Source organism: Paenibacillus sp. J22R160, from assembly GCF_059692135.1.
In genome coordinates this window covers 1-57,671 of record NZ_JCAUAU010000001.1, presented here as the reverse complement: position 1 = coordinate 57,671, position 57,671 = coordinate 1, and the positions used below count along the sequence as shown (strand labels likewise).

Sequence of the window (57,671 nt, the reverse complement as noted above, 5' to 3'; positions counted from 1 at the left end):
GGGCAAACCTGGGTCGATTATGGCGGGATTTTACGTGATGTCGGCGAGCATGGAGGTACCTCCTACGGTGTTTCTCTCATTAATGACGCCAAATACAGCTATAGTATCATGAATAAAGAGCTGGCGATGACAGTGCTTCGCAGTCCCATTTACGCGCATCATGATCCGCTAGTTCCAGATCCTCACGGTCATTATTCGTTCATTGACCAAGGAATTCAGACATTCCACTACAGGCTTCTGCCGCATCAAGGCAGTTGGGAGCAAGCTGGCACGGTGAAGCGTGCTTTGGAGCTGAATCAGCGTCCAACAACGATCATCGAGTCTTATCATGAGGGGAAGCTTCCGCAGAAAGATTCCTATCTGTCGGTGGATCAGGATAACATCATCGTCAGCGTTGTGAAGAAAGCGGAGGAAGGGGGCGACCTCATCATCCGAGCCTATGAGACAACACGTGAAACGACGCAGGCCGTCATTCGTTTACCTCGAATGAGTCGCGAGATTGCTGCGCATTTCGGCCCTTGTGAAATCAAAACGTTCCGTGTTCCTGCCGATCCAACACAGCCAGTAACGGAGACGGATCTTATCGAGTGGTAAAGTGGGCTGGCGATATCCGCTAGGAACAGCCAGATTCAGCACACATAGGGGGCTCTATTGACAACTTTTCCAAGAAAAGAGATAGTAGAGACTGAAGTAATCCCCAGTCAGAAAACCCTTTCTGATACGGAAACTAGCAGGTGAATAGGTATTCGAGGATTTGAGGGGGACCCAGCATGATTGCCGTACATCGCAGAACGAAGATCAAAGAACTGCTCTTTCAGGAGCGCAGCGTTAAAGTTGCGGATTTGGTTAAGGAGTTTAACGTTTCCGAAGAAACGATCCGTCGGGATTTGAATCAATTGGAGCAGGAAGGCATCATCCAAAAAAATTATGGCGGCGCCATTTTACTTGAGGAACTGCACAACAATGCGCAAGTCATTCCTCCAGTTGAACAGCGGAGATTTCAATATTATGAAGAGAAGGATGCCATCGGAAAATTGGCTGCCTCACTCGTGGAAGGCGATCAAATTGTCATCCTGGACTCCGGTTCGACCACTTGGTGCGTTGCCCGGCACCTCCGTCATCTACCGAAACTGATGGTGGTAACGAACGGCATGAATGTAGCGGAGGAAAGCAGTCAAAATGAAGAGGCTTCGGTCTTTGTTATCGGCGGAAAGCTCATTAAGAAATCAATGAGTTTAGTCGGTCCACAGGCTGAACTGGAGCTCCAAAAGTACAATGCAGATTTCTCTTTTCTAGGTGCAACAGGAATTTCCATTCGTAAAGGATTTACGAGTTCGGATCTCTACGAAGCTGAAGTGAAGCGGGCTATGATTTCCGCAGGTCAGAAGATCGTTATGGTTGCAGACCACAGTAAATTTGAGCGGCAGGGACTGATCTCTTTTTCGAGCTTTCAGGATGTAGATATCCTGGTTACGAGCGATTTGGTTGATCCGAGCATGCTGGATGAAATTCGAAACAGCGGCGTAGAGGTTTTGGTTTGTGATGTGAAGCAAATGCTGCAAGCGCAAGATGAGTGAGTGGTTGTAAAAAGAGCAGGAGTTTCGGATGCGGCAGTGCTTCCGGAGCTCCTGCTTTTTGTTGCTGTCTATGTGCAGACAGTCCTGTGCGCTGCTGAGGAAGTCTGGATAGACTTCTCTAGCTTTTTCAGCTGCAGCGCTCCTAATGCATCGTCCCGCGGAGGTGGGGGAATGAGTGAAGTCGGTCGACCACGGCGGAGGAGGGCGAATAGGTGATGGCGGACTACTTGTAAGTAGCGCCGATTTCTCCCGCTAATTTCTGCGATTGCTCAACTTTTGCTCAACTAGCTGGAATTTCTACCGCTAATTTCTCCGAATCCGGGAGATTTCGTGCAGCTACCGACGACTTAGATGGAGATTCTACCGCTATTCCATTTCTTTCCACTGAGCTGTGCAGATTAACGGTAGATTTTCCATCTATTTCAGCTGTGGCACCATAATGGATGGTCCCGCGGAAGTGGGCAAATGGGTGAAGGGTGGATTACTTATAAGTAACGCCGAATAATCGCTGCTGTGGCGAATAGGGTGCTACATTTACGAAGAACGGGTGACTAACCGCGGTGTACAATGTCTTTAAAGCATAGCAGTTGTAAGCTAAAAAGAACGTTGACATTCTTCTCTGTAAGCGGTAACATAGAGAAATAAGAAACAGTAGTTTTTAATTTTGGGAACGATCCCAAACGTTATTCAGTCATACTTACCATCCGTTTGAAGGGCTTTCATGTGAAAGACCTAGTGGCAATGTCTCGCGCACAGCGAAGGGAGAACAGGTCGCTGTTTCAGCGACAAGTTAGTCCGATCAGTTGAAACCGGGACGGGGCTAGTCTAAAGAATCACAAAAGGGTCCATGCAAGGAATGCGGCTAATTCAAATTGGGAACGATCCCAATGTTGAACTTAACCAAGCCGAACGATTCGAACTTTCCTTTTCAAAACAAATTGGGAACGTTCCCGAAAGTGTGAGAAATCGAAAGCTATAAATATAGTGGGGGAAGATACATGGGGCCAACCATACACGATGTGGCTAGGGTAGCGAATACATCGAAAAGTACCGTTTCGCGATACTTAAATGGGCAAAAAGTGAAGAAAGAAACGCAAGACGCGTTAGAAAAGGCAATCGCGGAGCTAAATTATCACCGCAATGAAAATGCGAGAAGATTAGTAATGAGCCGTACGAATACGATTGGTATCGTCGTCGATAATATCTCGAATATATTCTACTCGGGCATCATTAGAGGAATTGAAGAGGTAGCGAATAGGAAGGGTTACAACTGTATCTTCTATAGTGGAACATCGAATTCAAAAGATGAGGCTTCTTTCCTCCATCTGCTTTTCGAAGGCCATGTGGACGGCATTATTCTTCTGAGCTTCCAGAAGCGAGACCCCAAACACCTAGAGAATATGTTGGATATTCCGTATCCGCTTGCTCTGATCGGTGATCATGGGGAGTTGGACGGATTATTCTCGGTGGACATTGACAACGCAGCGGGGTTATCGGATATCGTTACCTATTTGCACGGATTGGGGCATCGCAAAGTTGCTTATATTTCGGGCCCGACGCATATGGCACCTGTCAAATATCGTCTCAAAGGCTTGCAGCAAACGATGAGCAAACTGCAAATGGAGTGCCGGCCGGAGTGGATCGTGAGCTCAGATTGGACCAATCAAGGCGGCTATGAGGCGATGCAAGAGCTTTTAAAAGAAGAAGGATATACAGCCGTCATTGCTTCAAGCGATGAAACAGCCATCGGCGCCCTTCGTGCAATCCAAGAGGCAGGCATCCAAGTTCCTAATCAAATGTCAATCGTCGGATTTGACGATATCACACTGTCGAGCTGGGTGTTACCACCTTTGACAACGGTTCGTCAACCGCTCAAACAGGTCGGTATGACGGCGGCTGAAGGTCTTTTTGCCCAGATCGAAGGTTCAGAAGAAGTTGAACTTACCTCTCATTTATTTAAACCTTCCCTCATCATTCGTCAATCCTGTGCCGAACTGTAGAAAGGAGTTGTGCCCGTTGAATTCCAAAATCAATAAATCTAATTACGGTTATCTGTTCATAGCACCATTTTTCATAGGTTTCGGTATTTTCGGATTAATTCCAATTCTATATACGTTCTATTTAAGTTTTACCAAATGGGACGGATTTACGGATCCGATTTATATCGGTGCAGCCAATTACTCTCGGCTCCTACATGATACTTATTTTTACCAGACGATTGGAAATACCTTGATTATCTGGCTCATGTCGATTATACCGCAGCTGACGGTTGCTCTCGTTCTGGCTATTGTGTTGAATGAAAAGTTTATCCGAGGGAAGCATTTCTTCCGGGCTGTGTACTACTTTCCACATATCATTACTCCAATTACGCTTGGCGTCATGTTCAGCCTCATGTTCGATTGGCAAACCGGTTCGGTCAACAAGGTGCTGATGAATCTAGGTATTGTAGATGATCCTGTGAACTGGTTTAGCAGTCCTTGGTGGTCGCGGGCCATCGTATCTGGCGTCATTTGCTGGCAATATTTTGGATTCAACCTGATTGTATTTATCGCAGGCTTGCAATCGATTTCAGATGAGGTTTATGAAGCAGCGAAGATGGACGGGGCTAGCAAATGGAAAAGCACGCTGTACATCACGCTCCCGATGCTGCGCCCAGTCTTCTTGTTTACGTTTATCACGTCGGTTATCGGCGGCCTTCAGCTCTTTGATGCACCGCTAATGCTAGGTGACGGACCGAATAATACGACAAGAACGATGGTGATGTACTTGTATCAAACCGCGTTCAAAAATTTCGATTACAGTTACGGAGCTACTGTCGCGTATGGCATTTTCATAGTTGTAATGATCTTGACCGCAATTACGGCTAAAGCTTCAAAGTTCAATGAATAGGAGGTGACGATTCTATGGTTGAAACAGAAAAGAAAGCGCTTGAATTTAATCTGCTTGTTTTGAAATTGATCATTTATGTGGTGCTGATCGCGATTGCATTGACTTGTTTGCTTCCTTTTTACAGCATGCTCATCACGTCTACTCATACCAATTCCGACATTGCGCGTAAGCTGCTCCTTGTGCCCGGCAACCAGTTCATGGTGAACTACCAGCGGTTAATGGATACGGTGAACATATGGAGAGGGCTTGGAAACACGGTATTTATCACCGTTACGGCCACGATCATTAATGTCTATTTCGCTTCGCTGGCGGGATACGGTTTCTCCAAATACAACTTTAAGTACAAAGGCGTTCTATTCATGATAACGCTGGGTACGATGATGATTCCCGGGCAATTGGGCATTATTGGTTTCTATAAATTAATGGATGTTTTCCATATGCTCAACACGTATTACCCGCTTTTGCTCACCTCTTTGTATAATGCGTTCGGCATTTTCCTGGTCAAGCAATTCGCTGACACCTCCGTTCCTTCGGAGATCATTGAGTCCGGCCGAATTGACGGATATGGGGAGATGCAGATTTTCCATCGCATCATTTTGCCTTTAATGAGTCCGGCGCTGGCCACTTTAGCGATTTTTGCTTTCATTGGAAAATGGAATGATTTCCTCGTGCCGATGATTATTTTGTTCGATGGCGATTTGCAGACCCTGCCGGTTATGATTGCGAGCGTGAAATCGCAATTCTCCTCTGATTTTGGCGCGCAGTATGTAGGGATCGTAATCTCCGTTGTTCCGATTCTAGTGTTCTTCTCCTTCATGTCGAAGCGAATTATTAGCGGCGTTGCAGCCGGTGCTGTAAAAGGCTAATCAGGCGAGGCTTGAGAGGAGTGATGCGCGTAAGATCACCTGTTGTCATTAAGTCACCTATTCGAATTCATATCTATAGGATTACTGCTGTTTTTCAGAATTACTCTACTTTAGAAGGGGCGATAGATCTTGAAAGCACAAAAATGGACTTCACTTTTAATGACCATGGTACTTACTACAGGCGTTTTAACGGCTTGCGGCGCGAAATCAGATACGAAAAGCACGCAGGCATCCTCCCCGGCTGCTCCGGCTGCTTCGGTGGACCCGGCCAAACTTTCCGGTACGCTTTCCCTTTGGACATTCTTCGATGGAACGAAAGGCATTGCGACCGCTTTTGAGAAGAAATATCCGAATGTCAAAGTGGATGTGAAAGTTTTCCCTGGCGATCAGTACCAAATTAAATTGCTGTCAGCCTTGCAATCCGGCAAAGATGTGCCTGACGTGATTGACCTTGAAAGAAGCTATGTGGGGAAATTTATTGAATCTCCTTTCTTAATGGATCTTGGGTCAATGGGTGCAAATGACTTAGTGAAAGGCTATATTCCCTACGTTTCTGAGCTTGGTAAATCATCTGACGGCAAGATGAAAGCGATCTCAGATCAATCTTCACCAGGCGGTTTCTGGTATTTAAAAGATAATGCCAAAAAGGTTCTTGGCACAGATGACTCCGCCAAAATCAGTGAAATGGTGAACAGTTACGATAAGATCATCGAGCTTGGTAAAAAAGTGGCCAAGGATAGCGATGGCAAAGTTCATCTCATTGCAAACGCTGGGGACTTGTTTGATATCGCCAGCTACAATACGCAGCCTTTCTATGTGAACGGCAAATTAAATGTGGATCCGAAATGGGAAAAAGTATATAACAGCCAAAAAGATATCCGGGCCAACAACGTGGACGGCAAATTGCCTTTCATGTCGGCAGGTTGGGGCAATGCTTTGAATGACGGCAGTGTCGTCTTGGTGGCGATGCCAGCGTGGGCAACGTTCATGATCGGCAACAAAGATAATAAAGCTGCCGGCAAGTTCGGCGTTGCCAAAACACCGGAGGGCTTCTACAACGGCGGAACTTTCCGTGGGATCTATAACAAAACGGCGAACAAAGATATCGCAGCAGAGTTCATCAAATTCTCCGCTAGTGCAGAATGGCAGTCTTCAGATTTGGCAGCGAGAGGGAACATGCCAGCACTGCAAAGCGTATATGAATCCAATTTGGATAAGTATACTTCGCCTCTGACTGGTGATCAGAAAGTGCTTCAGCCTTACTTTGAAATGATGAAAACAATGCCGGTTATTAAATCCGACAAATATAGTGATTCCATTCTTAGCCTTTGGAGAAAAACGGCAGGTCAAGGAATTACAGACAACAAAAGCTATGCGGATGTTGTAGCAGCCTTTCAAAAAGAAGTGAAAGCGGCGTTCCCAGAGCTTCAGTAAACTCAGTAGACTTACACAAAAATGGCGGCTGCTTCAGAGAGAAGCAGTCGCGTATTTAGAAGGGGAGAGACCTCCAAATGAGCATTCTTCATGATTATATTAACGCAATCCGCATCATTGACGGTCATGAGCATCTGGCAACACCGCAGATTAGGAAAAGAGAAAATCATGATTTATTTTCGCTGCTGCATTACTTGGACTCTGATTTTTATAGCGCAGGCATGAAAGCTGGAGCTTTAGGGAGACAAAGTCATCTCGACGTGGAGCAGAAGTCCGCTTTGTTTATGGCCTATTGGGGAAAAACGAAAAATACGACCTATGCCCGGATGTTTCGGACAGCGATGGAGGATTTGTACGGACTCAGCGATTGGAATGTTAAAGGCCTGCTAGAGGCTAATGAAAAAGTCGTACAAGCCACGCATAACCCGAACTGGTACGACCATGTGATGGTGGAGAAATCAGGAATTGATCTTGCTTTTACGCTTATTCAAACAACGAACCTGGCATACGAACGCTTTCGGCCCATTATGTTTATGGATTTTACCTTCAAATTACGAACATTAAAGGATATCGCAACTGTCCAAAAGATGTCTGGCGTTACGGTTCACAGCCTGCGCCATTATTTAGATGCTGTGGATACCTTATTGCATAAATATGTCCAGGAGGGCATGGTTGCAACCAAGTTCGGGCATGCGTACTGGCGTTCACTACGTACTGAAAAACCGACATTTTATGAGGCGGAACTGGTTTTCAATCGGCTGCTCGGATGCACGCTGGAAGAGTCGCTGTCCCATAATGAGCTGCTTGCCTTGCAGGACTATTTGATTCATTTTATTATTCAGCGCTCAACGGCTTATGGACTTCCGATTCAGATTCATACCGGTCATCATGAGGTCAGTGTTTCGTCTAACGGCAATACGATTTCGAACTCGAATGTGGAATTGCTCATCCCTCTGCTGCTTGAGTATTCTGATGCCAAATTCGTGCTGCTTCACAGCGGCTATCCGTACTACTTACCGTACTTAAGCATCGTGAAAAATTTTCCTAATGTGTATGCTGACATGACTTGGGTCTATATTATCTCTCCGACTGCGGCGAAGCAAATTATGCATCAGTTCATTGAAATGGTGCCGATGACGAAAATTCAAGGCTTTGGCGGCGATTATAACTACATTGAAGGGACTTATGCCCATCAGAAGTTGGCGCGAAAGGTGGTTGCGGATGTTTTGGTGGAAAAAGTAGCTGACGGTGCGCTGGATGAGTCAGAAGCGATGGTATATGCCGATCATATTTTCCGCAAAAATTTAATTGACATCTATCAGCTAAAAGACTTGGAGGAATAACGATGCGGGAGATGATGGTCAAAAGCGGCGAAGTTGATGGGAGCAAAGTGTTTCAGATATTTCAGTCTGAAGCTAATCATCAAGGGAGCCTGGTTTTTTCACATTTGCTATTGGCAAGCGATCGTAACGGAAACAAGGAACTAATCCCTATAAGTCAGCTCGTGGAGACTTCCGAAGGGTTTCAGCTATCTGGGAGCTCAGACAACTTTCAAGTGCGTTCAACATGGAAGATGAGGCATGAGGTTTGCAGCTATTATGAGGTTTTTGTTGATATCCACTTCACAGGGGAAGCTGATGCAGCCTACAACTTGCAGTTCGGTTGTGTACTGGAGGGAACAGGTAAGCCGGATTGGATGATTCCGGGTGCCTTTTACAAAGAGAATCGTTTTGAGAAAAACTTACGGCCTTATCCGCGTTATGACTTTAAAGGCGGCGACCCGCAGCAAATGGTGTCCGATTACTGGTCCTTTCGGGCCGATCGTGCAGCCCTTCCCGCTGTATTCGCTTGGAATGACGCCCTATGCGGCGCATTATGTACGGACGAGACATCGCCGCTCGGGCTTAGCGGTTTAGGCTTTCGGGGTAACGCCGCAGGCACAGAAATATGGTTGAACTTTCCATATAAAGAGGAGCCGGTTACGTTCATCGGGAATGCTGTGCCGGCTCCAGCTGATCTCCATATGCATGTCTTCAAACCAGGCGAGAAGGTACAGCTTCATTTGTATGTGTATGCTGGTACTCCTGATGCACACAGCTACAATCCGTTCGTTCGACAAATGTATGCCACTCATCGCGAGGAGCATGGTCTTAATCCGTGGATGGGTTTGGAACAAGCAAGTGAATTAACGGCATATGGTCTGTACCAATGGCATTATGATAAAGAGAACGATATTTTGCGGGAGACGGCCGCTTTCGATCGCGAGTTTAATCAAAATGTCAAAGGAATGGGCGACCGCCCGCACATGCATGTGAGTTGGGTAAGCGGTGTTCCTTATGCCTACGCACTGCTCACGTATGGCAGGAAGCAAGGAATAGCCGCTTACTCGGATGCCGGCATTTCGGTCTTGAACAAGATAGCGACAGGGCTTGCTCCATGCGGAACCTTCTGGGCTTCGTGGGAGTTGGGACGTGGCTGGACGGCAGGATGGAATCCAAAGAAGACTTGGCTGCAGGCTAGAACGGTATCCGAAGCGACGTTATTCCTTATCCGAGCTCTCGCTTTTGAAAAAGAAGCGGGGAATCCGCATCCGGAGTGGGAACATGTTGTGCAATCCAATCTTCGGTTTGCTGCTGAACATCAGCGCGATGATGGCAACTTTGGCTCCTACTACGATTGTGAAACGGGAGATGTGCAGGAATGGGATGGCGCTGGCGGCATGCTGTGGATTGCAGCGCTGCTGGAGGGAGCTGCCTACTTTGGCGAAGATAAATTCTCCGCGGCAGCGGTTCGTGGCGGCAGTTATTATGAACGTTTCATTCGCAATGAGTATATATATGGCGCTCCAGAAGACGTTCATTTAACGCCGACTTCCGAGGATGCTTACAATGCTGTCGTCTCCTATGTGCTGCTTTATGAGTATGACCGTAATCCGCTGTGGCTTGAGCTTGCGTCGAGCTCCGCAGATTGGATGATGACGTTCCGGTGGACATATAACTTGCAATTCCCCAAACATTCACTTCTGGCACAGTATGGATATTGCTCACGCGGAGCCGATCAGGCCTCAACTTCCAACCAGCACTTGCACAACTATGGATTGTTTGCCGTACCGGAAATGCTGCGCTTATGGACGTACACGGGTGATGATTATTATCTGGATCGAACGCGCGATCATATAGCCTGCTTTCTGCAGTTTATTGCCAGGGAAGATGGGGATTTCAATGCCTATAAAGGCATGGTGACAGAAAGATTTTATAATACCAACTGTTTCCAGCCAAAGGGAATGATGCTGACGTTGTCACACTCGTGGTGCATCGGCTTAATTTTATATGCGTCGCAAGCTTCTCTTTCTTATGCAAAAGAATTAGGTTTGTAAATCGTTTGAGAGGAGCAGACTCATGTACTTAGCGGGAATTGATATAGGCACGACATCCATTTGTCTCATCGTGACGAACGCAGAGGATGGGCGGGTCGTACGAATTGTTTCCAGTAACAATGATGCATCGCTGCCTTCGAAGGTTTTTTGGGAACATGCCCAGAATTCGGACAGAATCGTTCAGTTGGTCCAGTCATTAATCGAAGAATGTCAGGATGTCTGGCATGATGTGGGGGCAATCGGGATCTCCTGTCAGATGCATGGCGTGCTCTATGTAAACAAAGAAGGGCAGGCAGTCAGCCCGCTTGTGACTTGGCAGGATGGCCGAGGTGAATTGCTGCTGGAATCAGGTTCAGGCCGATCTTACGCCTCTGAGTTAAGTGAACTTACAGGCTATGACTTGCATACCGGATATGGTTTAGTTACCCATTTCTATTTGACGAATCAGGGAAGCCTTCCGAGCGATGCGGTGAAGCTGTGCACGATAGGCGATTATATGGCCATGCAGCTTTGCATGGAAAAGACACCTCGCATCGACAGTTCGAATGCGGCAAGCATAGGTCTTTTCGCATTACGGGAAAGACAGTTTAACAAAGATAAGGTCATTGCGGCTGGGATGGATGCCGAATTCCTTCCTGAAGTGGTCCGCCATAACCCTTTAGCGGGAATTACGGCAGATGGGAAAAAGGTGCTGTGGGCAATCGGCGATAACCAAGCCAGTTTCTTGGGGGCGGTTCCGTCATTCGCAGGAACGCTGCTCGTTAATATTGGAACAGGCTCGCAAGTATCTGTCTATTCGCCTAATTATATCGAATGCCCGCATTTAGAAACGCGTCCTTTCATGGATGATGGGTACTTGCTTGTGGGGGCTTCACTTAGCGGAGGGAAGTCGTATGAACTGCTTGAGCAATTTTTCCGTGAGGTTTGCAGCACATTCGGTTTGCTAGATGATAGAAGCCTCTATGAAACTATGAATCGGCTGGCGGAAGAAGCTCTCATAGATTCAGCGCCTCCGCTCAAGGTAGGGACCCAGTTCTACGGAACAAGAGAGCACCCGCATAGGACCGGAAGCATTGAAGGGATTAGCCCGAATAATTTGAATCCTCGGCAGCTGATTGTTGGGTTTCTTCATGGCATCTTGGATGAATTGGATGGGTTCACGAAGTGCCTCCCAGATGAGCTCATTGGGCAGTTAACAAGGCTGGCGGTATCCGGTAACGGGATCCGAAAGAACAGGGCTATGCAGCAGTTGGCCAGCATCAAATGGCAGCTGCCGCTTAGGTTCGCAAGCGTGAAAGAGGAAGCCGCGTTTGGCGCTGCTGTTCATGCCGCAGTTGGCAGCGAAATATATAGCGATTATGCAGAAGCACTGCAAAGGATGCAAAGGAGCGATTAGGATGACAACTAAGCTGGCCATTATTCATACGACGTCAGTCACTGTAGACAGTTTAAAAGCTTTAGCGGTCGAACTGCTTCCGGGAGTCACGGTGATGAACTGGGTAGATGACTCCATTTTGCCGCAGCTGATGGAGAATGGTGCGCAGATCGACGAGATTGAGGAGCGTTTCCGCCACTATGCGTTATTTGCGGAAAAAGCAGGAGCTTCCTGCATTTTGAGCGCATGCTCGTCGATTGGGGAGCTGGTAGCTCGTGTACAGCCTCAGCTCCAGATTCCAATCATCCGCATCGATGATGCGATGGCTGAATATGCGGTTGCCTCCGCACAAACGATCGGCGTGGCGGCAACGCTGGAAACGACGCTTCAACCAACGCAAAGACTCATCATTGGGAAAGCCGAGCAGGCCGGTAAAGCTGTGCAGATCGAATCGGTCGTGGCCAATTCCGCCTACCAAAAGCTGCTTGCCGGAGATAAGGAAGGCCATGATGAAGAACTGGCTGCCATACTGCGCAGCCTTGCAGCCAAGACGGATCTTGTCGTGCTGGCACAGGCTTCTATGGCAAGAGTTATCGATCAATTTGCTCCAGAAGAACAAAAGCAATTCCTCAGCTCACCGCGTCTAGGTATGCTGAGGGTCAAACAAGTTTTAGATAGAAAATAGATAGATAATACAAAGATAGATAAAACAAAGGAGAGCAAAACCATGCTGAAAACAAATAGGAATTCACCTGTAATGACATTAAAACAAGCCCTTGAGGTCGCTGAACCGAACCATTTTGCCATCGGATCCTTCTCACCTCGTTATACGCCAATGATTGCCGCCGTTCTAAAGGCAGGTCAGCAAGCCAATTCTCCGCTGATTGTGCAGATTTCGCATAAAGAACTGATTCGTTATGGGATAACGCCGGCGGAATTCGGTGAAGAGTTCTACCGTCAAGTCGAAGAACAGAACATTTCGGTGCCGGTCGTGCTGCACTTGGATCATACGAAAGAAATAGAAACGATTAAAGAAGCGATTGAAGCTGGATTTACATCGGTAATGATCGATGCTTCGGAGAAGCCTTTTGACGAGAATACCGCCATCAGTAAGGAAGTTGTTGAATATGCCCATCCCAAAGGCGTTTCCGTTGAGGCTGAATTAGGCATGATTGGCACAACCGACTTCGTGGAAACGGATAAAGACGAAGAACTGTACACAAATCCGGAAGAAGCAGAAAATTTTGTTGCGCTTACAGGTGTTGATGCGCTTGCTGTATCCTGCGGCACCGCGCATGGCGTGTATGTCGTGAAACAACCCAAAATCGACTATGACCGACTCATGAAAATTCGGCAATTGACGCCGGTTCATCTTGTTCTGCACGGCGGTTCCGGCGTGCCTTCGGAAATGATGCGTAACGCGTATCAACTCCCGGGCGGAGGCGTTAGCAAAGTAAACATTGCGACAGACCTGGAGCTTTCGCTGCTCAAAGCGCTTGGGCGTGAAGAACGGATGACGAATGAAGAGTGCAAAAATCTGCCGCCGGAAATGCTTCAAGCGGGGCGCGATGCCGTCACACAAACGGTCATGGAAAAAATGAAGGAATTTTTAAGCAGCGCCGGCAAAGCGGATCTTTTTAACCAATAATCGAGGAGGCTTCTCGTAATGAAAGATAACAAGCTATATATGATAGGCAATGCGCATCTAGATCCGGTTTGGCTATGGCAATGGCAGGAAGGCTTCCAGGAAGCGAAAGCGACGTTCCGTTCTGCGCTAGATCGGATGAACGAGTCCGAAGATTTCATTTTCACGTCAAGCTCGGCTGCGATGTATGAATGGATTGAGAACAATGAGCCTGCCATGTTTGCGGAAATTAAGAAGCGTGTGCAGGAAGGACGCTGGAACATTGTTGGCGGTTGGTGGATTCAACCGGATTGCAACATTCCAAACGGCGAATCTTTTGTTCGCCAAGGCTTGTACGGCCAACATTACTTCAAAGAAAAATTTGGGGTAACGGCTAAAGTTGGCTATAACGTAGACAGCTTCGGACACAACGGCATGCTGCCGCAAATTCTGAAGAAAAGCGGTATGGACTATTATGTGATGATGCGTCCAATGCCAAACGAGAAAGGTTTGCCAAGCCGTTTGTTCATGTGGGAATCCGATGACGGCTCTCAAGTGATGACTTTCCGCATCATGTACGAATATTTGTCCTGGGGCAAAGATTTGGAGAATCATGTGCGCCGTTGTCTCGGTGAGTTCAAAGAGCCGCTTAATGAATTGATGCTTTTCTATGGCGTTGGTAATCATGGCGGCGGCCCGACAAAGGAAAATATCGAGAGTATTCGCCGGATGAACGAGGACCCTTCTCTGCCGAAGCTCGAATTTGCTACGCCAGATGCTTATTTCAAGGAAATGGAAAGCAAAAACATAAAGCTGCCAGTCGTTCACGATGATTTGCAGCATCATGCCAGCGGCTGTTACGCAGCCCATTCCGGGATCAAGCATTGGAATCGTAAGGCTGAGAATCGTTTGGTGGCCGCAGAGAAATACTCAGCGCTGGCCTCATGGATTACAGGTCAGCCCTACCCGGCTGAGTTCAAGCAAGCATGGAAAAATGTGCTTTTCAACCAATTCCATGACATTCTAGCAGGCACCAGCCTTGAGCCTGCTTATGAAGATGCCATGTATTTGTATGGGGAAGCGATGGCGATTGCCGACCGATCGCTCAATTATGCCGTGCAATCTCTTTCTTGGAACATCAACATCGAGCAGGATGTAACGATGAAGCCGATCGTTGTGTTTAACCCGCATGCCTGGGCTAGCCGAGTGAACGTGGAGTTAGAAGTTGGCGGCATTAGGCCAACGACCGTTCTGCAAGATGACCAAGGAAATCATGTGCCGTTCCAAACGGTACAATCCCAAGCGTCTGCCAATGGCCGTTTCCGTCTAAGCTTCATGGCTGATCTGCCTTCAATGGGTTATCGTGTGTACAAATTGGTAGCGGAATCCCCTTCGTACAAGCCAGTCGGCGAACCTATTCATGCCAGTGATTTGGTGATGGAAAATAAGCGTTTCCGGTTGGAGTTCGATAAAGAAACCGGTTATATCAAAAGCTTGCACGATAAAGCGGTTGATCATGAAGTGTTTAAAGGAGAAGGCGCGAAGCCGATCGTACTCGATGATAAATCCGACACGTGGAGCCATGATGTGCTGCATTTTAACCAGGCGGCAGGCGCCTTCAAAGCGAAGAGGGTATTCCGCGTCGAGCATGGCCCAGTGAAATCCGTCATCCGCGTAGTGAGCGAATACGGAAACTCCAAGCTCGTTCAGGATTTCGCGATGTATCCGGACCGCGATCAGATCGATGTTAATGTGATGGTGGATTGGCGTGAGTCCTTCAAAATGCTGAAGCTGGTATTCCCGGTGAATGTCATCTTCTCCAAGCAAACGTACGAAATCCCTTACGGTACCATCGAACGGGAGCACAACGGGGAAGAAGAGCCGGGTCTAACATGGATCGACTATTCCGGCGTAACGCGCAAAGGCAATATCATGTACGGCTTGAGCTTAATGAATGATGCCAAATACAGCTACAGCATTCATAACCACGATATGGCCATTACGGTATTACGTAGTCCGATCTACGCGCACCATGTGCCATTTGAGCCGGACCCGAACGGAGAGTACTCGTTTATCGATCAAGGTATTCAGCGCTTCTCCTACTCCCTGTTACCGCACGAAGGCAATTGGGAGCAGGCGGGAACCGTGAACCGCGCAGCAGAACTGAATTGCAAGCCAATTGCCGTTATTGAGTCGTTCCATCAAGGGCCTCTTGCGCAAACGGATTCGTTCGTGAACGTGAACAAAGACAATATCATTGTCAGTGCGATTAAGAAAGCTGAAGATAACGACGATCTCATCATTCGTGTCTACGAAACGAACAAATCAGCGACGACAGCCACCATCGAGCTTCCGAGATGGAAACGTGTAATTAAGGCGGATTTCAAGCCTTGTGAAATCAAAACCTTCCGCGTACCGCAAAATCAGGAATTACCGATCAAGGAAACCAACATGCTGGAATGGGATGTGGAGTAAATGGAAGCGTCGGTTTGGCAGCAGCTGCAAGAAGTCGGAAGATACATGCTGAATAACAGCTTGGCTTGGGGAAACGCCGGCAACATCAGTGCGCGAACCAAAGATGACCATTATTTGATTACCGCGAGCGGGACAGACCTTGGAGAACTAGGGCAAGAAGATTTTGTTGAGTGTTCCATAACCAAGGGGGGAGCAACTGCTGGCGAAGGGAAGAAACCGTCGAAGGAAGTGCCCATGCATCAGGCGATTTATGAGATGCGTCCCGATGTAGGTGCCGTGCTGCATGCTTCGCCTTTTTACAGCACCATGCTGGCTTGCTCGGAAGAGAGTTTACCGTCTGAATGGTTCGTTGAAACGATGTACTACCTTGAACGCATTGAACGTGTTCCGTATTTCCATCCCGGCTCTCGCGAGCTGGGAGAAGCGGTTCGGGAGAAAGCGCTCAAAGCCAATGTACTGTTTCTTGAAAATCATGGTGTGCTCGTTTACGACAGTAATGTGAAGGAAGCACGGATGGCCATGCATACGCTGGAAATGGCTTGCAAGATGTATGTAACTGCAAAAAGCTCAGGTATCTCAATGCGCAAGCTGCCTCAAGACGTCGTTCAAAGCTTCTTGAACGATTCGGGTTACCGGCCAAGAAGGAGGTTATCCGAGTGATCGGTATTATCGCTGACGATATCACGGGGGCTAACGATATCGGCATCATGTACGCCAAAGCAAATATGACGACGCATGTCTATCCGATGGAAGCTTGGGCAGTAGAAAGCCTGAATGGCGTTAACGAGCCTGATGTGCTGATCCTTGATACGCACTCTCGCTTGGATCCCCCAGAAGAAGCTTACCGGAAAGTATTTGAAATGACGAAGAAGCTGCAGGAAGCGGGCTGTTCACGATTTATCAACAAAACGTGCTCCGTTTTCCGTGGCAACATCGGTGCAGAATTTGATGCCATGTTAGATGCCATAGGGGTATCTTTTGGTATTGTGGTGCTTGGGTTCCCAAAAAACGGGCGAACCACCTTGGATGGCATTCATTATGTACATGGAAAGAAACTGGAAGAGTCAGAGTTTCGCAACGATCCTGTACATCCGATGCACCAGTCTAATTTAGTTCATATTTTGCAAGATCAAACCAAACGTCTTGTTGGACTTATAACCATTGATACGGTCGAAATGGGCGCTGAAGCAATAAAGGCGCGATTAGCTGAAATGAAGCAAACCGGCTTCCATTATGTCATCGTAGATGTGCGTAACCAGCAATCATTGAAGATGATTGCGAGGGCCGTGCACGATGAACCTGTTCTTTGCGGCAGCTCGGCTTTAGCGGAAGAATTAGCCTTGCTCGATAAGCCGTCTACGGCTGTGGCAGGGGCAGAATTTCAGCTGCCGGAGCTGGGGAAAACAGCTGTGTTATGCGCAGCAGGAAGCTTAATGCCGCAAAGCGCCGCCCAAGTTGCCTATGCGAATAAGGCGGGCGTAGCGACATTAGAGCTGGAATCCTTGCTTTTATTTGATGCCGCAGACAAGGAGAATCACTGCTCCAGCATCATCGAGGAGGCTTCAAGAATCCTTCATGAGGGGCAAGACGTTCTCATTCACGCCTCGAATAACCCCCTCATCGTCACGGAGACGAAAGTGAAGGGCAAGTCGCTCGGCCTCAGCAATACAGAGGTATCCAAGCTTGTTTCTGACACCTTGTCAGAAGTGGTACGCTCCGTTGTTGCTGCGACAGGTCAGCAGCGTCTGCTAATCGCTGGCGGGGAAACGTCGGCTGCTGTTTGTGACAAGCTGGACATCGGAGGTCTGCGTATTTGGCAAGAAATTGAACCAGGTCTTCCTTCCTGTCTAACCCTCCAAACCCCGCAGCGGTTTTTGGTATTGAAATCAGGCAGCTTCGGCAGTGAGCCGTTTTTCATAGACGCAATTGCGCATTTGAAACAAACCTAGCCAGTAGAGAGGAGATTGGTTATGAGCAACACGTTAGAGCAGCTAATCGTGAAATACCCTGATTTGGAGCCTTGCCATTGCAACATCCAAGAAGCATTTGAGGCAATCAAGTTATCCTTTGAAAAAGGCGGCAAAATGCTGCTTGCCGGCAACGGTGGAAGCGCCGCAGATTGCGAGCATGTGGTCGGCGAATTGATGAAAGGTTTCATGTCCCCTCGCCTGCTTTCGAAGGATCAAAGGGATAAATTGATGATGCACGGAGAAGAGCAGGGTGCTTATCTGGCCGATCATCTGCAGGGAGCGCTTCCAGCGATTTCCCTGGTCAGCCATACCGCTTACGCAACAGCGTTCAATAACGATGTGGCCGCGGATATGGTCTTTGCGCAGCAGGTTTTCGGTTACGGCAGGCCGGAGGATACCCTCGTTGTTTTTAGCACTTCAGGCAATTCAAGCAACATTGTGCATGCCGTACAGGTAGCCAAATCCATAGGGGTTACGACCATTGCGCTTACGGGAGAAGGCGGAGGTCGCTTGAAAGACCTTTGTGATGTTATGATCCGCGTACCCTATCGCTCTACACCGGATATTCAGGAACGCCATCTACCGATCTACCACGTGCTTTGCATGATGCTGGAGGAGGCCTTCTTTGCATGAGTCTCTTATTGGGCGGCATTGATATCGGTGGCACGAAATGTGCGGCTGTACTCGGAACGAGTTCGGATGAAACGGTCACAATTTTGGACAAAATCAGCTTCCCTACACCGGCCACGCCTGAAGATGCACTGGCGATGCTCGGAGGCGCGATGGAGCAATTGCTGCGGCGCAATCAAGCGGGAACTCTGCATGCCATTGGCATATCTTGCGGTGGACCCTTGAGCAGCAAGGATGGCCTTGTGCTGTCCCCGCCGAATCTACCGGGTTGGGACCGCATCGATGTTTGCACGCCTTTTCGCAAACGGTTCGAGGTTCCTGTTGGTTTGCAAAATGACGCTAATGCCTGCGGACTAGCGGAGTGGAAGTGGGGCGCCGGCCGTGGCTCGAGGAACATGGTGTTCTTGACCTTCGGCACAGGAATGGGCGCTGGTCTTATTCTAAACGGCAGGTTATATGCGGGCACGAACGATATGGCCGGTGAAGTCGGACATATTCGTTTAGCGGAGGACGGTCCCTTTGGTTATGGCAAGAACGGCTCCTTCGAAGGTTTTTGCAGCGGAGGCGGAATCGCAAGATTGGCCCGGCAAATGGGAGACGGAGGGGACGCGGCTCCCAAGCTATCGGCCAAGGAAGTTTTTGAAGCCGCTCATGCTGGAGATGAGCTGGCCATGGAAGTTGTCCGCACGGTCAGTAAGCAGCTAGGCAGAGGACTGGCCATCCTTGTCGATATCCTTAACCCGGATACGATCGTGATTGGCAGTATTTATGAGCGGCAGGAGTCGCTGCTGGCCCCGCTTGTGAAAGCGGAGCTTCAGCGTGAGGCATTGCCGATGGCAGTCGATGTTTGCCGAGTTGTTCCATCCGGTTTAAAAGACAATGTCGGAGATGCAGCAAGTCTTTCAGTTGCGCTTCATGAATATGAACAACAGCGGAAATAGGGGAGTGGCGCTAATGTTAAAAGAAAATCAGACTGGTTTGCCGGCAGTATTAGGACGTATCGGCATTTCGGTGACGCCGGATTCCGGTCCGGCTATGCCGCTTCCATGCCAAGCGAGTGAAATCACTTCAGGAACGGATATACACGGTGCTTACCAAGAAACGAGCCACGCATTCGCGAATGACGAGAATTCGGCTGTCGTTAAGCTGCGGCTGCGAGCGTATGACTCGTTCGTACTCGCTTCCGTAGAGGGGCAATTTAACAATGCGAATGATTTCGGCAAGCAGCTTTGCTTCTCCGGGCATAATGGGATTATCCTGCATGCTCAGGAAATGGCGCAGCCCGATGGTTTGATGGCCAACTATCAGCATAAAGACTGGTGGACACGCCCGCATTTTAACCGCGAGTGGGCGACGCTGCCCGAGAGGACGCAATCCTTGCTGTGGAGCCAAGCCGGCAGGTATTATCACTTGCTTCCGGTATGCGGTCCTGTGTTCCAAACCGATATCAGCGGCGGGGATACCGGCCTACAGATCCGTGTGTCTTCCCATCAAGGAGGAAGAACCAAATGTGAAGCTTTGTCGTTTGTCCTAGGTATAGGGGCAGATCCTTATCAACTTGTTGAGCGGCATGTGCATGCCGCGCTGCAGGAGCTTGATTTTCCAACATTGCCTCGAGCACAGAAGCCTTATCCGGAGATTCTTGACTCCCTCGGCTGGTGTTCCTGGGATGCCTTCTATCATCAGGTTAACGAAGAGGGCTTGTTAACAAAAGCAGAAGAGATGAAAGCAGCGGGACTGCCTGTCCAGTGGGTGATGATTGACGATGGCTGGTCGCAAACGGTGGATAAGAAGCTGAGCAGCTTCCAAGCGGATGCCGAGAAATTTCCTCAAGGACTTGCTGAGACGGTTCAGCAGCTTAAAACTCAGCATGGCATCCGTTATGTCGGCGTGTGGCATACGATTGCCGGCTACTGGGGCGGCATTCACCCGGAATCTCCGCTTGCCAAGACGTATAGCGATTACTTATATAGCAATGCCAAAGGAAGCTTAATTCCGTACCCGGATGCAGGCCGTGGCTTTGGTTTCTGGCATGCTTGGCATTCCTTTTTGGAGCGCCAGGGGATCGATTTCGTTAAGGTAGACAGTCAGAGCGCTGTACGGAATTTCACGAAGCATGAGTGGGCTATCGGAGAAGCTGCAGCTGCGGCTCATCAAGCATTGGAGGCTTCTGTATCGTTGCATTTTAACAATACCATCATTAACTGTATGGGAATGGGCGCGGAAAATATATGGCATCGTCCGAAATCCTCCGTTTCTCGCAACAGTGATGATTTCGTCCCTCAGGATCAGTACGGCTTTGCCGAGCACGCCTTGCAAAACGCCTATAATTCGTATTATCACGGTGCTTTTTATTATGGCGACTGGGATATGTACTGGACGAAGAATCATGATGATATTCAAAATGCCGTACTTCGCTCGGTTAGTGGAGGTCCCGTCTATTTCAGTGATGCCCCGGGCAATACTGACGCGGCGAACATATGGCCGCTAATTTACCGTGACGGCCGAATCATTCGCTGTGAGCAGCCGCCAAGTCCAACCGCAGACTGTCTGTTCCTTGATCCTACGCAAGAAGCCGTGCCGCTTAAACTTTGGAACAAGGCGCAGTCCTCGGGCGTTGTTGCCGCACTCCACATCGGAAAACATAGGGATGCTGTTCAAGGAACAGTCGGTCCGTCCGATGTTCCAGGATTGCTCGGCGATCACTTTGTCTTGTACGAGCATTTTTCTGGCGAGATGAAGAGCTTGCGTGCCGATGATAAGATTGCTTTTGAACTTCAACCAGGACAATGCGCGCTGTATTTGATTATTCCGGCTGCGGGTGCTGTGACTCCGATTGGATTAACGGATAAATACATCGCCACTGATGCGGTTCGCGATATGAAGTTGGAAGGAGATTCCGTTTCCTTTCAATTGAAGGAAGGCGGGGTGTTCCGTTTCGTATCAGAAAGCAGTTCTGTTTCTGTAATAGCAAGCGGCAAGAATCTTCCTGTCACATCAATCAGCGAGCAGTTGTATGAAGTGAGCGTTCCGCAAGAGGGCGACCATCTGCCAATTGTCATTTCCGTTATGAAGTGAGGTGGCTTCCTTGTTTTTAGCGCTGGATATCGGAACAACGAATTGTAAAGCCGGAGTTATTGATGAAAAGGGGAAGCTGCTAGCTACCGCGATCAGAACGAATCGGAAGCGGGAACACGAAACGGGCTACGTTTATTATGATCCGCAGGAGATGTGGAATACGATCAGCTCTTTGATCCAGGAAGTCGTTACTACCACGGCAGGTTTGAAACAGATTCAAGCCATTGGCATTACGAGTATGGCGGAGAGCGGCTTGCTTGTGGATCGTCATTCTGGTTCGGCGAGAACGATGATTATTCCTTGGTTTGAGACATGCGCAATCCCTCAGGAAACCCGAATCAAGCAGGAGATTGACTCGTATGAACACTTTTGCCAAAGCGGTCTGCATCCCTCATTCAAACAAGGGCTGTCGAAGCTGCTTTGGATTCAGGAGACACAGCCCGAGTTACTTGAAGGAAGCGTGTGGTTATCCGTTTCCTCGTTTGCAGCTTACCGGCTTACCGGGAAGTTCGCGGAGGAGGAGACGCTTGCGGCACGGACATTCGTTTATCGGATGGATCAACGGGAGTGGAATGTGCCGCTCCTGCGACATTTCGGCTTGGAGGAAAACCACTTTCCGCCAGCTGTTGAAACAGGTTCGGCCGTAGGACGGGTGATTCCTGATGTGGGCAGGGAACTAGGTTTAAGAGCTGGCATATCCGTCTGTCTTGCTGGACATGATCATGTGTGTGCCTCTTTAACCGTCGGTCAATCTGAGCAAGGAAGCGTATACAATTCGATGGGGACTGCTGAAACGCTCGTTGGCAGCTTCGGTGAAAGGGAACTGGGCATGTCCGACTACCAATCGGGACTCGTATTTGGAAGGCATCCGCTGCCTGATCAGCTATTTTGGATGGGCGGTCACTCTGCTTCCGGGGGATCGATCGAGTGGTTGAGGACACTTTTGGATGCCGGGGATATGTCATATGATGACATACTTAGTCTTCTTGAACAGGTTGCTCCAAACCCAACGGGCATACTGTACTTCCCGTATTTATCCGGCTGCGGGGCACCTCTGGCGAATGCGATGGCGAAAGCGGCATGGATTGGGTTAACTGCGCGTCATCAGCGCGCGGACTTGTTCAAGGCGATTCTTGAAGGAAACGCCTATCAGATGGAATGGCTGCGTCAGCAAGCCGAAACGACCGTCGGGGAGCCCATCCGCAAACTGGTCGTTGTTGGGGGAGGCGCCAAAAACAGCCATTGGCTGCAAATCAAAGCTGATGTTTCCGGCATTGCGCTTGAGCATCCCGACCTCCCGGAGGCGACGCTGCTTGGTGCAGCATGGACAGCTGGGGTCGGTTCCGGCGTGTATGCCTCGTATTATGAAGCGATAAGTACGCTTTCTCCAGCTCGATTACAGACGTACACGCCTGATCTGGAGAAACATAAGGCGTATCGCGCCCTGTATGAACATGGTTTCTCTCAGCTGCGTCCGATGCTGCTTGACTATGATCTGTGGCTTCATCGAAGTAGACCGAAGAAGTAAGTTTGATAGGGGAGGAGGGAGCATGAGCATGCTACTGACTCCTCTTTTCTTTTTTAAACCGCGTAATGATAAGCATCACGGGGAGGAACACGACAAGGAAATATATGCCTGACATGCCATAAAGATCATTCACCCAATGCAATCGGTCACGATCCTTGACAATCATCTGACCGACAATGAAAAACAGAAGAATGATGATCAAAGAAATGCGAGGGTTCGCACGGATAGAAAGCTTTAAACTGTGCGTAGCAGACCATAGACTCATTGCAATATTTGCGAGCACCTTAATAAACCAAACGGAGATCACCAGATACTCCACTCTCTGCATTAAAGGAAATTCAATGATGGAAAGCATACTCAGCGTCGGCCAAATGGTCTGAAGAATCTGGCCTTGGCTGAAGTACATGAAAGCAACCAGGCCAATCAGCATGTACATCGTGCATGCGGCGATGATAGCCCCATGTGTCCATTTTTGCGATTTGGACTGCTGCTCGATGAAAGGATACATGATCAACAGCACTTCAAATCCCAGGTAGTGCGGCAGCATGGTAACGGTAGACTTGAGAATTTGTTCAGTCGAATGATTGAGAACTGGCAGTAAATTTTGCAGTCGCAGATAAGGGAAAAGCATGATCGACAGCGGTGCAATAAATAGAAAGATGCTAACAGCACCCCAAAAGCTTAACCCGGTAACCGTTCGAAAACCGCCGGACACGGTATAATAGACGAGTACAAGTACAACGAGTGCAAGAGGTAGCATCTGCATGAAGGGAAATATCCAAATTTGAACGACCTCAATAAAAATTCTATAGGTGCAAAAAGCGCCAAGAATGTAATATAACGATAGGATCAGGTTCAGGCCAGTCCCCATAATCTTACCGAAATAGTTGCGATTTAGAGAGACGATAGTTGTATCTGGCCGTTTATTGCTAGATAGAATCTTGTACATCATCCAAACGATAAGATGCATGGCAGCAGCTGCAAGCAAGATCGAAAGCCAAGCGTCATATCCAGCATCTTTGACCACATCGATCTGAAAATACATCATCCCGACATCGACCACACTGGAATAAATGATGAAGAAAAGCAGATAAGGGGAAACCGTGAATTTCTTATTTACTTCTTGCTGCATACTAGTCGTTTCCCCCCTGTCATCCAAGCCTCGCTTATAACTCCCCAACACCGCTTTGCTCAATAGACAATTTCACTTTTACTTGAGTTCGCAGCTGAGGATAAGCGGCATAGAAATCCTTCTCATTCCAGTTCCGTGTCTGGCTTCTGACAAAGTCGCCAAGTCCGATTGGATCAACCTTCTTGCTCTGGCAAAGTGCAATGAAGTCTTCAATTTCTTTTTCTAAATAATTGCCCAACTGCTGCTCAAATTGGTTCATTGACCCCTTGGTATTGATATGGAGCCAACTCGGGATATCTTTGACCAATACTCTGATCTTCACCCCAATGTCAACCACAGGCTCAGGGGTTGATGTATCGTAATGATAGTGCACCGTTGAGCCGATGCTATTCATCAAAACAAAATCGTGAATCGTCGAATTGCCGCCTTTCATTGGCATGAGTAAGTTTCCGTGTCGAGAAGATTCTGTCAATAATTTAAGCATAAAGGCTTCTCTGATACTCACTTTGGTTTCGAATTTATCCGCTTTAAATAGCGCTAAACCATCAATTTTCACAGAACCGCTTTCGACGATGAAGTAGGGCAGGTAAATATCCCGCCCCTCCCCGTAATAATTAAATAAGATATGTTTAAAATTCATTTTGGGCAGGTTGCCTGATTGGATATTTTGCTCAACCATTCGCATGAGATAAAGTGACTCCTGTGCCTTCAAGGCGACAGCCATCAGTTTGGATGTTTCTATATCCGTTACGCCCATCTGAACTCTGCTTGCGATCTTCGGATCTCGGCAGAAGCCGCCAATGACAGGGCCAATTCCCATGTCCGCATATGTTTTTGAGAAAAGCACCATGCCCATCTGTCCGTATTGAATCGTCTTGCTTGTTTTGGTATTTAACCGGGCTATCATATCAAAACTGGAGTCAGATTCGGTTAGCAGCAGCTGTGACTGGGTTTTTCCTTTTTCTGTATAGCTGGATGCGATGACCGAACAAAGTGAGCGATCACCAACCTTATCGTACCCAGCCGTTTGCACAAGCTGAATTTTATTAATAATCTGCTGGTTGCTGCTGCATCCAACGGCAAGTACGCATGAGATCAGAGCCATAGCAGCTTTATAAACCATTTAGGCTCATTCTCCTTTCCAAGGCATTCATTCTTGTTCCCAATCCCTCTTCTTTTTCCTGGGCTTAGGAACATATCGGAAGATCGACTCCGGTTTTAGATAGGATGGTCTTTTATTCGTATATTGGTACGATGAGCGTATAAAGCTGTCTCTAAGATCTTTAGGCTGAAATGGATACAAAGGCACGGTGTAAGGACTGCCTAACGACGTTAGTCTTGTTATATGAATAAGGATAAAACAGATGCCGAAAATCAATCCGAGACCTCCCCAAAACCCGGCCAAAATAATGACGGGAAATCGAAGAAATCGGATCGTATTTGACATTTTGTAAATTGGTGTTGCGAATGAAGCTAGCGCGGATAAAGACACGATGATGATTAAAATATTACTGGCTAAAGCGGCTTCAACGGCCGCTTGTCCCACAATAATACCGCCGACGATGCCTAGCGTCTGACCGATCTTGGTGGGCAGCCTGGCTCCGGCTTCGCGCAGAAATTCAATCGTGATTTCCAAAAAAAGCACCTCCAGTACCGGGGAAAACGGCACATTCTGCCTGGAGAAGATAAGCGGCTGCAATAAATCCTTTGGAATTACCTCGTAATGGAACGTTGTAATTGCGATATACAAGGCAGAAGCAAAGAGTGAAAAAATAACGCCAAATATGCGGATGATCCTAAAAAACGAGCCTAATATCCAGGGTAAATAATAATCTTCCGGTGAAATGAAGAAATCGTACAGCGTCGAAGGACCTGTAATGAAATAAGGAGATCCGTCGCTGATCACGGCAACCTGGCCGGAAATTAAAGAATAGACGACACGGTCTCTTCGTTCCGTTGATACAAATAACGGGAAAGGGGACAGTGAATTGTCAGAAATGATCTGATCCAACTGTGAAGTATCGAAGACGACTTCAAAATCGATGCTGCTTAGTCGCTGCTCAATGATTGCCACGTTTTCCTTGCTTGTAATGCCGTCAATATAAACAATAGCCACTCTGGAATTGGATAAACTGCCGATCGTCATTGTTTTTACGATCAGGTTAGGAACCGTGAACTGGCTGCGAAGCAGATGCAGGTTGATGTCGAGGTCTTCGACAAAGCCAACTTTCGGTCCCACCACACTGAATTCGTTATCGGTATCATTGTTTTTGCGCAGCCCTGCTTTACTGATTAATGGAATTAGCGCACATAGAGCGTCGTGTTCGTTTTTTTGGATAATGGCATATCCCTGAAAAAGTTTAGTTTGGATTTCCGCTATTTGGTCGGTAATTTGGATACCTTCAATGGTTATTAATTGTTTAATGTCATTCAGATGTTGAATGTCAGTCCCTGCCGCGTTGTTTTCAATCGCACGAAGGAGCTGATCTTGCAACAGCTGTTCATCGATCAAAGTCTTATAATAATGAATGATGAGGGGAGGCTGGGTGAATGCGATCGTGCTGCTGGTAAAGTCGCTGGACCTTTGTGCGAGCAGGAGTAATTGTTCAATGTCTTCGGCCGTCGTATTCAGCATTGCGCATGTCATCCATTCTTCCTTTTTGTTGGTATTTTTTGCTATTTGCCGATTTTTATGCATCTTTCCGGATAAACGTTTTGGCCACGACCTTAACATACGCTAACTTCCAAGTAAGATAAGATGAGTCCTCACCCGGCATCAGAAGTATAGTTAATAGGAAGGCATTATGAGGATTGGGAGGCATGTTGCGATGAGTCAATTAACGAACGAAGAGGTAGCTTTTTATAAAAAGAATGGGTATTTGCTGAACCATAAACAGCTATTCTCAGCGGAGAAACTAGCTGAATTGACGACTATTTTTGAGGATCAACTGGCACAGAAAGGCAGCAAGCTGTCCGATGAGTTAGATACGCCGCATTTTCGCGACGAGAGACTTCTGAAGTTCCTGCTCTCGGACGAAGCGCTAGATTTGGTTGAACCGCTGCTGGGGCCTAATATCGGACTATGGTCCAGTCATTTTATATGCAAAGATCCTTTTGTCGGCAGAGCTACGCCTTGGCATGAAGATTCCGCTTACTGGCGTGGACGTGTAGACCGACTGGACAAAATCGTGACCATTTGGCTAGCCATCGACCCTAGCAGCAAGGAGAACGGGTGTATGCAGGTTATTCCTGGCACCCATCGTAATGGATTTTCCGAGTATGAATCGGTTGATAGCACGAAAAATCTCTTTAGCACGCAAATTAAAAATTTGGACACCTCCAAAGCCGTTCACTTTGAACTCGGCCGAGGCGAGTGCTCGCTGCATGATGCGCGGATCGCACACGGAGCTGACCCGAATAGGAGCGCTGACCGACGCTGCGGATATACGATGCGCTATTTTGCAACGGATACGAAGGTCTTTCAAGAGAAAAACAAAAACTTCAAAGTGTGGTTGGCTAGAGGAAAAGATTTAGCAGGAAATCACTATGCCAATGTGTAATAGAGCTTAATACGAGAGGAGCGGGAGCGGATGCGTAGAAAAGATCAGCCAGAGCGATTGACGAGCGAGAAGTTTATTCATCCGTCCAAGTCTTTTCAAATATATACCCAGCAGGTTGATCGACTCTGCGAGCTGCATTGGCATGAATTTTATGAACTTTGCTTTGTACGTGCGGGGAATGGAAGAAATATCGTCAACGGTGTTTCTTATGAGCTGCGTCCCGGCAGCTTGTTTCTGCTGACCCCAGCTGATTTTCATGAGATCGGTCCTCTTGCCAATGAAACGCTGCATTTGTACAACCTCGTCTTCTCCGATGATTTATGTAGCGGGGAGATGAAATCGTTATTCTTTCAAGAAGCGGGAGACTTTTGGAATGCAGATATGAGGGAGAACTTTGGAACCATTGAAGCTGAGTTTCGCCTGATTTGGGAAGAATCCCAGCAACAAAAAATGGGTTACAACCACATTGTGAAGGGCTCTCTGGAACGTATTCTCCTCTACGTCGCCAGATTAACCTCCGCAGCTAAGCGAGATGAGGAGAAGATCGTTCACCAGAAGCACCCCGATGTGCAAAGAGCGCTGCTCCATATCCATCATCATTTCCGGGAAGGGATCTCCCTGGAGGAAGCTGCCAAGCAAGCAGGTCTTGCGCCGAATTATTTCTCACACGTTTTCCGCAAAACAACAGGTATTCCCTTCCAAACGTATTTACAGGATCTCCGCTTGAAATTTGCCAAATCCCTTATGATGTCTTCCGACTATCCGATTACAGAAATTTGTTATGCCTCAGGTTTTCATACTTTAACGCATTTTGAACGCGTTTTTAAGCAGCGCTTTGGTCAGACGCCGAGAATGGTCCAGAAATTGCGAACAACGAATTTTGACTAGTTTATTTAGTCAGATGTTACAATTGATAGCCCCAATAGCCTGTGCTATACTCTAGGCAACTTTTGGTAATTTCAAAAGGATCAAGGGATAAAGAGGAGGAAACATTCACATGTCAGCATGGATTGGTCAAGGGGATGTCGTTTTATTTCAAGGGGACAGTATTACGGATGCAGGGCGTGTTCGTGACAACGGCAATGATTTGGGAAGAGGCTATGCTTTGATGGCAGCAGCTCAATTTTCGGCGAAATATCCGGAAAAACAGGTGCAATTCCTTAATCGGGGAATATCAGGCAATCGTGTTGTAGATTTGCAGCAACGCTGGAATCAAGACTGCTTGAATTTGAAGCCTAATTTAGTGTCTATTTATATCGGAATTAATGATACGTGGAGACGTTATGACCGTAATGATCCGACTTCGACGGAGAGCTTCGAAGCGGGATACCGTAATTTGCTGACGCAAACCGCAGAAACTGGCGCAAAGCTTGTACTTATTGAACCTTTTGTGCTGCCTGTACCCGAAGATCGCAAACAGTGGAGAGAAGACCTCGATCCCAAAATCACGGTGGTCCGTGAATTAGCCAGAGAGTTCGATGCACGTCTTGTGTGTTTGGATGGTCTATTTGCTCAAGCTTCTACGAGAGCCGAAAGCGCATTCTGGGCGCCGGACGGTGTACACCCATCTCCAGCTGGACATGCTCTTATTGCCAAAGCTTGGCTGCAGGCTGTCGGTGCTACCGAGTAAACGGGAGCTTACTCATTCAGCCATAAGCCGTACTGCTGGCGATATTGCAGCGGAGTGAGACCGGATTTGGCTTTGAACATCCGGGTAAAATAGTTGGCATTGTCCACGCCAAGCTCATAAGAGATTTGAGAGATCGGCTTCACGCTTGTAGCGAGGAGCCTTTTTGCTTGCTCTATTTTTAAACTATGTACAAAATGGAGCGGTGCTTGGCCAGTTTGTTTGATAAACAATTTGCGCAAATGTGAATCGCTAAGCTGTATAAGTTCTGCCAGTTCTCTAATCTCAGGCATGCGACTCGGATGAGAAAGCAGATAATGAATGATTGTATGAATTCGGTTATCCATGTGTGTATAGGGCGAAATCGGCTGATCGGCCATATCACGATTCATTAGCTCATAGAGAATACGCAAGAGAGAAGATTGCATGAGCAGAGAATTCACCGGGGAGGTGTCCCCGATATGGGTTAGCATATCACGGATTGGGGATTGTACATTGTGCAGGGCTTGATCGAATACAACAGGTAAATTAAGCACATGCCCCCAGCTTCGATTGCTTAAAAGAGAGATTTCAGCGTCAAAATTAATGCTCGTTAGCGCAAGCTCACTAGAAATCGCATGGTAGTTAATATCGGTATGGGCGGGCAGGATGCAGATTTGACCTTCCTTACAGGTATACCGGATATGATCGACTTCAAGCAGGAAACTGCCTTGCTGCACAATCCATAGAACGGAATGGTGAAGCGTGCGGTGGCTGGCTTGCCATTTGTAGTCCAGTTCGTACTGTTTTATATGCAAGAAACGAATGTCCAGAGAGTCAATAATTAATTGATAAGAGTTCATTGTACCAGCCACCTCGCTTTGCGTTCCGCTTGTCTTTTTTAGCCCATTGTAGCATGAGGGTTTCCATGAAAAAAGAACTTCTTGTCAGCTATTCCTAACTGCCCCGTTTATTTCTGCGGTATGATGCCTCGAATGGCTTCATTCCGATTAAGTTTGTCTTCCCCATGTACCAGATATGTGCGGATACGCGTTGTATCGCCTCCCCACTCCTCCATCAGGAACTTTACTTCAGGTGTTGTATAGCGCACAGAGAAAGCTACGCGTGGTATGTTTGAATTATTTTTTTCCGAGCCATGGAACGTTGCCTCGTTAAAAAAGGCTATTTGACCGGGGGACATTTCGAGGTCAACAGCTTTCGACTCGTCGATTGCTTCCGGAGGCAAGCCTTCGGAGAAGGCGCTTTGATTCGTCCCTGTGGAGACATGCGCGACATGAGCTTTGTGAGTTCCCGGAATGACCCGCAGACAGCCGTTCTCACGGATGGACCAACCTAGGCTTACCCATGCGGTTGCATTAATCGCAGGCTCCATTGGCCAATAATTGATGTCCTGATGCCAGGGAATAAATTTATCATTATTCGGTTCCTTGTACCAGAAATGCATTGCCCATAGAACCAGGTCTTCACCAAGTATTTGCTTCATTGCTGCAATAATGCTAGGGTGTGTGGCTAATTCATAGGCCCAATGGTGGTTTTGATGCCAGGCGGATAAGTTCATTTTGGTCGGACCGGGTTCATACTTGGACTGAGCTACGACATCAAAAAAACGATTATAGTACATATCGGCTTCCTGCAGCGATAGACCTTGCATAGGACCGCTGTAGCCTTCCTCGCGAAATTGATCGATAGAGAAGGGAGTTCCTTTGGTAATCATTCTCAAAACCTCCAGTAGGATTAGTTTGGAATTACTTATAACCTTATTGTAAGGCGACGACCAAAGAAACATAAGGGATGAAAACGATTATGAATAGCACAAAACGATTATTTGTAATGGTTTTTGAAGTTTGTTATTGTCAGGTGAGGTGAGGTGGCTGTGTGGCCGATAGCTAAATAAAACACAACAGGACCTAGAAATATCCCTGTCCATCTGGAAGAGGTTGGTTATAATGAAGTTGTTCACATTTGTTTTATATTGTTTGAATTGGGTTCGTTTCAATCAAGGCAGGATGGAGGCGTTGAGCGCAGCGTTTGAAAGTAGTTTAGCAGGAAGCAGCTTTATACAACATCTAGAAAGCGCATACATAAAGTGGAGGCTCGTGTAGATATCGTATTATACAAATAACTTATACGTTAGGAGCATTCGATGATGAAAATGTTAAAATCGAAAAAAGTCATCCCATTTGCCTTAAGTGCTATGCTATCTTTCTCTCTGCTCCCCCTGGCTGCACCTGCGTTTGCGGCAACTCTCTTAACCGATAACTTTGAGTCTTACAGCAGCTTTCCCGCTGGAACTTGGACGAACGCCTCTGGAAACGGTTCATGGAGCATCGCAACAGACGGCAGTAAAGTAGCTTCTCAAGCGTCGACTGCATCCAACACGTACATTGTTACCAACGGTACCTCCTCATGGAGCAATTACACATACTCTGCGAAAGTAAAAGTGGGTTCTACTAGCGTACGCAACGGAATTGTTGCTCGTTATACGAACAGTAATAACTACTATTTCTTAATTTTGTATAATGGGAATCTACTCTTAAATAAAAAAGTAAGCGGTTCCACAACGACGATTCAGCAGGTGTCTTTTACCGCAAACACTTCTACCTTTTATAATCTGCAGCTAGTAGTCAATGGAACATCTGTGCAAGGTTACGTGAATGGCACCTTGATGGTTCAAGGCACGGATACCAGCTTGACGAACGGCGTTCCTGGCTTTTATGCCAACGGCGCTGCCGAGTTTGACGATGTTTCCGTAACAGACAGTGCCGTCAGCGACACGCAAGCGCCGACAGTGCCTACGGGCTTGTCTGCATCAGCGGCTTCAAGCTCCCAAATTAATCTGACATGGACGGCCTCAACCGATAATGTAGGTGTAACAGGATACGATGTTTATCGCGGAGGATCGCTAGTCGGCTCTACAGCAACAACGACCTACAGCGATTCAGGCTTAAGTGCTTCAACTACCTACAGCTACACGGTAAAAGCGAAAGATGCTGCAAACAACATATCCGCAGCAAGCTCCCCAGCCTCAGCGACAACGCAAGCGAGTGGTGGAGGCACGGTTGTGAATGTTTCAACGTCTGCTCAGCTGGTTTCCGCGATTAGCAGTGCGACAGCAGGAACGACCATTGTGCTGGCTAACGGCACCTATACGAATGGCGGTAATTTCAGCGTAAGCGGTAAAAATGGAACAGCAGCGAACCCGATTACGATCAAAGCGGCCAACCAAGGACAAGCAGTCATATCCGGAGGCGCTTATTTCATCGTATCGAATTCTTCCTACGTGGTGATCGAAGGGTTGAAATTTACGAACACCGGCAATACCGCGGTAAAGTTGGATCAAAGCAACAATGTGCGAGTAACGCGAAATACATTTGCCTTGACCGAAAACGGAAATTCGCTCAAATGGGTGTACATCGGCGGCGCCAACAGTCATCATAACCGAATAGATCACAACGAATTTGGACCTAAGCATGATTTGGGCAATTTCATCACGGTCGACGGGTCTTCAACGCAAATTTCGCAGTACGACACGATCGAGTACAATTACTTCCATGATATCGGACCTCGTGCAACGAATGAAATGGAATCGATTCGGCTCGGTGTGAGTACGCTGTCGATGTCAGATGCATTTGCGACGATTCAGTACAATCTATTTGAAAATTGTGATGGCGACCCGGAGTTTATTTCGGTAAAAAGCGGTCATAACACGGTTCGCTATAATACATTCCGCAACTCCCAAGGCGTCCTATCCTCCCGCCATGGACACGCGCAAAGCTTTTACGGCAACTTCTTCCTCGGCGACGGGGTGAAATCAGGTATTGGGGGCATTCGCTTGTATGCCAACGATCATAAGGTTTTTAATAATTACTTTGAAAATTTGACAGGCAGCGGCTTTGCGGATGCGATTAACGTGGACGGAGGGGATTTTGACGGCGGTCCGAACGGCGATACGTTCACCAGCTCAGACCTCAGTAAACACTGGAGAGTTTACCGGGCCCAAATTGTAAATAACACGATAGTAAACAGTACAACGGGTATCGTAATCGGCGGTAATTATACGCAAGCTCCGGTGGACAGTACGATTGCCAACAATATTGTGAAAAATGTCTCGGGAACGCTCTACAATGAAGTGAAAACAAGCAATACGGCATTCTCAGGTAACATTGGCTTTGGCTCCACATTGAACAATAAGTCCAGAACAAGCGCTGAAATCAACAATGTGAATCCATTGCTGACCGCATCCGGGGGATTGCAGAAGCTTAGCTCGTCCAGCCCGGCGATTAATGCTTCAACTGGCTCGTACACGTTCGTAACGACCGATATGGACGGTCAATCCCGAATAGGTGTGAACGATGTCGGCGCGGATGAATACGCCACTAGCTCGGTTACGAATGTTCCGCTTACAACTTCGAATGTGGGACCGCTTGCACCATAGTCCCTCCTATTTACGCGAAGTTAACTTAGTTACCTCGAAGTAACTCATTTTCTAACACCTGGCAATCAGTTATACTCATGGAGGTAGGGCATGTACTGATTACAAAGGAGGCTTATCAAGTGGGTACCAATGAGAAAATAGGCGGCGGAGGCTTTCACCACCTCGCGTTAAGAGCGAATGACTTTGAAGCGACGGTCAAATTTTATACCGAAGGCTTAGGTTTTACAGTAAAGACAAGCTGGGGCGAAGGCGATAAAAGAATTATATTGCTGGACTCCGGGGACGGTAATTATATGGAAGTTTTTGCTGGAGGAACAGGTGAAGTGAAACCCGAAGGTTCCTACTTCCACGTTGCTTTCCGCAGCAATGATGTAGACAAAGCTGTTGCAGCGGCGGTTGCCGCTGGCGCGATTGTGACTGTGGAACCGAAGGATGTTGTATTAGGCAGCAATCCGTCGACACCGGTTAGGATCGCCTTTGTTAAAGGCTTGAATGGTGAAATCCTTGAATTTTTCCAAAGCACGGGAGAAAACCCGTTGTAATATAGCGAGCTCTCCTATTCAGATCTACTGAATTGGAGAGCTTTTTTTTGCAATAAAGAGGGGGTATGATACAATTTTGACGAAAGATGAGCCTGTTGGAGGGAAACGATGAAAGCATTAATATTTAAACAATTTGGTGGGCCGGAAGTGCTTCAGTATGAAGAAATCCCTGACCCAAGTTTAACGTTAGGCCATATTTTAGTGAGAACCAAGGCGATAGGACTCAATTTTGCAGATGTTTATCGTAGACGCGGAAACTATCATTTGGCTGGAAAGCCGCCTTTTATACTAGGATATGAGGGAGCTGGGGTCGTTGAACAAGTCTCACCGGATGTGGAGCATATTCAAGTTGGTGACCGTATCGCCTTCTGCGACGTTCCTTTCGCGAACAGTGAACTAGTCTCCGTGCCTGTTGACCGCGCAATACCAGTGCCATCCGATATTACATTCGAACAAGCCGCTGGCATTCTTCTTCAAGGCATGACGGCGCATTACTTACTCAATGACAGCTATCCGGTGAAGGCAGGCGATGATATTGTCGTTCATGCTGCGGCAGGTGGCGTGGGACAAATATTGATTCAACTCGCCAAGAGCAAAGGGGCAAGGGTCATCGGTTTGACCTCCTCGGCAGCCAAACAGGCCGCCGCGCTACAAGCTGGCGCGGATGTCGTATTCGGCTACGACACGGAGTGGGTGCAAGAAGTGATTCAATTCACGGAGGGTAAGCAAGGTGCTGACGCTGTTTACGATTCCGTTGGCTCCACATTAATGGACAGCTTTGCGGCTGTGAGAACGAAGGGGACGGTCGTTTTCTATGGCATGGCCGGAGGAGATCCGCCGCATGTAGATCCAAGAATGCTCATGGATACTTCCAAGACACTAACAGGCGGCGATTTGTGGAACCATGTGACCTCTTTGGCCAATCGAATTGAGCGTGCACAGGCGCTATTTCAAGCGCTGCGTGAGGGAACCGTTCAAATGGGCGGCCTGACGAGCTTTCCTTTGAAGGACGGCGCTGATGCGCATCGATTCATTGAAAGCAGACAGAGCACCGGGAAAATTTTGCTCATCCCATAGATCATAGGGCCATCGCATCGCGAAGTGAACGATCATCTTCGCGATGCGATGGCCCTAATTGATTAGTCTCATTCAGCACCTATACAGCACCTCGAAATAGAGGAACTGTAGGACTCTATATATAATTCCCTCTGCGAACCTCCAGCCCTTGCTCGGAATACCTCGCAACAAGTTCATCGTCGGCTTCAGCATCCGTGATCAATAGATCAATCTCCTTCAGAGAAGCAAATGAAATCAGCGCAGTCTGATCAAATTTCGTATGATCGGTTAGAAGAATCTTTTTCTTCGAAGCTTTGATCATTCTCTTCTTCAGCTCCGCTTCATCCCGGTGAAATACGGAGATACCCCGTTCCAAGTCAATGCCCGTGCATCCAAGGAACGCAATATCCGCATTCAGTTCTTCCACCATCTGAATGGCACTAGGCCCGATGATCGAATAAGTGCCTTTGCGGCGGTATCCGCCTAACAGGCATAGCTCGATATGATGGCTTTCGGCTAAGGTGCCGGCAATCTTGGTATCATTCGTAATCACGGTTAAAACGCGGTGTTGGATGAGCTTCGCAAGCTCCAATGTCGTTGAGCCTCCGTCGAGCAGGATGATTTGGCCGTCCTCAATCCATTGATAAGCTTCTGCGGCGATCTGTTCTTTTTCAGCCTGCTGCCTGACCCTTCGTTTATGAATGGGCAGCATCGAATTCGAGCTTTCTACGAGAACGGCTCCACCGTGCACTCTTTTCAAAATACCGGAAGCCTCTAATTTCTCTAAATCCTCGCGAATCGTCTTTTCAGTTACCTGGTAGGCTTTGCTCAGCTCAGATACCTTTATTGAACCTGCCTGATTCAGCAGTTCGATGATTTTGGAATGTCTAACCTCGGATAACATCATTCTCCCGCCTTCTATCTTTTTTTCAAAAAAGTTGCAACGTGCATTTGTGTTTGTTCTTGTTTGTTTGATTGGTCATTTGAGTATATCAAAATTGGCAGCAATAATATACCCAAGTCGACATAAAGAAAGTCCCTAGGCAATCCGCTCAGAATCAGGTATCGTGTTGAGATTGACACATCGGAGGGCGGAAGCGAGGAATCATGATGATGCATCTTTGGACAAAGCTTACGGACATTAAGCTGCCCTTTTGGGTCATGTTTATGAATACGTTCAGCATGGCGGTTGGCTTTTATATGATGATTCCGCTGCTCGCTTCGTACTTGCTGCACGATTTGCTGCTAAGTGTGACGATCGTTGGCGTGATTTCGGCAATTCGCAGCCTTAGCCAGCAGGGTCTTTCTGCCTTTTGCGGCACATTGGCTGATCGGCTGGGGTATAAGCGGACGATTCTGATCGGGTTGTTTATTCGGACGTTTGGTTTTGGGATGTTCGGCTTCGTTGATCATGTGCCAGGCTTGATTATTGCTTGTTTTTTTTCCGGTTTGGGGGCAGCACTGTTTCAACCCGCTAGCTATGCGTACTATGCAGCACTTTCGACACCACACAATCGGATGACCGTGTATGCCATTCGTGAAATGCTGAGCAACATGGGGTTTGTTGTGGGGCCTGTGCTAGGCGCACTTTTAATGGGATTTCATTTTAAATATGTGAGTTTGACGGCGACGCTGATTTTTGTCTTTTCCTTTTTCTTAAGTCTACTTTTATTGCCGCAAATTACAAATGAACAAAAACCGCAGGACGCACGAATGCTGCCGCAGATGAAGAAAGTGCTTCAAAACCGTGCCTTCCGCCGCTTTATGGTGTTCACCATGATAGCGTGGTCGCTCGTCGCACAACTCTATATCGCTGTCCCGTTCCGCGTGAATCAGATTGCGCCGAGTGCCAATATCGGACTGATTTACTCATGCGGAGCCATCGTAATGGTGCTGTTGCAGGTGCCATTTGCCAAGCTCGGCCAAGCGAAAATGCAGCCTTTCGGCGTGCTGTCACTCGCAACATTGCTTCTTGCTGCAGGGCTATTCACCATCGGGATGACGGGGTCTATGATCGGGATTTATGCAGGGGTTATCGCGTTCATGATCGGACAAGTGTTTCTGCAGCCAATGATGAATACGATGGTATCTGAATTTGCAGGGAGCGGGAGCATAGCCAGCTATTTCGGTTTCAATAGTTTAGCGTTGTCCATTGGCGCTATGCTTGGTAATGTAGGAGGCGGTTATTTGTACGATTTGGGGACGGTGCTTGGCTGGCGCGCTCTTCCTTGGATTTGTTTCTTACTATTTGGCCTGATGAATATATGCTTTATGCTAAAAGAGCAAGGGCGCCGGACGGACTCGAAAACGGTGTCGACGTGAGTTAAGAAATGGACCTGGCGCAGCTTTCATTTGGCGCGGGGTCTTTTTTATTTTGAACAAATAGTCCATGCACTTGCTCATCCTATACATTCAACCTAGGCAAAAACCATGTTATTCTAAGGTTATAAGACAACCAAGGGAGGCAAGAAATTGCTATGAGCATGAACAAGTTGAATATTGGTGTAATTGGAGCAGGTTCGATTTCCGAAATGCATTTCGAGTCCTACGCGAAACAGGCAAATGCTAATTTGTACGCTGTGTGCGATCTTAACCGCCAGAGAGCTGAGGATAAAGCAGCAAAGTATAACGTGGAGCACATCTACACGGAATATCGCGAATTGCTCGCTAACCCAGAGATAGATGCTGTTAGTATTTGTACATGGAATAATACACATGCTGAGATAAGTATTGCGGCCTTGCGCGCAGGCAAACACGTTCTCGTAGAGAAGCCGCTTTGTAAAACCGTGGAGGAAGCGCTGCGTATTCAAGACGCTGTCCGCGAAACAGGGAAAACGCTGCAAGTAGGCTTTGTCCGTAGATATGATGCCAATGCTCAGCTGGTCAAATCATTCATAGACAAAGATAATTTAGGTGAAATTTATTATGCAAAAGCATCCTGTCTTCGCCGTTTAGGCAATCCTGGTGGTTGGTTCGCGGATACGGAACGTTCTGGCGGCGGACCTCTGATCGACATCGGCGTGCATGTCATCGACTTATGCTGGTATATGATGGGCAGACCGAAGCCGGTTTCCGTCAGCGGGAATACGTATAATAAGCTCGGGAACCGCGCGAATGTTCGCAATCTCTCCTTTTATAAAGCGGCTGATTATGATGTTGATCACAATACGGTTGAAGACATGGCAAATGCATTGATTCGTTTTGAAAATGGCGCATCGCTGCTGGTTGATGTCAGCTTCACGCTGCATGCCAAAAAGGATGAGATCGCTGTTAAGCTATATGGGGACAAGGGTGGCGTGGAAATTGAGCCTGAGCTTGTTTTTGTAACGGAAATGAACGATACGATTCTGAATATGTCCCCACAAACAGATGCGAAATCAATTAACGTGCCGCAAGCTTTTCAAAATGAAATTAATCACTTCATCGAGAGCTGCCAAACGGGCAGTACACCGATAAGTCCTGTTGAAGACGGCGTTAACATGATGAAAATGTTGTGCGGCATTTATGAGTCGGCTGCAAAAGGCCAAGAAATCAAATTATAGTCCGGTAGAAACTAGCATGGAGGTACTCACATGAAATTGGGCGTTAGTACGTATAGTTTATTTCAAGCGCTGAAGTCCGGCGAAATGGATATTATGGCGGTCATCGATTGGATTGCAGATCAAGGCGGTGAGCATGTTGAAATCGTGCCGCTGGGCTATGATTTACCCGGTAATTTTGAATTGGCGGATCGCATTCGCGAGAAGGCGGAATCACGCGGCATCGAAATTTCCAATTACGCGATTGGCGCTAATTTCCTAACGGATTCCGAAGAGGCTTACCATAAGGAAATTGAGCGGGTAAAAGGTGAAGTTGATCTTGCGGCGAGACTTGGCGTCAAAAAGATGCGGCACGATGTCGCGCAAAGCGCGGACCGTTCGATTGCAAATTTCAATAAGCAGCTAGATCGTATGGCGGAAGCCTGCCGTCAAATTGCCGACTATGCCCTGACTTACGGTATTACGACAAGTGTTGAAAACCATGGGTATTTTGTTCAGCACAGTGACCGGGTTCAAGCTTTAATCCAAGCCGTAGACCGTCCGAATTTCCGGACGACATTGGATGTGGGTAATTTCATGTGCGCTGACGAGAACTCAGTTGCAGCCGTGAAAAATAACATATCCTATGCATCAATGGTCCATATCAAAGATTTTTACTTGCGTCCGTCTCACCAAAATCCAGGTCAAGGCTGGTTCCAAACCTTGCAAGGTAATTACTTGCGCGGCGCTATTGTGGGACACGGGGATATTGATATGAGAGCAGTGCTCCGCGTTATCAAAGACTCTGGTTATGACGGTTACATTTCCTTGGAGTTTGAAGGCATGGAAGAGTGCAGAACCGGAACGTTAATAGGGTTGCAAAACATTAAAAGATTATGGGAAGATATGGAATAGGTAGAGATTCATAGCTATGTGAAAGGTGTTGACAATTCGAATGAATCCAATTGGTATCATGGTGGACAGTCTCCGACTTGGCGTGCGGGACGGTTTGAAGAAAGCGAAAGAGCTTGGTGCAGATGGCGTGCAGATTTACGCAGTCTCAGGCGAGATGGACCCGGCGAATCTATCACCCGGAGCACGCAAGGAGCTGAAAGACTACATCGCCTCGCTTGGGCTTGAAATCTCAGCATTGTGCGGGGATTTGGGTGGGCATGGTTTCCAGGACGCTTCTGTGAATGCGGAGAAAATCGAGAAGTCGAAGCGTATTCTAGACCTTGCCGTTGAGCTTGGGACCAAAGTTGTCACAACGCATATCGGTGTCGTGCCTGATCAAACGAACGATCCGATCTATGAGACGATGCACCGGGCATGTGAGGAATTAGGGGTATATGCCAAAAGCTTAGACGCTTACTTTGCCATCGAAACGGGTCCAGAACCTGCTGCGCATTTGAAAAGCTTCCTGGATTCCCTGTCTACCAACGGAGTTTCAGTGAACTTCGACCCTGCGAATATGGTCATGGTTACAGGCGATGATCCTGTTCAAGGTATTATCACTCTGAAAGATTATATCGTCCATACGCATGTAAAAGACGGTGTCCGCTTGCGTCAAGCTGATCCGCGCGAAGTATACGGCTCATTAGGCTACAAGCCGATGAGTCATGAGCAAATCGCCGAGGCTGCAACGTCCGGGCCGTATTACCGCGAGCTTGCGCTAGGCGAAGGGAATGTTGATTTTGCGCGTTACTTCCAAACGCTGCGTGACATTGGCTACAAAGGCTACTTGACGATTGAACGCGAAGTTGGGGAGCAGCCGGAGAAGGATATCGCTAGCGCCATTGCATTTATACGCAAATACCAAGCATAAAAGATGGGACCGAGGATGGGACTGAGGATAAGATATTATCTTCGGTCTTTTTTTTGATCTAAGAATGTCTTTTTGGGGTAACCGAAGGTTGCCTTTTTTGTGTTTGGGAGGTTGTGGGGGATGGGATTTTGAGCAAGCACGCTTGAGATTAGTGTGGTTTGATCACCCAGCGAGAGATAAGCGGCGAAAAGCACGCGTTAGCGTTGAAAAACAACGTTACAGCGTTGGAAACAACATTGCAGCATTAGGAGTAGCTTAGCCCCATTGGACAAAATCCAATGAAAACGCCAATCACGCACCTAATTTGCTCATTTCATTGGAAGAAATCCAATGGGACTGCCATATTTGGCGCTACAGCACCACGATTCACTGATCTCATTGGATTTCATCCAATAAGATCGCTAATCGAGCTTTCAAATCACTGTGTTCATTGGATTTCGTCCAACGAACCAATCCGCCAACCGATCCAACCCCAAATAATAGGGGACTTCTGGACTTTTCCCCACTTTTTTAAGACAGAAGCCCAAGCCCTTATGCGTTTATAGATGGTAAAGTGGTTCTATAAACCATATTCTTATGGGCTTGTGTATATAAAAAGGAGCTGAATTTTCTTGACGATCTCAAACACTGCGCAAAAGGTTTGGCAGGAAATGATACAAGATCACAGTGGGAATTGGGGCATGGATATCCAACATTGGGATTGGGTGCCGGGTGTAGGTTTGATCGCGATGCTTGAGTATTATGAAGCCGCGGGTAAACCCGAAGTGCTGTCTTATTTGAAGGATTGGGTCGAGCAGAATAAGGAGAAGGCGAAAGGGACGAAGGTTATTAATTCCATTGCCCCGTTTGCTATTTTCCCTGCACTTAGCCGGCTTCAGGATGACGTATGGTACAGGGATGAAGCGATCCGGATCGCCGAGTGGATGATCAACGAAGCACCTCGTACGCGAGAGATGGCCTTTGAGCACACGGTGACGGAAAATGCGGTATTCTCAGAGCAGGTGTGGGCAGATACGATTTTTATGGCTGTATTGTTCTTGGCCCGGACCGCTTCGCTTGTTGGGAGCACGAAATATGCCGAGGAGGCGCTGCAGCAAGTGCTCATTCATCTCAGCGTGCTGCAAGATGAGAGCAGCGGTGTGCTGTTCCATGGGTGGAACTGCGACTCCGCCGACCATATGTCAGCTGCACGATGGACACGAGCGAATGCGTGGGTTGCGGCAGGTATTCCGCTGATCGTGAAGGAAATCGCCCCCCTCGTTCCTATTCCTGATGAACTCACAATGAGATATGAGCGCTTGATCGCCGGTCTTATTGCTTATCAGCAAAAAGATGGTTTGTGGAGCACAGTTATGGATCATCCGGAATTTTACCGGGAGGTTTCCGGCAGTGCAGGAATCGGCTATGGCATTCGGAAGGCGATGGACCTCGGTCTCATCGAGCGAAATGACCGATATCAGGCAGCAGCTAAGCGGGCGTTGGCTGCAGTACTCTCCTCCGTTTCGGAGGATGGTGTAGTTGCTGGCGTATCTGGTGGCACTCCTGTGATGAAAAGCATTGCAGCTTACCAGGAGATTCCGCAGTACCCGACTTTGTACGGGCAAGGACTTGTGCTCATGCTGCTAGCAGACACATGTCGGAATCAAGGAGATAGAGATCATGAGTAAAGCAACCTTGATAGAAGATTTGCAAGTATGGGAAAACGCATATGTCCCGGCAAAAAAATTGGTACAGATGCCTTTGACGGCGACTTATCATACAGCCTTGAAAAGAGAGTCGCATCCAGAGGTGCTGGCTTTGTATCCATCGATGAGCTATGCGTTTGCTTTGCTGCAGCACGGGGAAAAGGCTGGAATTGAAAGGGCTGCTGATATTTTGCGAGTCCTTCTTCCATTGCAGGACAAAGATGCATCGCGTGGTACGTATGGGATTTGGCCTTATTTTTTTGAGGAAACGCTCGATGAAATGGATCGCCCGGATTGGAACATGGCGGATTTCCACGGGAAAAAGCTTGTTTTAATCTTGAAGTTGTACGCGGATCTGCTGCCGACAGATGTGGTGGAGCAAGTTCGCGAATCCGTTTTTCATGCGTGCCAAGCGATTATTAAACGTAATGTAGGACCGCACTACACGAATATTGCCATTATGGGAGCTTTTGTCACGCTAGGAGGCGGAGAAGCACTTCAGGATGAAGAGATTCGGGACTACGGTTTGCAACGTTTAAAGCGATTTTATGAGTTCACGAATGGTATCGGTGCATTTTCTGAGTATAACAGTCCATGCTACACGCCGATTGCCATTCAGGAACTATACAGTATATATAAAAACACCAGTACTGCTGAAGCCATCACGATGGCAAGCGAGCTGCTAGATCTTGCTTGGCGCATGATTGCTAGACATTACCATGCTAGCACGCAGGAGTGGGGCGGCCCGTACAGCCGTACGTATAATACGATGTTAATGGAACGGGATCGCAAGTTTTTAAACGCAGCACTTAGCGAAGATCAAAGCGGAGACATAGAGGGCATCAGCTGCCCAAATCACTATAAGGCGTATTTCAAAACAGCGGAGGAACGCTACTTCACAGAGCCTACGCTGATGGAGTCTGAGACAGGTTATCAGTGCTATGCGACAACGTATCAAAATGAGAGATTTACCTTGGGCAGCTATACCCATGGGAGTATGTGGAATCAGCGGCGGAACCTGATCGGCTTTATTGATGCCGGCAGCGGAAGGAAGGTTTCCTTATTGCTGCAGTTTTTAAAAGACGGCAAAGATTTCTGTTCGGCGATCTTCACAGGGGTCCAGTCTCGCGACGAGATCCTGTACGGGTTTAATTTAGCCACTGATAATGGCGCTTGGCATCAGGATCTGGACATCATTAACGGAAGATTCCAAGCGAGTGACCTGCGAATCCGAATCGCCTTAGGCGGCGATGTGGAACAATTGGAGCTGCCAACCGTTCAGGAAGGGAAAAGGCTGCAGACCGTTATCGGCACGACTAGGTTGAACTTGGAAGCGATTCTTGAAGAATCGGATTATGGGGCATTAGAAGCGAAGGTGGAGCGAGAGCCAGGCGCTTTGAATTTAGACTATGTGATCTATGCGGGGATAACGCGTGATTTTGATTTCCACGAGCTGCAAAAAGCCGTGTGGATGTTCATGCTCTCCTTAGGCGAGGAACAGCAGCCGCCTAAGGTCGAGCTTACGCCGCAGGAGGGAGCTATTACGGCAGAGACTGGGCATGGCGAGAACCGCATGTCGATTACACTGCCGACCAGACCAGGGAAAACCGGCGAATTGTACCGAGGCACCGTTGCACAGCTTCCTAACTCCTTGCTTCGGACACTCAAATAAAATAAACAAGTCAGAAGGTCTGAGCAGACTTTCTGGCTTGTTTTGTTTGATGTTGTAAAATTACCCTCGAACAGCGCTTACTGTTTCCTTGCGATATTGCTTGGGAGTGCGAGCTGTGCCTTTTTTGAACACGCTAAAAAAATGCGAGATATCGCCAAAACCCGTAGCCGCTGCGATTTCGGTGACAGGGAGGTCCGTTTCTGCCAGCAGCCGTTTCGCCTTATTCAATCGATAATCAGAGAGGAACTGTTTCATCGTGCTGCCTGTGGTTTCCTTGAACAAGTTAAACAACCGGGAGCGCGAAACGGGAAAAAGCTCAAGCAGGTCGTCGACATGCAATTCCTCTTGATAATGCGCAATCAAATAGGAAAGCACATTACCGATCAGCTGTTCATCCTCCGACCTATGGGAGCCAGAATTTGCAGCCTCGTTATGCAGGCCAAGCAGCAGGAGGAAAAATTCTGACAGACATTTCAGCACATTTAATTCGAAATGCGGCTCCTTATCTTTGAGCGTTTGTTCTAGTTCAGCAAGCAGCATTTGAAGCTGATCCAGCTGCTGAACAGTTAAGAAGTGATGGCTCGATTCGGGATGCATCGCTTTTAATAATCTGGAGATCGACAAGTCTGTCGTTCGGCAAAGCGCGTGGAGCCCTTCCACATAAGATTCATCAATGGAAAGGACGTACCTGTGGAAATCCTTGTCTAGCATATGAAATGAACGATGAATAACGCCTGGTTGGATGACTGTCAGTGTGCCGGCATGCAATGGATACAATTGATCGCCGACAATGTAAGAACCCGTCCCTTGGAGCACAAAGTAAAATTCGTATCCATTATGAGCATGCAGCAGGTGTTGATGAAGCGGCGATTTGCGAAGCTCACAATGCACGGGATAATTCGCCAGAAAATGATTCGTAAAGTCGTCAATGGCGTAAGCACGGACTGTCGCAGTAATCGTTTTGCTCACGAATTTCGCCTCCTTGTTGTCACTAACTGCACTTACTATAAGAGATTGGCTTGATAAAAGACAAGCTTTTAATGAAGTGATCAATCCTTCTCCTGCAGGCTAGTTGGGAACTACAGGCCGCTATTCCCCTGAAATAGCCTGTATTCCACTTCCAAAGGGAACTACGGTCTGCTATTTCACCATTTTTCCACGATAAACGTGCCGCGGTGGCCAGATAAGACCCCACAGTTCCGCTCGAAGAAGAAAAGGCTCGTTTTCCTCTGAATAAGGGACCACAGTTCCCTTAAGAAAAGCCTTAGCGGAATTGTCGCTAGGTTATTTGATCGGTCATCGGAAGCTACTAGCTGCGCGGCCGCCAATAGTTCCTGCAGCCACACCCTTCAGCCCGCCAAAAAAATCGCAGCTAGATAAACAAGCTGCAAAACCGTGCGGACCAGCAGAGTAGGCGTAGGCGCGCCGCCAATCGTTAATTTGTTGCGGGCCGCCCGCACATTGGCAGGGAACATCGCGACGAGCAGCGCCATCAAGCAGATGGAGGCAGCCCGGGACGCAGCCGGAAACAGGATGCCGATCGCAGCCGCGATTTCCAACCAACCCGTGACGGTGACAATGAGGTCAGGTCTCGGGAATGCAGGAGGAACCATGCGGATCAGGTCAGGCCTTCTTTTCCCCCAATGAGCGGAGGCAGTTAGAAGCAGCATGACGGCGACAGCTCCTTGCAGAGGCGTATGCCAGCCTTGGAAATGGGATAATCCGAGCAATCCGAGCACCGAAAATATCACATAAGAGACAATCAAAGCATACAAAGGAATCATCTTAAGTCCTCCTTCTATTTCTTCAGTAATTGCGTCATCAACCCGGCGAAATCTTCGATTTGAAACCCAGCCGTGACCATCGGGATTGTAGAACGGACGCGTAATCCAAGGGAAAGAAGAACAAATAAATCGGCTGTTTTATCGGCATCCACCGAATCCGGAATGACGCCGTGCGATTGGCCAGTAACGATCCATGCTTTAGATACCTGCACGGAGCGTTCGTAATATAGCTTGAGTGTCTCGGCAACGGCTGTCTGCTCTTCTTTTCCAAGCAAGTAAATCAAAACTTTGTTGGTCACTTCGTGCGCATCATCCAATGCTCGGAGGTTTTCAAGAATTTTCTGCATAGGCCCTTCGAACGTAGCGCCGCCTTGTTGTACAACATCCTGAAAACGTTCATTGGTCGCATCCAGCCGCTCCTGAAGCACCCAGGCGAAGATTTCATCTTTGCTTTTCACATAATGGAAAATGGCACCTTTGGACAGGCCGGATCGGTCCATGATGTCCTTCATAGTGATAGCTTCACACCCTTTTTCCCGGATGAGCTCTTTGGTTGATGTTAGCAGAACTCCCGTTGTTTGCTGTCTGCGCTCCTCTTGTTTCAACAACTTCACTCCTTTTCCAGCTCAATGTGATATCTTCATTATAAATACCGACCATCGGTTTGTAAATAAATATCTTTTCCACAAATTGGATTGATCTTGCAGCATGTCGGACGGACAGAAATGTTGGACAAACTCCGAAGAGTATACGATGTCAGGTCTAAACAACATACTGCAGCATATAGGGGTCGTACATCTTGCAAAGACGAAAAGCAATTCGTGGTAAATTAGAAAAAATGCTGTGGTTCTGTCCTGTACTTATTATCGCTATTGGGAGTCTTCCAAACGTTGTGGGAAGCATGTGGTGGGATGCGTTCGGGGTGCTTTTATTTGTGACTATCCTCATCATTTGCGGAACAGGTTTGCAACAGGAAGAAGAAAATTAATATGTTTATAATAAAAAATTAATGTTTATGCTCTATCATTGACTTAAGGGAGTGATAGATTATGACATCTTCTTACTTCGATCAATGGTTAGACGAGTATAATGATTATATGAGGCTCTATGAGATTTTTGGTGATAAGGAATATTTGGATGAAGCTGTAGAAATACGCAATAGTTTGCAAGTGATTGTAGCTAGGGCCGAAAAACATAAATTAATCGTTTCGCAAGTGATGAGCAGCCAGATGCATGCATATGGCAAAGCTTAAAAAAACAGACTCTAGCGCTTTCTACTGCGCAGAGTCTGTTTTCATTGACACATTTATTCGGCAGCTGCTTCTGCTTGTGCATCAGCCTCAGAGGCCGTATCCAATTTCTGTATGCCGAGAATTGTGACAAGAACGGTCTCAGGATCGGAGAGAACCTCAACGTTCTTGGGTGTCTTGAGGTCGGCAACGGTGAGATGTTCACCAATGCTCAGTTTGCTTATGTCTAGCGTAAGGGATTCCGGCAGCTTGTTTGGCATGCATCGTATCATAACTTCATGCGATTCCACTTGAAGAATGCCGCCTTCCTTCGTGCCTTTGGCTTCTCCAATAAAATGGACAGCTATCGCTGTATCTAGCTTTTCCTTCATATCAATTTGCAAAAAGTCAACATGCAGCAATTGACCTGTCAGAGTATCCTTTTGGACGTGATGGATGATAACCGATTCCTTGGATTTCGAGGGCAAGGCTACATGCAAGATGGCATGCGGATTGCGTTTCAATGATGCTCGGATTTCTTTTTCCGGGACGGTGACATGTTCGGAATCCATACGAGAGCTGTAAACTACAGCGGGAACTTGACCTTGTTCTCTCAGTTTCTTCACGGGACCTGTTCGTTCAGATAATAAAATCGTTGTACTCATGTTCTGCACCTCCGTAGCGTAGTTAGAGCGGCGTTCAGCCCTATATTCATTTACCCGCTATCGCGATCTGTGAAACAGGAAATAAATAGGAAGATTTTTTTTATTTTGGGCTTCTTTATCTTACCATTTGAGAGTAAAATAGAGGACAAGAGGAGGATTGATAAAGGATGAGTACACTGAAAAGTTTCACTGATTCTGATCAACATATTTCGTTGGAGTTGAGAGATGATCATCTGACTGTGCTGCGTTTACACGGTGAAACGTCTATTTACCCTTTCAAAAATATTACTCTTGCCTCTGAGCCGATCCCAGAATACCCGTTGAACCGCGTGGCGCTCACCGTTATTGATTTCAACACTGGTGTAACCGATTTCAAATTTTCTTCTAGTAAAAATGACTTTGAGATTTTCGTCCGAAAATTGATTGAAGTTCATAGTGAGTTTGTACCTAATCATTAAAATCACAAATAAGCGATGTATCCTATGGGATAGGCGAGGCGACTCGTTCTATCCTTTTTCTATTTGATTTTTACTATATTGATTCCGGAAAACGTCAGGAGTTAAACCAACGGATTTGCGAAAAGTTGAAATGAAATGCGAAGCATCAAGAAAGCCCGTTGTTTCCGCGATCTGCTTAATCGTCAAGTTATGTCCGGTAATGAGCAGCTCTTTCGACTTCTGAAGCCGAAGCTGCAGCAGATATTGATAAGGGGAAAGGCCAAATGCTTTGCGGAAAAGCGTATTGACGTGCTGCGGACTGAGGCTTAACTCATCCGACATCCAGGTAAGACCGACATCGGCAGAACCGAAGTTTTGCTCCAATTGAAATAAGAGCGGCAATAAGCGCTCATGGCTTTGGGAGAAGGAGGCGCTTTTGTTGACGTTTCCGTGCTTTTTGAGCAAGGTGAGAAATTGATAAACTTCTAACGAGCCGTTCATGCCAGTGAAGTCATAGCTATAACGATATTTTTCGTAGAAATATTCGTGTATGCCGGCGAGAGGAGTATCCATTCCCCAGCTAATCTGGGTGGATAGCGGGAGCTCCAAAGCATAAACGATGGAGGCGGCGAGTGCGCCGTCAAAGGTTAGGTACCAAGTCGACCACTTGGGGGAGAGAACTCTGTACTCATGAGGAATGCCCGCGGCAAGCAGCATGCCTTGATACTCGCCGAGTTTGATCGATTGATTGTCGAGGATGATCTCTCCGGCGCCTTCAATCGTCTGAAGCCAGTGAAAGCAGGGATAACCGTCCTCGCGCTTGTAATAGAGCTGCTGGCGCTCATAGCCGACCGTTTCCAGGATCAGCGGCAGCTTGCGGTCTGATTCGGTGATGACGAAAAACTTCCTGTAATCAATAGCCATATTAGCGGAGTCATCTCTTTCATTTTTTAATATGTCATGCGTAGTATCTTATATTTTAAAAGAGTTTATTGTCAGTTACAATAAAGACATCGTTGATGATAATTATACAACACCAACAAAGTGAGGTACTAATCTATGGCTAATAAGTATGTCTACACACCGCCTGTGAACGGTTTCCCGGAATGGAATAACAATCCGCAGATTTTTCAATTAAACAGGTTGGAAGCGCATGCAACATTGATACCTTTCCGCTCGGAAGCTGAAGCGCTCGCAGGAGTTCGGGAAGCATCCGACTTCTATCAATCTTTGAATGGCACGTGGAAGTTTCATTTTGCTGAGAATGCAGAGGGACGACCGCAGGAGTTCTTCAAGAACGACTATGATTGCAGCGGATGGTTCGACATTGCTGTGCCATCCCATTGGCAGCTGCAGGGCTTTGATTTTCCGCAGTATACAAATATTATTTATCCATGGGTAGGTCACGAAGATTTGAAGCCTCCTTATGCACCAGTGAAATATAACCCTGTCGGTTCGTACTCCCGCAGCTTTACGATCCCGGCATCTTGGGCGGAGCAGCCCATTTACTTGAGCTTTCAAGGCGTTGAGTCGGCTTTTTATGTATGGGTGAACGGCGATTTGGTGGGCTTTAGTCAAGATTCCTTCACACCCGCGGAATTTGATATTACGCCATACTTGGTTGAGGGCGAGAATAAGCTCGCTGTCGAGGTTTATCGGTGGAGCGATGCAAGCTGGTTGGAGGATCAGGATTTCTGGCGGTTAAGCGGGATTTTCCGCGATGTCTACCTATATGCCACCCCTGTCACACATATTGCGGATTTCAAAGTGTTAACGGAATTGGATGATGCTTTTGAACATGCGGAACTGCGCATTCAAGCGAAGGTTACGAACTACGATGGCCTTGGAACGGGATCGCGCCATGTAGTAGCTGTCTTATATGACAGCGACCAAAAGCCGTTGTGGACTGCTCCTTTATCCGCAACAGTTGAAGTAAGCGGTAATTTGAAGCAGGATGTGGAGCTATCCGTTAAGGTGGAGAATCCGGCACTTTGGAGCGCGGAAAAGCCTAACCTTTACACGCTGGTTTTGAGCTTGAAGGACGAGAGTGGAGCCCTGCTAGAAACGGAGAGCTGCAAAGTAGGCTTCCGTAAGTTTGAAATTCATGATGGATTGATGAAGATCAATGGCGAGCGCATCGTATTCAAAGGCGTTAACCGCCATGAGTTTGATACAGACCGCGGCCGCAGCGTCGACAATGACAGCATGGTTGCTGACATTTTGCTGATGAAGCGTTTTAATATCAACGCTGTGCGTACGTCTCATTATCCGAACAATACTCGTTGGTATGAGCTATGTGATCAGTATGGTCTATATGTGATTGATGAAACGAATCTTGAAACGCACGGGTCGTGGAGCTATGCCCAAGAGGAAGAAGGAGATACAGTACCAGGCAGCAAGCCTGAATGGACGGGGGCCGTTCTGGACCGTGCGAATTCCATGTTGCAACGAGACAAGAACCATCCTTCAATCGTGATTTGGTCACTCGGGAATGAGTCATGGGGCGGGGATAATTTTATTAAAATGCATGACTTCCTTCGTGCGGCTGATCCTTCCAGGATCGTTCACTACGAGGGGATCTTCCACTGCCGGAGCTCTGAAGCGTCCTCTGATATCGAAAGTCAAATGTACTCCAAAATTGAAAAAATTGAAGAGTATGCGAATAATAAACCGAAGAAACCGTTTATTTTATGTGAATACAGCCATGCGATGGGAAATTCCTGCGGTAATTTATTTAAATATTGGGAGTTGTTTGATAAGTATCCGATTCTCCAGGGCGGCTTTATTTGGGATTGGATCGATCAATCCATTCGTACAACAACGCCTGACGGTGTGACTTATCAAGCCTATGGAGGCGATTTCGGGGATACGCCGAATGATGGCAATTTCTGTGGCAACGGGTTAATTTTCGCCGATCGTACGCCATCACCGAAAATCCATGAAGTGAAGAAATGCTATCAGAATGTGAAAATTGCAGCGGTTGATTTGTCAAAAGGTCAAGTAGCTGTAACCAATCAATTCTTGTTCACGGATCTTAACGAATTCAATTGGGCGTGGACGATCGAACGCAATGGTGTCATTGCTGGTGAATCAAGGAGCGGTCAATTTACGGTTAAGCCTGGTGAAACGGCAACAATTGAGCTCGATTTGGATCAACATGAAGCTGTCAGGCCGAATGACGAGTATGTGCTCACGATCAGCCTACAATTGAAGCAAGATACCTTATGGGCTTCCCAAGGGCATGAGATTGCATGGGAGCAGTTCTTGCTGCCTGTCCGTCAGGCGTGGGCGCATGCCGACATGGTCGCGCAAGCAGAGTCAGCGGCAGCGGTATCTGAGCTCGACGCTGTGCAGATTGCCTCCACGACGCAATCAATTACGCTAAAAGGAAGCAATTTCTCGCTTCAATTCCATGCTGCAACCGGCAATATCACTTCCTATCTGTACGAGGGAAGCGAATTGTTCCTGACAGGCCCGGCGCCTAATTTCTGGCGAGCGCACACGGATAACGACCGCGGCAACAAGCATCCTATGCGATGCGCGCCATGGCAAGAAGCAGGCAGCGGAAGAAAGCTGCAATCCTTGCAAGCGAAGTCTGCTAGGGATGGCCGCGCAGAGGTTCACGTTTATTATGAGCTTGCTACAACGCCAGCTTCAACCGTGAAGTTAGTGTATACGGCATCACCGGATGGGGAAGTGGAGGTGCGCATGGAACTTGTTCCTGGCGCGAACCTGCCTGAAATTCCGGAAATCGGCATGATGCTGGAGCTGGATCGTTCCTTCCAGCAACTAAGCTGGTATGGCCGCGGGCCGCACGAAAATCACTGGGACCGAGCGACAGGAGCGAAGCTGGCACTGCACAGCGGAACCGTCCGGGAGCAATTCGTTCCATACTTGCGCCCGCAAGAATGCGGAAATAAAACCGATGTCCGCTCAGCAACATTAACGGATAGCGCAGGTCGTGGACTCCTTATTACGGGGCTGCCGACCGTCGAATTGAATGCTCTGCCGTATTCGCCTTCGGAATTGGAAGCGCATGACCACCCGTATAAGCTGCCAGTCAGCGAGAAGGTAGTGCTGCGTGTGAATTACAAGCAGATGGGTGTTGGCGGAGATGATAGCTGGGGCGCAAGAACGCATCCGGAGTTCACCTTGTTCGCCAATCGCACGTATGCCTACTCGTTCAGCTTTAAAGGGATCTAAATTGTAAAAGAGAGAGTCGCCATAATAACCGTGATTCTAAACAACTGGAAATCCTCCCGTTATTTCAAGCAAATTCAGGCTTTGTTTGCCAAATAACTGGAAAAACTCCTTTTATTAGCGCTGAATACCATGCTTCACAAGCTCAATAGTCCCATTAACAGGAGAAATTCCAGTTAATCAAATTTGAGAAGCATTACTCCAATTAAACAACGGTAGTATTTCCCGTTAATTTGAAAAAGGCTGCCCCAAAATTCAAAAAAGCCGCTGGCTCCTTCGTCATTAAATGACTTTGGGGCCAGCGGCTTTCTTCACGACTTTTAATGCGATACCGCGCCTTGTTCCTGAGTTGGATCGAGTTTTTCTTTGCTCATCGCGATGGCACAGAGGAAGGCGATTACTGCCGGAACGATGGTCCATGCGAATGTGAGAACGATCGAAGACGATAGCGCGCTTGAGATTTTTTCTAAAATAGGCCCTGGAATATCCATACGCTTGGTAGGATCAAGCAGGGTATGCGGGTCGCTTGTAGCCATACCAGCAGGCATCTCACCTTGACCAGCGAAGGCGTCTGTCAGCTTTCTAGTAAATGCGTGACTTTGGATAATACCGAATACGGTAATTCCCAGCGTCATTCCTAAGGAACGAAGGAAATTCAGTGTTGAAGAGGCCGAACCGCGCTGCCTAGCATCAAAGAGATGGATCGCAGCATTGCTCAAAACAGAGAAGGAAGCTCCGATACCTAGACCAACGATAATCATATAGATCGTCACGAGCCAGCGCGGCGTCTCAGGAGTTAATGTCGTTAATAGGGCGATTCCTCCAGCTAGAATGAGGGTTGTAGGAATCATGATGGATCGATAGCTCACTTTTGTCATTAAGAAACCGCCGCCTGTTGCCGTTACAACAGAACCTAACATCATAGGCAGCAGAACTAGGCCAGAGTTGGTCGCCGTTCCGCCAAGTACGCCTTGAACAAAGATTGGGATATACACAGAAGCTGTAATGAAGGCAGCGCCGCTAAAAATAGCAACAGCATTGCTGGAAGCATACAACCGGCTTCTGAACATTGCAAAAGAGATAATTGGCTCGGCAGCGCGGCGTTCTACGAAAATGAAGATGATCGCTAACACGGCGAAGAGGGCAAATAATCCAAGGATAACCGATGAATCCCAAGCATATTTCTTGCCGCCTAATTCAAGCGCGAACATGATGGAGACGATGGCCCCGACGAGCGTCAGTGCGCCCCACCAATCGATCTTTTGCTTCGAATGCTCAACGGATTCACGGTAAAAGAATGCGATGAAGATGAATGCAATCAAACCGAGAGGCAGGTTAATGTAGAAGACCCATTTCCAATTCACATAATCCGTAATATAAGCGCCAAGCAGGGGGCCGAAAATACTGGACATACCGAAAACAGCGCCGAACAATCCGCCTAATTTGCCGCGGCTCTCAATAGGAACGGCATCGAACATGATGGTAAAAGCAATCGGTACCAGCGCACCGCCGCCAATCCCTTGAATGGCGCGATAAATACTGAGCTCAATAATGGAATTTGCCGTTCCGCACAAAATGGAACCAAGCATAAACACGACAATCCCGAAGATGAAAAACTTTTTGCGTCCATACATATCGGACAATTTCCCGAAAATCGGCATACCGGCCATTTCTGCGACCATATAAGCGGAAGTGACCCACACGAATTTATCCAATCCGCCTAATTCCCCTACGATGGTACCCATAGCTGTAGCTACAATGGTGTTATCCATCGCCGCCATCAGAATGCCTAGCAGAAGCCCGGCAAGCACGATGCCTATTCCTTTATTTTTGGTTGGAGTTGACATGAAGTTGGTATTCCCCGCTTTCTAATTAAATGATGGTAACGTGAGTGAGATTCGCTTTTAAGCCTTTTAATAAGGCATATGTGCCTTTATCCATCTTAGCCCCGTCAAAAATTGTTTTTTTGACATCGGTTCTAAACGAACAGCTTTGAAAAACGGTATTGCGGAAAGAAGTTCCTTTTAAACCCGTATGATGAAACGTAGTTCCGGTAAATGTTAGGTTATCCAAACATACCCCCATTAACTCCGAAGAGCTGAAGTCTGTCTGGTCAAACAGGCAATTCCGAAAAGAGGCTCCCTTAAGGTTGGATTTCTGAATCTTAGCTTGGGTCAAATTAGCGCCATCAAAATTACAACGGTCTAAATTGCTGCATTTAAAAGAAGCATTCGTTAAGTCCGAGTAGCTAAAATCGGAGTCCTGCAGGTTACTGTAATTAAATTTCCCGTCATGGACCTGAGTGGCTTTCAAATCCGACTTTTGCAAATTTTGTTTGGAAAAATCAAGGCCAACGATTTGCTGCAGCTTCGTTGTGTTTGCATGGATGCTTTCGATGAGCTCAGAGATTTCGCCGATGGAGGCGATTGTCCGCTCAAAAGCAGCTTTTTCATCAAGGCCATCCTTTTGCAAATCGCTGAGTCTTTCCTGTAAATCATGATATAGCTCTTCTTTTAACTCCCTAATTGGTTTAAAGTCCTCATAGTTGGAGAAAACTTCGTCTAAATAAACAGAAAGCTTTGTAGGCAAGGATGATTCCACCTTTCTTAAATGAATAAATCGAGTATGCTTTTTGCATGTTCCCAGTTCCGTTTGTTTGTATCAAATGTGTCCTTGCCTTTGTCGGTGAGCCGATAATACTTTCTTCTGCCGCCTTGCGTTTCGTCTCCCCAGTAGGATGTAATGTTCTCCTCCTGCTCTAGACGTTTGAGACTGGCGTACATGGTAGCTTCTTTGAGCTCGTATTCTCCACCAGAAGTTACTTGCACAAGCTTTGAAATTTCATAGCCGTATTTATCTCCTGACATCAAAAGCTTAAGAATAATGCTATCGGTATGTCCTCGAATGAGCTCGGATGTTATTTTCAAGTCAACGATGACCCTCACCTCCTGGTTTACATTATAATCAAGAGTACTTTGTCTGTCAATGTAGTCCTGCGGATGTTATACATCTTTCATTGACCGCGCTGAACGAGGATGATAACTTAGAAGTAGCATTGGGAAAAATTGCGCAATATTCGGTTGGAAGTGCGTGTTTATTTAGAGAGGTGGTTATTATCGTGGCAATGAATCCGGCGCAAACCGTAGTAGGACTTGTAGGTACGGGAGTTATGGGTAAAAGTATGGCAGGTCATTTTATGCAGGCGGGGTATCAAGTCCATCTGTACAATCGGACACAATCCAAAGCACAGGAGCTCGTGGATCGAGGTGCACATTGGCAGGAATCCCCTGGACAATTAGCTCAGCAGTGTGATGTGATTATTACGATGGTAGGTTTCCCAAGTGACGTGGAAGAAATCTATTTAGGCGAAAATGGTATTTTGCAAAATGCCAAGCCAGGAAGCTATGTCATCGATATGACAACGTCCTCTCCTAAGCTTGCCAAACAAATTGAGAATGAAGCGCGTTCCCGCGGGTTATTCTCACTCGATGCGCCTGTTTCAGGCGGAGATGTTGGGGCGAAAGAAGCGAGATTATCGATCATGGTGGGAGGCTCGCGCGATGCATTTGACGCCGTTTTGCCGCTATTTGAGAAGATTGGCACGAATATCGTCTATCAAGGGAAAGCGGGAGCCGGTCAGCATACCAAAATGTGCAACCAAATCGCCATTGCCAGCAATATGATGGGCGTAGTTGAAGCGCTTGTTTATGCGGATAAATCAGGACTAGATCCTGCTACTGTGCTTAAAAGCATTGAATCAGGCGCAGCGGGCAGCTGGTCATTAAGCAATCTGGCACCGCGGATGATTGCGGGTAATTTCGCACCTGGTTTTTATGTGAAACATTTTATTAAAGATATGAAAATTGCACTTCAATCGGCTGAAGAAATGAATGCGAAGCTGCCTGGACTTGCCTTGGCCAAATCGCTCTATGAGCAGCTGGCTGCCAGCGGTGAAGAAGACAGCGGCACACATGCGTTGTACAAGCTGATAAGCAAACTTTAATAGAATAAGCTCGGGGGAGAGGGACGTCCGTGAAAATTGTCATTGCACCTGATTCTTTTAAGGGTAGCTTAAGCGCGAAAGAGGCTGCTCTTGCTATAGCGAAAGGCATTCAAAAGGCTGCATCCTATGCGGATTCGGTGCTTGTTCCGATGGCTGACGGCGGCGAGGGAACCGTGGATAGTCTCATTAGCTCGACACAGGGGACGAAGATCAACGTTACCGTAAGCGGACCCTTGTTGGATAGTGTGACTGCTGAATACGGCGTTCTTGGCGACAATGAAACCTGTGTCATTGAGATGGCTACAGCTTCAGGGCTCTATTTAATCTCGGAGGAACAGCGCAATCCATGGCTAACGACGACCTACGGAACAGGGCAGCTCATCAAACATGCGCTGGATAACGGGTATCGCAAGTTTATTTTGGCGCTTGGCGGCAGCGCAACCAATGACGGGGGAAGCGGCATGCTGCAAGCGCTTGGGTTAGCGCTTCGAGATGCTGAAGGACAACCAGTTCCGCATGGTGCGCTAGGTCTCTCGAAGATCAGCCGCATCGAGGACGCGGATTGGGATGCTAGGATAGGTCAATCGAGTTTTACGATTGCCTCTGATGTGGTTAATCCGTTCATCGGCCCGCAAGGAGCGTCCTATGTGTTCGGCCCTCAGAAGGGGGCGACCCCTGAGATGTTGCAAGAGCTGGATGAAGCGCTCCGTCATTGGGCGGATATCATCGAGGCGCATACGGGCATAGCCGTTCACGATCTGCCTAGCGCAGGAGCAGCGGGTGGGCTTGGTGGCGCGTTCCAAGCCTTTTTCCCATCAACCGTTCAGCGCGGCGTTGAGATTGTGATGGAGCAAAGCAACCTGAGCCAGCACTTGGAGGGAGCTACTCTCGTATTTACGGGAGAAGGTCGGACAGATGCGCAAACGGCCTCCGGCAAAGCTCCTATGGGCATTGCTCAAGCTGCGAAGAAGCTGGGCGTTCCTGTTTTTGTGTTGAGCGGTTCCATTGGAGACGGTGTGGAATCCCTTTATGACCATGGCATCACGAGCATCCATAGTATCGTCAATGGTCCGATGTCGCTGCAAGAAGCTATGGAGAGGACCGAGGAGCTGCTGGAGCAAAAAGCGGAGCAGGTTATGCGAACTTATCTTGCTGCGAAGATGGAAACGTGTACAACGTAAGCTTGTGAAAAAATAAAGAGTCTGCCCAACCTTCCCGTGCGGGAGGTTGGGCAGACTCTTTTTGTTTGGCTAGTGAGGGGGAACTCACTGCTAATGGAGAAACAAGGCGCACTCTAGTTGACCTATTCACGAGAAATCCGCAAAGGATTTACTTGAGGGAACTAGAGTCCGCTATTCACAGGAAAACGAGCTATTTCCTATCCGAGCGGAACTGTAGGGTCTTATTTGGCCAGCGCGGCATGTTTCTAGTTGAAAAGTGGCATAATAGCGGACCGTAGTTCCCCCTGCAGGTGGAAAA

At 47.6% G+C, this 57,671-nt stretch carries 50 protein-coding genes (1 of these 50 running past the window's edge); 36 read left to right on the top strand and 14 right to left on the bottom strand.

The window, feature by feature from the left end:
• The 18 genes from AC58UW_RS00250 to AC58UW_RS00165 all read left to right on the top strand — a co-directional run.
• A protein-coding gene (locus tag AC58UW_RS00250) for an alpha-mannosidase (protein WP_497418718.1) crosses the window boundary here: on the top strand, positions 1–594 show its 3' end. The gene continues 1,842 nt to the left of window position 1, outside the view; 594 of the gene's 2,436 nt are visible here — the last part of the coding sequence; the start codon falls outside the window, past its left edge; it ends in the stop codon at positions 592–594.
• 176 nt (positions 595–770) lie between these two features.
• Positions 771–1,577 (top strand): DeoR/GlpR family DNA-binding transcription regulator, encoded by an 807-nt coding sequence (locus AC58UW_RS00245; protein WP_497418717.1) that lies wholly within the window; start codon positions 771–773, stop codon positions 1,575–1,577.
• Between the two features lie 998 nt (positions 1,578–2,575).
• Positions 2,576–3,577 (top strand): LacI family DNA-binding transcriptional regulator, encoded by a 1,002-nt coding sequence (locus AC58UW_RS00240; protein WP_497418716.1) that lies wholly within the window; start codon positions 2,576–2,578, stop codon positions 3,575–3,577.
• Positions 3,578–3,593: 16 nt separating this feature from the next.
• Positions 3,594–4,466: a carbohydrate ABC transporter permease gene (locus AC58UW_RS00235; RefSeq protein ID WP_497418715.1), complete on the top strand. Its 873-nt coding sequence runs from the start codon at positions 3,594–3,596 to the stop codon at positions 4,464–4,466.
• 14 nt (positions 4,467–4,480) lie between these two features.
• Positions 4,481–5,332: a carbohydrate ABC transporter permease gene (locus tag AC58UW_RS00230; RefSeq protein WP_497418714.1), complete on the top strand. Its 852-nt coding sequence runs from the start codon at positions 4,481–4,483 to the stop codon at positions 5,330–5,332.
• A 129-nt stretch (positions 5,333–5,461) separates the two neighbouring features.
• Complete coding sequence (locus AC58UW_RS00225) at positions 5,462–6,766, top strand: ABC transporter substrate-binding protein (RefSeq protein ID WP_497418713.1); 1,305 nt, start codon at positions 5,462–5,464, stop codon at positions 6,764–6,766.
• A gap of 77 nt (positions 6,767–6,843) precedes the next feature.
• Entirely contained in the window at positions 6,844–8,109 is a 1,266-nt protein-coding gene (locus tag AC58UW_RS00220; RefSeq protein WP_497418712.1) for an amidohydrolase family protein, read from the top strand.
• A 2-nt stretch (positions 8,110–8,111) separates the two neighbouring features.
• Complete coding sequence (locus AC58UW_RS00215; RefSeq protein WP_497418711.1) at positions 8,112–10,142, top strand: hypothetical protein; 2,031 nt, start codon at positions 8,112–8,114, stop codon at positions 10,140–10,142.
• A gap of 22 nt (positions 10,143–10,164) precedes the next feature.
• Positions 10,165–11,538, top strand: a complete 1,374-nt coding sequence (locus AC58UW_RS00210; RefSeq protein ID WP_497418710.1) for a sedoheptulokinase — start codon at positions 10,165–10,167, stop codon at positions 11,536–11,538.
• 1 nt (position 11,539) lies between these two features.
• Complete coding sequence (locus AC58UW_RS00205; RefSeq protein WP_497418709.1) at positions 11,540–12,202, top strand: aspartate/glutamate racemase family protein; 663 nt, start codon at positions 11,540–11,542, stop codon at positions 12,200–12,202.
• A gap of 42 nt (positions 12,203–12,244) precedes the next feature.
• Entirely contained in the window at positions 12,245–13,165 is a 921-nt protein-coding gene (locus tag AC58UW_RS00200) for a class II fructose-bisphosphate aldolase (RefSeq protein ID WP_497418708.1), read from the top strand.
• 18 nt (positions 13,166–13,183) lie between these two features.
• Positions 13,184–15,616 carry an alpha-mannosidase gene (locus AC58UW_RS00195; protein ID WP_497418707.1) on the top strand — a complete coding sequence of 811 codons (2,433 nt, stop codon included), beginning with the start codon at positions 13,184–13,186 and terminating at the stop codon, positions 15,614–15,616.
• Positions 15,617–16,276, top strand: a complete 660-nt coding sequence (locus tag AC58UW_RS00190) for a class II aldolase/adducin family protein (RefSeq protein ID WP_497418706.1) — start codon at positions 15,617–15,619, stop codon at positions 16,274–16,276.
• Positions 16,273–17,565: a four-carbon acid sugar kinase family protein gene (locus AC58UW_RS00185; protein ID WP_497418705.1), complete on the top strand. Its 1,293-nt coding sequence runs from the start codon at positions 16,273–16,275 to the stop codon at positions 17,563–17,565. Before AC58UW_RS00190 ends, AC58UW_RS00185 begins: the two co-directional genes overlap by 4 nt.
• Positions 17,566–17,586: 21 nt before the next feature.
• Positions 17,587–18,219 (top strand): D-sedoheptulose-7-phosphate isomerase, encoded by a 633-nt coding sequence (locus AC58UW_RS00180; protein ID WP_497418704.1) that lies wholly within the window; start codon positions 17,587–17,589, stop codon positions 18,217–18,219.
• Entirely contained in the window at positions 18,216–19,157 is a 942-nt protein-coding gene (locus AC58UW_RS00175) for an ROK family protein (protein WP_497418703.1), read from the top strand. Before AC58UW_RS00180 ends, AC58UW_RS00175 begins: the two co-directional genes overlap by 4 nt.
• A 13-nt stretch (positions 19,158–19,170) precedes the next feature.
• Entirely contained in the window at positions 19,171–21,294 is a 2,124-nt protein-coding gene (locus tag AC58UW_RS00170) for a Sip1-related alpha-galactosidase (protein ID WP_497418702.1), read from the top strand.
• A 10-nt stretch (positions 21,295–21,304) separates the two neighbouring features.
• The gene (locus AC58UW_RS00165; RefSeq protein WP_497418701.1) at positions 21,305–22,822 is read left to right on the top strand and encodes an FGGY-family carbohydrate kinase; all 1,518 of its coding nucleotides are present in this window, start codon (positions 21,305–21,307) and stop codon (positions 22,820–22,822) included.
• A gap of 31 nt (positions 22,823–22,853) precedes the next feature.
• Here AC58UW_RS00165 and AC58UW_RS00160 read toward each other — a convergent pair whose 3' ends face one another.
• From AC58UW_RS00160 to AC58UW_RS00150, 3 genes are read right to left on the bottom strand one after another with little or no spacing between them, the layout of a single operon-like run.
• Positions 22,854–23,954 carry a GerAB/ArcD/ProY family transporter gene (locus AC58UW_RS00160; protein WP_497418700.1) on the bottom strand — a complete coding sequence of 367 codons (1,101 nt, stop codon included), beginning with the start codon at positions 23,952–23,954 and terminating at the stop codon, positions 22,854–22,856.
• A gap of 34 nt (positions 23,955–23,988) precedes the next feature.
• The gene (locus AC58UW_RS00155) at positions 23,989–25,077 is read right to left on the bottom strand and encodes a Ger(x)C family spore germination protein (RefSeq protein WP_497418699.1); all 1,089 of its coding nucleotides are present in this window, start codon (positions 25,075–25,077) and stop codon (positions 23,989–23,991) included.
• 27 nt (positions 25,078–25,104) lie between these two features.
• Positions 25,105–26,601: a spore germination protein gene (locus tag AC58UW_RS00150; protein ID WP_497419304.1), complete on the bottom strand. Its 1,497-nt coding sequence runs from the start codon at positions 26,599–26,601 to the stop codon at positions 25,105–25,107.
• Positions 26,602–26,782: 181 nt separating this feature from the next.
• Here AC58UW_RS00150 and AC58UW_RS00145 point away from each other — a divergent pair, with 181 nt between their 5' ends.
• From AC58UW_RS00145 to AC58UW_RS00135, 3 genes are all read left to right on the top strand, one after another.
• The gene (locus tag AC58UW_RS00145; RefSeq protein WP_497418698.1) at positions 26,783–27,514 is read left to right on the top strand and encodes a phytanoyl-CoA dioxygenase family protein; all 732 of its coding nucleotides are present in this window, start codon (positions 26,783–26,785) and stop codon (positions 27,512–27,514) included.
• Between the two features lie 30 nt (positions 27,515–27,544).
• Positions 27,545–28,402 carry a helix-turn-helix domain-containing protein gene (locus AC58UW_RS00140; RefSeq protein ID WP_497418697.1) on the top strand — a complete coding sequence of 286 codons (858 nt, stop codon included), beginning with the start codon at positions 27,545–27,547 and terminating at the stop codon, positions 28,400–28,402.
• Positions 28,403–28,511: 109 nt separating this feature from the next.
• Positions 28,512–29,144 carry an SGNH/GDSL hydrolase family protein gene (locus AC58UW_RS00135; protein WP_497418696.1) on the top strand — a complete coding sequence of 211 codons (633 nt, stop codon included), beginning with the start codon at positions 28,512–28,514 and terminating at the stop codon, positions 29,142–29,144.
• An 8-nt stretch (positions 29,145–29,152) separates the two neighbouring features.
• Here AC58UW_RS00135 and AC58UW_RS00130 read toward each other — a convergent pair whose 3' ends face one another.
• Together AC58UW_RS00130 and AC58UW_RS00125 are read right to left on the bottom strand one after the other, a co-directional pair.
• Positions 29,153–29,983: an AraC family transcriptional regulator gene (locus tag AC58UW_RS00130; protein ID WP_497418695.1), complete on the bottom strand. Its 831-nt coding sequence runs from the start codon at positions 29,981–29,983 to the stop codon at positions 29,153–29,155.
• A gap of 107 nt (positions 29,984–30,090) precedes the next feature.
• On the bottom strand, positions 30,091–30,855 hold the full coding sequence (locus AC58UW_RS00125; RefSeq protein ID WP_497418694.1) for a phytanoyl-CoA dioxygenase family protein: 765 nt from the start codon (positions 30,853–30,855) through the stop codon (positions 30,091–30,093).
• Between the two features lie 432 nt (positions 30,856–31,287).
• Between AC58UW_RS00125 and AC58UW_RS00120 the strand changes: the two genes are divergently transcribed.
• From AC58UW_RS00120 to AC58UW_RS00110, 3 genes are all read left to right on the top strand, one after another.
• Positions 31,288–33,576 carry a chondroitinase-B domain-containing protein gene (locus tag AC58UW_RS00120; RefSeq protein WP_497418693.1) on the top strand — a complete coding sequence of 763 codons (2,289 nt, stop codon included), beginning with the start codon at positions 31,288–31,290 and terminating at the stop codon, positions 33,574–33,576.
• 119 nt (positions 33,577–33,695) lie between these two features.
• The gene (locus AC58UW_RS00115) at positions 33,696–34,118 is read left to right on the top strand and encodes a VOC family protein (protein WP_497418692.1); all 423 of its coding nucleotides are present in this window, start codon (positions 33,696–33,698) and stop codon (positions 34,116–34,118) included.
• Positions 34,119–34,226: 108 nt separating this feature from the next.
• A complete protein-coding gene (locus AC58UW_RS00110) occupies positions 34,227–35,195 on the top strand; it encodes a quinone oxidoreductase family protein (protein WP_497418691.1) in 969 nt (322 codons plus the stop codon).
• A 115-nt stretch (positions 35,196–35,310) separates the two neighbouring features.
• Here AC58UW_RS00110 and AC58UW_RS00105 read toward each other — a convergent pair whose 3' ends face one another.
• Positions 35,311–36,081 carry a DeoR/GlpR family DNA-binding transcription regulator gene (locus tag AC58UW_RS00105; RefSeq protein WP_497418690.1) on the bottom strand — a complete coding sequence of 257 codons (771 nt, stop codon included), beginning with the start codon at positions 36,079–36,081 and terminating at the stop codon, positions 35,311–35,313.
• 200 nt (positions 36,082–36,281) lie between these two features.
• Here AC58UW_RS00105 and AC58UW_RS00100 point away from each other — a divergent pair, with 200 nt between their 5' ends.
• The 6 genes from AC58UW_RS00100 to AC58UW_RS00075 all read left to right on the top strand — a co-directional run bounded on the left by AC58UW_RS00100 (position 36,282) and on the right by AC58UW_RS00075 (position 43,874).
• On the top strand, positions 36,282–37,496 hold the full coding sequence (locus tag AC58UW_RS00100; RefSeq protein ID WP_497418689.1) for an MFS transporter: 1,215 nt from the start codon (positions 36,282–36,284) through the stop codon (positions 37,494–37,496).
• Positions 37,497–37,657: 161 nt separating this feature from the next.
• A complete protein-coding gene (locus AC58UW_RS00095) occupies positions 37,658–38,716 on the top strand; it encodes a Gfo/Idh/MocA family protein (RefSeq protein WP_497419303.1) in 1,059 nt (352 codons plus the stop codon).
• A 30-nt stretch (positions 38,717–38,746) separates the two neighbouring features.
• Positions 38,747–39,607 carry a sugar phosphate isomerase/epimerase family protein gene (locus tag AC58UW_RS00090; protein ID WP_497418688.1) on the top strand — a complete coding sequence of 287 codons (861 nt, stop codon included), beginning with the start codon at positions 38,747–38,749 and terminating at the stop codon, positions 39,605–39,607.
• A gap of 40 nt (positions 39,608–39,647) precedes the next feature.
• A complete protein-coding gene (locus tag AC58UW_RS00085) occupies positions 39,648–40,517 on the top strand; it encodes a sugar phosphate isomerase/epimerase family protein (RefSeq protein WP_497418687.1) in 870 nt (289 codons plus the stop codon).
• A 611-nt stretch (positions 40,518–41,128) separates the two neighbouring features.
• Positions 41,129–42,184: a glycoside hydrolase family 88/105 protein gene (locus tag AC58UW_RS00080; RefSeq protein ID WP_497418686.1), complete on the top strand. Its 1,056-nt coding sequence runs from the start codon at positions 41,129–41,131 to the stop codon at positions 42,182–42,184.
• Entirely contained in the window at positions 42,177–43,874 is a 1,698-nt protein-coding gene (locus AC58UW_RS00075; protein ID WP_497418685.1) for a DUF8769 domain-containing protein, read from the top strand. The genes AC58UW_RS00080 and AC58UW_RS00075 overlap by 8 nt, the downstream gene beginning before the upstream one ends.
• Before the next feature lie 60 nt (positions 43,875–43,934).
• On the opposite strand, the gene AC58UW_RS00070 is transcribed toward AC58UW_RS00075, so the two are convergent.
• From AC58UW_RS00070 to AC58UW_RS00060, 3 genes are all read right to left on the bottom strand, one after another.
• Positions 43,935–44,843 (bottom strand): helix-turn-helix domain-containing protein, encoded by a 909-nt coding sequence (locus AC58UW_RS00070; protein WP_497418684.1) that lies wholly within the window; start codon positions 44,841–44,843, stop codon positions 43,935–43,937.
• A gap of 380 nt (positions 44,844–45,223) precedes the next feature.
• Positions 45,224–45,658 carry a DoxX family protein gene (locus tag AC58UW_RS00065; protein ID WP_497418683.1) on the bottom strand — a complete coding sequence of 145 codons (435 nt, stop codon included), beginning with the start codon at positions 45,656–45,658 and terminating at the stop codon, positions 45,224–45,226.
• A 14-nt stretch (positions 45,659–45,672) separates the two neighbouring features.
• Positions 45,673–46,263: a TetR/AcrR family transcriptional regulator gene (locus AC58UW_RS00060; protein ID WP_497418682.1), complete on the bottom strand. Its 591-nt coding sequence runs from the start codon at positions 46,261–46,263 to the stop codon at positions 45,673–45,675.
• A 194-nt stretch (positions 46,264–46,457) separates the two neighbouring features.
• On the opposite strand from AC58UW_RS00060, the gene AC58UW_RS00055 reads away from it, so the two are divergent.
• A complete protein-coding gene (locus AC58UW_RS00055; RefSeq protein WP_497418681.1) occupies positions 46,458–46,646 on the top strand; it encodes a hypothetical protein in 189 nt (62 codons plus the stop codon).
• 61 nt (positions 46,647–46,707) lie between these two features.
• The gene (locus AC58UW_RS00050) at positions 46,708–46,911 is read left to right on the top strand and encodes a YodN-related protein (protein WP_497418680.1); all 204 of its coding nucleotides are present in this window, start codon (positions 46,708–46,710) and stop codon (positions 46,909–46,911) included.
• A gap of 53 nt (positions 46,912–46,964) precedes the next feature.
• Here the strand turns inward: AC58UW_RS00050 and AC58UW_RS00045 are convergent, their stop codons facing one another.
• The gene (locus AC58UW_RS00045) at positions 46,965–47,552 is read right to left on the bottom strand and encodes a 50S ribosomal protein L25 (RefSeq protein ID WP_497418679.1); all 588 of its coding nucleotides are present in this window, start codon (positions 47,550–47,552) and stop codon (positions 46,965–46,967) included.
• Positions 47,553–47,719: 167 nt separating this feature from the next.
• Here AC58UW_RS00045 and AC58UW_RS00040 point away from each other — a divergent pair, with 167 nt between their 5' ends.
• Positions 47,720–48,010 (top strand): hypothetical protein, encoded by a 291-nt coding sequence (locus tag AC58UW_RS00040; RefSeq protein ID WP_497418678.1) that lies wholly within the window; start codon positions 47,720–47,722, stop codon positions 48,008–48,010.
• Positions 48,011–48,058: 48 nt separating this feature from the next.
• Here the strand turns inward: AC58UW_RS00040 and AC58UW_RS00035 are convergent, their stop codons facing one another.
• Positions 48,059–48,913, bottom strand: a complete 855-nt coding sequence (locus tag AC58UW_RS00035; RefSeq protein ID WP_497418677.1) for an AraC family transcriptional regulator — start codon at positions 48,911–48,913, stop codon at positions 48,059–48,061.
• Between the two features lie 135 nt (positions 48,914–49,048).
• Between AC58UW_RS00035 and lacZ the strand changes: the two genes are divergently transcribed.
• Complete coding sequence (gene lacZ, locus AC58UW_RS00030; protein ID WP_497418676.1) at positions 49,049–52,192, top strand: beta-galactosidase, LacZ type; 3,144 nt, start codon at positions 49,049–49,051, stop codon at positions 52,190–52,192.
• Positions 52,193–52,509: 317 nt separating this feature from the next.
• Here the strand turns inward: lacZ and AC58UW_RS00025 are convergent, their stop codons facing one another.
• The 3 genes from AC58UW_RS00025 to AC58UW_RS00015 are packed head-to-tail and all read right to left on the bottom strand — an operon-like array spanning position 52,510 to position 55,125.
• Positions 52,510–54,036 carry an MDR family MFS transporter gene (locus tag AC58UW_RS00025; protein WP_497418675.1) on the bottom strand — a complete coding sequence of 509 codons (1,527 nt, stop codon included), beginning with the start codon at positions 54,034–54,036 and terminating at the stop codon, positions 52,510–52,512.
• A 25-nt stretch (positions 54,037–54,061) separates the two neighbouring features.
• Positions 54,062–54,778, bottom strand: a complete 717-nt coding sequence (locus AC58UW_RS00020) for a pentapeptide repeat-containing protein (protein WP_497418674.1) — start codon at positions 54,776–54,778, stop codon at positions 54,062–54,064.
• Between the two features lie 17 nt (positions 54,779–54,795).
• Positions 54,796–55,125: a PadR family transcriptional regulator gene (locus tag AC58UW_RS00015; RefSeq protein WP_497419302.1), complete on the bottom strand. Its 330-nt coding sequence runs from the start codon at positions 55,123–55,125 to the stop codon at positions 54,796–54,798.
• 188 nt (positions 55,126–55,313) lie between these two features.
• Between AC58UW_RS00015 and AC58UW_RS00010 the strand changes: the two genes are divergently transcribed.
• Together AC58UW_RS00010 and AC58UW_RS00005 are read left to right on the top strand one after the other, a co-directional pair.
• A complete protein-coding gene (locus AC58UW_RS00010; protein WP_497419301.1) occupies positions 55,314–56,192 on the top strand; it encodes an NAD(P)-dependent oxidoreductase in 879 nt (292 codons plus the stop codon).
• Positions 56,193–56,221: 29 nt separating this feature from the next.
• On the top strand, positions 56,222–57,373 hold the full coding sequence (locus AC58UW_RS00005) for a glycerate kinase (RefSeq protein ID WP_497418673.1): 1,152 nt from the start codon (positions 56,222–56,224) through the stop codon (positions 57,371–57,373).
• Positions 57,374–57,671: the final 298 nt, after the last annotated feature.

Excerpts from the sequence above, each read along its gene's own strand:
- AC58UW_RS00245 (WP_497418717.1), top strand. The coding sequence starts at position 771 with ATGATTGCCGTACATCGCAGAACGAAGATCAAAGAACTGCTCTTTCAG.
- AC58UW_RS00240 (WP_497418716.1), top strand. The coding sequence starts at position 2,576 with ATGGGGCCAACCATACACGATGTGGCTAGGGTAGCGAATACATCGAAA.
- AC58UW_RS00230 (WP_497418714.1), top strand. The coding sequence starts at position 4,481 with ATGGTTGAAACAGAAAAGAAAGCGCTTGAATTTAATCTGCTTGTTTTG.
- AC58UW_RS00220 (WP_497418712.1), top strand. The coding sequence starts at position 6,844 with ATGAGCATTCTTCATGATTATATTAACGCAATCCGCATCATTGACGGT.
- AC58UW_RS00215 (WP_497418711.1), top strand. The coding sequence starts at position 8,112 with ATGCGGGAGATGATGGTCAAAAGCGGCGAAGTTGATGGGAGCAAAGTG.
- AC58UW_RS00210 (WP_497418710.1), top strand. The coding sequence starts at position 10,165 with ATGTACTTAGCGGGAATTGATATAGGCACGACATCCATTTGTCTCATC.
- AC58UW_RS00205 (WP_497418709.1), top strand. The coding sequence starts at position 11,540 with ATGACAACTAAGCTGGCCATTATTCATACGACGTCAGTCACTGTAGAC.
- AC58UW_RS00200 (WP_497418708.1), top strand. The coding sequence starts at position 12,245 with ATGCTGAAAACAAATAGGAATTCACCTGTAATGACATTAAAACAAGCC.
- AC58UW_RS00195 (WP_497418707.1), top strand. The coding sequence starts at position 13,184 with ATGAAAGATAACAAGCTATATATGATAGGCAATGCGCATCTAGATCCG.
- AC58UW_RS00190 (WP_497418706.1), top strand. The coding sequence starts at position 15,617 with ATGGAAGCGTCGGTTTGGCAGCAGCTGCAAGAAGTCGGAAGATACATG.
- AC58UW_RS00180 (WP_497418704.1), top strand. The coding sequence starts at position 17,587 with ATGAGCAACACGTTAGAGCAGCTAATCGTGAAATACCCTGATTTGGAG.
- AC58UW_RS00175 (WP_497418703.1), top strand. The coding sequence starts at position 18,216 with ATGAGTCTCTTATTGGGCGGCATTGATATCGGTGGCACGAAATGTGCG.
- AC58UW_RS00170 (WP_497418702.1), top strand. The coding sequence starts at position 19,171 with ATGTTAAAAGAAAATCAGACTGGTTTGCCGGCAGTATTAGGACGTATC.
- AC58UW_RS00160 (WP_497418700.1), bottom strand. The coding sequence starts at position 23,954 with ATGCAGCAAGAAGTAAATAAGAAATTCACGGTTTCCCCTTATCTGCTT.
- AC58UW_RS00155 (WP_497418699.1), bottom strand. The coding sequence starts at position 25,077 with ATGGTTTATAAAGCTGCTATGGCTCTGATCTCATGCGTACTTGCCGTT.
- AC58UW_RS00150 (WP_497419304.1), bottom strand. The coding sequence starts at position 26,601 with ATGACATGCGCAATGCTGAATACGACGGCCGAAGACATTGAACAATTA.
- AC58UW_RS00145 (WP_497418698.1), top strand. The coding sequence starts at position 26,783 with ATGAGTCAATTAACGAACGAAGAGGTAGCTTTTTATAAAAAGAATGGG.
- AC58UW_RS00140 (WP_497418697.1), top strand. The coding sequence starts at position 27,545 with ATGCGTAGAAAAGATCAGCCAGAGCGATTGACGAGCGAGAAGTTTATT.
- AC58UW_RS00135 (WP_497418696.1), top strand. The coding sequence starts at position 28,512 with ATGTCAGCATGGATTGGTCAAGGGGATGTCGTTTTATTTCAAGGGGAC.
- AC58UW_RS00130 (WP_497418695.1), bottom strand. The coding sequence starts at position 29,983 with ATGAACTCTTATCAATTAATTATTGACTCTCTGGACATTCGTTTCTTG.
- AC58UW_RS00125 (WP_497418694.1), bottom strand. The coding sequence starts at position 30,855 with ATGATTACCAAAGGAACTCCCTTCTCTATCGATCAATTTCGCGAGGAA.
- AC58UW_RS00120 (WP_497418693.1), top strand. The coding sequence starts at position 31,288 with ATGAAAATGTTAAAATCGAAAAAAGTCATCCCATTTGCCTTAAGTGCT.
- AC58UW_RS00110 (WP_497418691.1), top strand. The coding sequence starts at position 34,227 with ATGAAAGCATTAATATTTAAACAATTTGGTGGGCCGGAAGTGCTTCAG.
- AC58UW_RS00105 (WP_497418690.1), bottom strand. The coding sequence starts at position 36,081 with ATGATGTTATCCGAGGTTAGACATTCCAAAATCATCGAACTGCTGAAT.
- AC58UW_RS00100 (WP_497418689.1), top strand. The coding sequence starts at position 36,282 with ATGATGATGCATCTTTGGACAAAGCTTACGGACATTAAGCTGCCCTTT.
- AC58UW_RS00095 (WP_497419303.1), top strand. The coding sequence starts at position 37,658 with ATGAACAAGTTGAATATTGGTGTAATTGGAGCAGGTTCGATTTCCGAA.
- AC58UW_RS00090 (WP_497418688.1), top strand. The coding sequence starts at position 38,747 with ATGAAATTGGGCGTTAGTACGTATAGTTTATTTCAAGCGCTGAAGTCC.
- AC58UW_RS00085 (WP_497418687.1), top strand. The coding sequence starts at position 39,648 with ATGAATCCAATTGGTATCATGGTGGACAGTCTCCGACTTGGCGTGCGG.
- AC58UW_RS00075 (WP_497418685.1), top strand. The coding sequence starts at position 42,177 with ATGAGTAAAGCAACCTTGATAGAAGATTTGCAAGTATGGGAAAACGCA.
- AC58UW_RS00065 (WP_497418683.1), bottom strand. The coding sequence starts at position 45,658 with ATGATTCCTTTGTATGCTTTGATTGTCTCTTATGTGATATTTTCGGTG.
- AC58UW_RS00050 (WP_497418680.1), top strand. The coding sequence starts at position 46,708 with ATGACATCTTCTTACTTCGATCAATGGTTAGACGAGTATAATGATTAT.
- AC58UW_RS00045 (WP_497418679.1), bottom strand. The coding sequence starts at position 47,552 with ATGAGTACAACGATTTTATTATCTGAACGAACAGGTCCCGTGAAGAAA.
- AC58UW_RS00040 (WP_497418678.1), top strand. The coding sequence starts at position 47,720 with ATGAGTACACTGAAAAGTTTCACTGATTCTGATCAACATATTTCGTTG.
- AC58UW_RS00035 (WP_497418677.1), bottom strand. The coding sequence starts at position 48,913 with ATGGCTATTGATTACAGGAAGTTTTTCGTCATCACCGAATCAGACCGC.
- lacZ (WP_497418676.1), top strand. The coding sequence starts at position 49,049 with ATGGCTAATAAGTATGTCTACACACCGCCTGTGAACGGTTTCCCGGAA.
- AC58UW_RS00025 (WP_497418675.1), bottom strand. The coding sequence starts at position 54,036 with ATGTCAACTCCAACCAAAAATAAAGGAATAGGCATCGTGCTTGCCGGG.
- AC58UW_RS00010 (WP_497419301.1), top strand. The coding sequence starts at position 55,314 with ATGAATCCGGCGCAAACCGTAGTAGGACTTGTAGGTACGGGAGTTATG.